The 56161-nt window shown below is 65.4% G+C and carries 59 protein-coding genes and 1 rRNA gene (2 of these 60 only partly in view); 9 read left to right on the top strand and 51 right to left on the bottom strand.

Translation table 11 applies throughout. The features are described from left to right. Positions 1–34, bottom strand: a 16S ribosomal RNA gene (locus ASF79_RS06005); it reaches 1490 nt to the left of the window's first position. Positions 35–698: 664 nt separating this feature from the next. Continuing rightward, the gene (gene tyrS, locus ASF79_RS06000; RefSeq protein WP_235500653.1) at positions 699–2006 is read right to left on the bottom strand and encodes a tyrosine--tRNA ligase; all 1308 of its coding nucleotides are present in this window, start codon (positions 2004–2006) and stop codon (positions 699–701) included. A 135-nt stretch (positions 2007–2141) separates the two neighbouring features. Here tyrS and ASF79_RS05995 point away from each other — a divergent pair, with 135 nt between their 5' ends. Continuing rightward, complete coding sequence (locus tag ASF79_RS05995) at positions 2142–2768, top strand: hypothetical protein (protein WP_055852865.1); 627 nt, start codon at positions 2142–2144, stop codon at positions 2766–2768. Further along, positions 2768–3493, top strand: coding sequence for a hypothetical protein (locus ASF79_RS17670; RefSeq protein ID WP_055852862.1), 726 nt, complete (start codon positions 2768–2770; stop codon positions 3491–3493). Before ASF79_RS05995 ends, ASF79_RS17670 begins: the two co-directional genes overlap by 1 nt. A 33-nt stretch (positions 3494–3526) precedes the next feature. Here ASF79_RS17670 and ASF79_RS05985 read toward each other — a convergent pair whose 3' ends face one another. The 18 genes from ASF79_RS05985 to infC form a co-directional block, all read right to left on the bottom strand. Further along, entirely contained in the window at positions 3527–4150 is a 624-nt protein-coding gene (locus ASF79_RS05985; RefSeq protein WP_055852858.1) for a DNA-3-methyladenine glycosylase, read from the bottom strand. A gap of 4 nt (positions 4151–4154) precedes the next feature. Then, positions 4155–4301 (bottom strand): hypothetical protein, encoded by a 147-nt coding sequence (locus ASF79_RS17295; RefSeq protein ID WP_156351574.1) that lies wholly within the window; start codon positions 4299–4301, stop codon positions 4155–4157. Continuing rightward, entirely contained in the window at positions 4298–5749 is a 1452-nt protein-coding gene (gene argH, locus ASF79_RS05980) for an argininosuccinate lyase (protein WP_055852854.1), read from the bottom strand. Before argH ends, ASF79_RS17295 begins: the two co-directional genes overlap by 4 nt. A 5-nt stretch (positions 5750–5754) precedes the next feature. Then, positions 5755–6696, bottom strand: coding sequence for an ornithine carbamoyltransferase (gene argF / locus ASF79_RS05975; RefSeq protein ID WP_055774245.1), 942 nt, complete (start codon positions 6694–6696; stop codon positions 5755–5757). 57 nt (positions 6697–6753) lie between these two features. After that, complete coding sequence (locus tag ASF79_RS05970; protein ID WP_082495703.1) at positions 6754–7947, bottom strand: acetylornithine transaminase; 1194 nt, start codon at positions 7945–7947, stop codon at positions 6754–6756. Next, positions 7944–8846 (bottom strand): acetylglutamate kinase, encoded by a 903-nt coding sequence (argB, locus tag ASF79_RS05965; protein ID WP_055852850.1) that lies wholly within the window; start codon positions 8844–8846, stop codon positions 7944–7946. Before argB ends, ASF79_RS05970 begins: the two co-directional genes overlap by 4 nt. Next, positions 8846–10006 carry a bifunctional glutamate N-acetyltransferase/amino-acid acetyltransferase ArgJ gene (gene argJ, locus ASF79_RS05960; protein WP_055852847.1) on the bottom strand — a complete coding sequence of 387 codons (1161 nt, stop codon included), beginning with the start codon at positions 10004–10006 and terminating at the stop codon, positions 8846–8848. The genes argB and argJ overlap by 1 nt, the downstream gene beginning before the upstream one ends. Beyond that, the gene (argC, locus tag ASF79_RS05955) at positions 10003–11049 is read right to left on the bottom strand and encodes an N-acetyl-gamma-glutamyl-phosphate reductase (RefSeq protein WP_055852842.1); all 1047 of its coding nucleotides are present in this window, start codon (positions 11047–11049) and stop codon (positions 10003–10005) included. The genes argJ and argC overlap by 4 nt, the downstream gene beginning before the upstream one ends. 22 nt (positions 11050–11071) lie before the next feature. Further along, positions 11072–13603, bottom strand: coding sequence for a phenylalanine--tRNA ligase subunit beta (gene pheT / locus ASF79_RS05950; protein ID WP_055852839.1), 2532 nt, complete (start codon positions 13601–13603; stop codon positions 11072–11074). Between the two features lie 3 nt (positions 13604–13606). Further along, positions 13607–14647 carry a phenylalanine--tRNA ligase subunit alpha gene (gene pheS / locus ASF79_RS05945; RefSeq protein WP_055853206.1) on the bottom strand — a complete coding sequence of 347 codons (1041 nt, stop codon included), beginning with the start codon at positions 14645–14647 and terminating at the stop codon, positions 13607–13609. 29 nt (positions 14648–14676) lie between these two features. Further along, positions 14677–15585 carry an amino acid ABC transporter permease gene (locus ASF79_RS05940; RefSeq protein WP_082495702.1) on the bottom strand — a complete coding sequence of 303 codons (909 nt, stop codon included), beginning with the start codon at positions 15583–15585 and terminating at the stop codon, positions 14677–14679. Next, positions 15582–16229, bottom strand: a complete 648-nt coding sequence (locus ASF79_RS05935) for an amino acid ABC transporter permease (protein WP_055774260.1) — start codon at positions 16227–16229, stop codon at positions 15582–15584. The genes ASF79_RS05940 and ASF79_RS05935 overlap by 4 nt, the downstream gene beginning before the upstream one ends. Positions 16230–16324: 95 nt before the next feature. Continuing rightward, on the bottom strand, positions 16325–17194 hold the full coding sequence (locus ASF79_RS05930) for a glutamate ABC transporter substrate-binding protein (protein WP_055853204.1): 870 nt from the start codon (positions 17192–17194) through the stop codon (positions 16325–16327). A gap of 44 nt (positions 17195–17238) precedes the next feature. Further along, positions 17239–18054 carry an amino acid ABC transporter ATP-binding protein gene (locus ASF79_RS05925; RefSeq protein ID WP_082495701.1) on the bottom strand — a complete coding sequence of 272 codons (816 nt, stop codon included), beginning with the start codon at positions 18052–18054 and terminating at the stop codon, positions 17239–17241. A 100-nt stretch (positions 18055–18154) separates the two neighbouring features. Further along, the gene (locus ASF79_RS05920; RefSeq protein ID WP_055852835.1) at positions 18155–18964 is read right to left on the bottom strand and encodes a TrmH family RNA methyltransferase; all 810 of its coding nucleotides are present in this window, start codon (positions 18962–18964) and stop codon (positions 18155–18157) included. Between the two features lie 46 nt (positions 18965–19010). Beyond that, positions 19011–19397 (bottom strand): 50S ribosomal protein L20, encoded by a 387-nt coding sequence (gene rplT / locus ASF79_RS05915; protein WP_044443029.1) that lies wholly within the window; start codon positions 19395–19397, stop codon positions 19011–19013. A 33-nt stretch (positions 19398–19430) separates the two neighbouring features. After that, positions 19431–19625 carry a 50S ribosomal protein L35 gene (gene rpmI, locus ASF79_RS05910; protein ID WP_044443028.1) on the bottom strand — a complete coding sequence of 65 codons (195 nt, stop codon included), beginning with the start codon at positions 19623–19625 and terminating at the stop codon, positions 19431–19433. Positions 19626–19661: 36 nt separating this feature from the next. Next, complete coding sequence (gene infC / locus ASF79_RS05905; RefSeq protein WP_082495700.1) at positions 19662–20315, bottom strand: translation initiation factor IF-3; 654 nt, start codon at positions 20313–20315, stop codon at positions 19662–19664. A 342-nt stretch (positions 20316–20657) separates the two neighbouring features. Between infC and ASF79_RS05895 the strand changes: the two genes are divergently transcribed. After that, positions 20658–21005, top strand: coding sequence for a DUF1844 domain-containing protein (locus ASF79_RS05895; protein WP_055774271.1), 348 nt, complete (start codon positions 20658–20660; stop codon positions 21003–21005). Between the two features lie 10 nt (positions 21006–21015). Here ASF79_RS05895 and ASF79_RS05890 read toward each other — a convergent pair whose 3' ends face one another. The 6 genes from ASF79_RS05890 to ASF79_RS05865 all read right to left on the bottom strand — a co-directional run bounded on the left by ASF79_RS05890 (position 21016) and on the right by ASF79_RS05865 (position 25418). Beyond that, on the bottom strand, positions 21016–21816 hold the full coding sequence (locus ASF79_RS05890; RefSeq protein WP_156366171.1) for an SseB family protein: 801 nt from the start codon (positions 21814–21816) through the stop codon (positions 21016–21018). Beyond that, entirely contained in the window at positions 21800–22549 is a 750-nt protein-coding gene (gene priA, locus ASF79_RS05885; protein ID WP_055852827.1) for a bifunctional 1-(5-phosphoribosyl)-5-((5-phosphoribosylamino)methylideneamino)imidazole-4-carboxamide isomerase/phosphoribosylanthranilate isomerase PriA, read from the bottom strand. Before priA ends, ASF79_RS05890 begins: the two co-directional genes overlap by 17 nt. A gap of 89 nt (positions 22550–22638) precedes the next feature. Next, positions 22639–23271 carry an imidazole glycerol phosphate synthase subunit HisH gene (hisH, locus tag ASF79_RS05880; RefSeq protein ID WP_055852823.1) on the bottom strand — a complete coding sequence of 211 codons (633 nt, stop codon included), beginning with the start codon at positions 23269–23271 and terminating at the stop codon, positions 22639–22641. Continuing rightward, positions 23268–23876: an imidazoleglycerol-phosphate dehydratase HisB gene (hisB, locus tag ASF79_RS05875; protein ID WP_055852820.1), complete on the bottom strand. Its 609-nt coding sequence runs from the start codon at positions 23874–23876 to the stop codon at positions 23268–23270. Before hisB ends, hisH begins: the two co-directional genes overlap by 4 nt. 62 nt (positions 23877–23938) lie before the next feature. Next, positions 23939–25012, bottom strand: a complete 1074-nt coding sequence (locus ASF79_RS05870) for a histidinol-phosphate transaminase (protein WP_082495699.1) — start codon at positions 25010–25012, stop codon at positions 23939–23941. 58 nt (positions 25013–25070) lie between these two features. Further along, positions 25071–25418, bottom strand: coding sequence for a LysM peptidoglycan-binding domain-containing protein (locus ASF79_RS05865; RefSeq protein WP_055774283.1), 348 nt, complete (start codon positions 25416–25418; stop codon positions 25071–25073). Positions 25419–25702: 284 nt separating this feature from the next. Here ASF79_RS05865 and lexA point away from each other — a divergent pair, with 284 nt between their 5' ends. Further along, positions 25703–26383, top strand: coding sequence for a transcriptional repressor LexA (gene lexA, locus ASF79_RS05860; protein ID WP_055774285.1), 681 nt, complete (start codon positions 25703–25705; stop codon positions 26381–26383). A 92-nt stretch (positions 26384–26475) separates the two neighbouring features. Here the strand turns inward: lexA and hflX are convergent, their stop codons facing one another. Continuing rightward, positions 26476–28008: a GTPase HflX gene (gene hflX / locus ASF79_RS05855; RefSeq protein WP_055852815.1), complete on the bottom strand. Its 1533-nt coding sequence runs from the start codon at positions 28006–28008 to the stop codon at positions 26476–26478. A 42-nt stretch (positions 28009–28050) separates the two neighbouring features. Between hflX and ASF79_RS05850 the strand changes: the two genes are divergently transcribed. Further along, positions 28051–28662 (top strand): class I SAM-dependent methyltransferase, encoded by a 612-nt coding sequence (locus ASF79_RS05850; RefSeq protein ID WP_055774289.1) that lies wholly within the window; start codon positions 28051–28053, stop codon positions 28660–28662. 7 nt (positions 28663–28669) lie between these two features. On the opposite strand, the gene dapF is transcribed toward ASF79_RS05850, so the two are convergent. The 10 genes from dapF to ASF79_RS05800 all read right to left on the bottom strand — a co-directional run bounded on the left by dapF (position 28670) and on the right by ASF79_RS05800 (position 38976). Further along, positions 28670–29551, bottom strand: a complete 882-nt coding sequence (gene dapF / locus ASF79_RS05845) for a diaminopimelate epimerase (protein WP_055852811.1) — start codon at positions 29549–29551, stop codon at positions 28670–28672. After that, on the bottom strand, positions 29541–30506 hold the full coding sequence (gene miaA, locus ASF79_RS05840; RefSeq protein WP_082495698.1) for a tRNA (adenosine(37)-N6)-dimethylallyltransferase MiaA: 966 nt from the start codon (positions 30504–30506) through the stop codon (positions 29541–29543). The genes dapF and miaA overlap by 11 nt, the downstream gene beginning before the upstream one ends. Then, positions 30496–32037 (bottom strand): tRNA (N6-isopentenyl adenosine(37)-C2)-methylthiotransferase MiaB, encoded by a 1542-nt coding sequence (miaB, locus tag ASF79_RS05835; protein WP_055852808.1) that lies wholly within the window; start codon positions 32035–32037, stop codon positions 30496–30498. Before miaB ends, miaA begins: the two co-directional genes overlap by 11 nt. Before the next feature lie 47 nt (positions 32038–32084). Continuing rightward, positions 32085–32765 carry a regulatory protein RecX gene (locus ASF79_RS05830; RefSeq protein WP_055774299.1) on the bottom strand — a complete coding sequence of 227 codons (681 nt, stop codon included), beginning with the start codon at positions 32763–32765 and terminating at the stop codon, positions 32085–32087. 39 nt (positions 32766–32804) lie between these two features. Next, positions 32805–33872, bottom strand: a complete 1068-nt coding sequence (gene recA / locus ASF79_RS05825; RefSeq protein WP_055774302.1) for a recombinase RecA — start codon at positions 33870–33872, stop codon at positions 32805–32807. Positions 33873–34132: 260 nt separating this feature from the next. Continuing rightward, complete coding sequence (locus tag ASF79_RS05820) at positions 34133–34357, bottom strand: DUF3046 domain-containing protein (protein ID WP_055852804.1); 225 nt, start codon at positions 34355–34357, stop codon at positions 34133–34135. A 101-nt stretch (positions 34358–34458) separates the two neighbouring features. Beyond that, positions 34459–34767 (bottom strand): helix-turn-helix domain-containing protein, encoded by a 309-nt coding sequence (locus ASF79_RS05815; protein ID WP_044443014.1) that lies wholly within the window; start codon positions 34765–34767, stop codon positions 34459–34461. Positions 34768–35011: 244 nt separating this feature from the next. After that, positions 35012–35515: a CinA family protein gene (locus tag ASF79_RS05810; protein ID WP_055852800.1), complete on the bottom strand. Its 504-nt coding sequence runs from the start codon at positions 35513–35515 to the stop codon at positions 35012–35014. Next, positions 35512–36102 carry a CDP-diacylglycerol--glycerol-3-phosphate 3-phosphatidyltransferase gene (gene pgsA, locus ASF79_RS05805; protein WP_055852795.1) on the bottom strand — a complete coding sequence of 197 codons (591 nt, stop codon included), beginning with the start codon at positions 36100–36102 and terminating at the stop codon, positions 35512–35514. Before pgsA ends, ASF79_RS05810 begins: the two co-directional genes overlap by 4 nt. Before the next feature lie 6 nt (positions 36103–36108). Continuing rightward, on the bottom strand, positions 36109–38976 hold the full coding sequence (locus ASF79_RS05800) for an FtsK/SpoIIIE family DNA translocase (RefSeq protein WP_055852791.1): 2868 nt from the start codon (positions 38974–38976) through the stop codon (positions 36109–36111). Between the two features lie 78 nt (positions 38977–39054). Here ASF79_RS05800 and ASF79_RS05795 point away from each other — a divergent pair, with 78 nt between their 5' ends. Continuing rightward, positions 39055–39675 carry a hypothetical protein gene (locus tag ASF79_RS05795; RefSeq protein WP_055774317.1) on the top strand — a complete coding sequence of 207 codons (621 nt, stop codon included), beginning with the start codon at positions 39055–39057 and terminating at the stop codon, positions 39673–39675. Positions 39676–39692: 17 nt separating this feature from the next. Here ASF79_RS05795 and ASF79_RS05790 read toward each other — a convergent pair whose 3' ends face one another. The 10 genes from ASF79_RS05790 to hrcA all read right to left on the bottom strand — a co-directional run bounded on the left by ASF79_RS05790 (position 39693) and on the right by hrcA (position 49538). Beyond that, positions 39693–41369, bottom strand: a complete 1677-nt coding sequence (locus ASF79_RS05790; RefSeq protein WP_055852787.1) for a ribonuclease J — start codon at positions 41367–41369, stop codon at positions 39693–39695. Between the two features lie 36 nt (positions 41370–41405). Further along, positions 41406–42383, bottom strand: coding sequence for a 4-hydroxy-tetrahydrodipicolinate synthase (gene dapA / locus ASF79_RS05785; RefSeq protein ID WP_055852783.1), 978 nt, complete (start codon positions 42381–42383; stop codon positions 41406–41408). A 48-nt stretch (positions 42384–42431) separates the two neighbouring features. After that, entirely contained in the window at positions 42432–43346 is a 915-nt protein-coding gene (gene era, locus ASF79_RS05780) for a GTPase Era (RefSeq protein WP_055852780.1), read from the bottom strand. Beyond that, entirely contained in the window at positions 43343–44632 is a 1290-nt protein-coding gene (locus ASF79_RS05775) for a hemolysin family protein (protein ID WP_055774331.1), read from the bottom strand. The genes era and ASF79_RS05775 overlap by 4 nt, the downstream gene beginning before the upstream one ends. After that, positions 44629–45096, bottom strand: a complete 468-nt coding sequence (gene ybeY / locus ASF79_RS05770) for an rRNA maturation RNase YbeY (RefSeq protein WP_055774334.1) — start codon at positions 45094–45096, stop codon at positions 44629–44631. The genes ASF79_RS05775 and ybeY overlap by 4 nt, the downstream gene beginning before the upstream one ends. Then, positions 45093–46181, bottom strand: coding sequence for a PhoH family protein (locus ASF79_RS05765; RefSeq protein ID WP_082495697.1), 1089 nt, complete (start codon positions 46179–46181; stop codon positions 45093–45095). The genes ybeY and ASF79_RS05765 overlap by 4 nt, the downstream gene beginning before the upstream one ends. Continuing rightward, positions 46123–46485 (bottom strand): histidine triad nucleotide-binding protein, encoded by a 363-nt coding sequence (locus tag ASF79_RS05760; RefSeq protein ID WP_055852773.1) that lies wholly within the window; start codon positions 46483–46485, stop codon positions 46123–46125. The genes ASF79_RS05765 and ASF79_RS05760 overlap by 59 nt, the downstream gene beginning before the upstream one ends. 84 nt (positions 46486–46569) lie before the next feature. Beyond that, the gene (locus tag ASF79_RS05755; RefSeq protein WP_055852770.1) at positions 46570–47310 is read right to left on the bottom strand and encodes a 16S rRNA (uracil(1498)-N(3))-methyltransferase; all 741 of its coding nucleotides are present in this window, start codon (positions 47308–47310) and stop codon (positions 46570–46572) included. Between the two features lie 2 nt (positions 47311–47312). Further along, the gene (gene dnaJ, locus ASF79_RS05750; RefSeq protein WP_055852766.1) at positions 47313–48419 is read right to left on the bottom strand and encodes a molecular chaperone DnaJ; all 1107 of its coding nucleotides are present in this window, start codon (positions 48417–48419) and stop codon (positions 47313–47315) included. A 96-nt stretch (positions 48420–48515) separates the two neighbouring features. Further along, the gene (gene hrcA / locus ASF79_RS05745; RefSeq protein ID WP_055852762.1) at positions 48516–49538 is read right to left on the bottom strand and encodes a heat-inducible transcriptional repressor HrcA; all 1023 of its coding nucleotides are present in this window, start codon (positions 49536–49538) and stop codon (positions 48516–48518) included. 182 nt (positions 49539–49720) lie between these two features. Here hrcA and ASF79_RS05740 point away from each other — a divergent pair, with 182 nt between their 5' ends. Beyond that, a complete protein-coding gene (locus ASF79_RS05740) occupies positions 49721–50275 on the top strand; it encodes a DUF4870 domain-containing protein (protein WP_055852759.1) in 555 nt (184 codons plus the stop codon). Positions 50276–50341: 66 nt separating this feature from the next. Beyond that, entirely contained in the window at positions 50342–50722 is a 381-nt protein-coding gene (locus tag ASF79_RS05735; RefSeq protein ID WP_055774353.1) for a DUF4870 domain-containing protein, read from the top strand. 13 nt (positions 50723–50735) lie between these two features. Here the strand turns inward: ASF79_RS05735 and hemW are convergent, their stop codons facing one another. The 3 genes from hemW to lepA are packed head-to-tail and all read right to left on the bottom strand — an operon-like array spanning position 50736 to position 54498. Beyond that, positions 50736–51959, bottom strand: coding sequence for a radical SAM family heme chaperone HemW (gene hemW / locus ASF79_RS05730; protein ID WP_055852755.1), 1224 nt, complete (start codon positions 51957–51959; stop codon positions 50736–50738). A gap of 28 nt (positions 51960–51987) precedes the next feature. Next, on the bottom strand, positions 51988–52641 hold the full coding sequence (locus ASF79_RS05725; RefSeq protein WP_235480427.1) for a DUF1990 family protein: 654 nt from the start codon (positions 52639–52641) through the stop codon (positions 51988–51990). A gap of 3 nt (positions 52642–52644) precedes the next feature. Next, a complete protein-coding gene (lepA, locus tag ASF79_RS05720; RefSeq protein WP_055774359.1) occupies positions 52645–54498 on the bottom strand; it encodes a translation elongation factor 4 in 1854 nt (617 codons plus the stop codon). 115 nt (positions 54499–54613) lie between these two features. Between lepA and ASF79_RS05715 the strand changes: the two genes are divergently transcribed. Then, the gene (locus ASF79_RS05715) at positions 54614–55501 is read left to right on the top strand and encodes an NAD-dependent epimerase/dehydratase family protein (RefSeq protein ID WP_055853194.1); all 888 of its coding nucleotides are present in this window, start codon (positions 54614–54616) and stop codon (positions 55499–55501) included. 18 nt (positions 55502–55519) lie between these two features. Here the strand turns inward: ASF79_RS05715 and ASF79_RS05710 are convergent, their stop codons facing one another. Beyond that, positions 55520–56161 carry the final stretch of an aminotransferase class I/II-fold pyridoxal phosphate-dependent enzyme gene (locus tag ASF79_RS05710; RefSeq protein ID WP_082495696.1) on the bottom strand. 1017 nt of this gene lie beyond the right edge of the window, so only the last 642 of its 1659 coding nucleotides appear in the window; its start codon lies off the right edge, out of view; the stop codon is at positions 55520–55522.

Raw genomic sequence — 56161 nt, 5'->3', positions numbered from 1 at the left:
GTTCGTCCTGAGCCAGGATCAAACTCTCCGTAAATGTTTACGCACAACCACGACACCGGAATAGGTAGACGCGATTGCAAGTTTGAAACTGACAGAACAAATCATTACTGACTTGCTTTGTATGTTTAATCTATTTCCAAAGGAATCCCAAACAATCACCAAACGATGACTGCCCGGGGTTTTTGGCATTTGACTTAGTGCACGCTGTTGAGTTCTCAAAGATCGGACGCACCCGAACATCCACCACACCAACCGGCGNCCCAAACAATCACCAAACGATGACTGCCCGGGGTTTTTGGCATTTGACTTAGTGCACGCTGTTGAGTTCTCAAAGATCGGACGCACCCGAACATCCACCACACCAACCGGCGTAGCCTCAACTCGGGGCAACTTCTCAAACCTAGACCCAAGTTTCGTTTCTGTCAAATCGTGTTTTGCGCTAGTTCGGATGAATCCGGGCGCTCAACACGACTTCCAACAGAACGTTCCTGGGAAGAGGCGTTATACATCCTAAAGCAGTCCTACAGAACACTTCTAGAGCGAATCTGATTCAGCTTAGGATTTGGTCCCGCTTGAGGCCGGAAGCTCTTCGGCTTTCCGAACCTGTGGGGTGACAAGAGAAGACATTACGGGCAGTTTCTGCGGCCGTCAAAACCGGCGTGCAGCCCGGGCGTGTCGCCGCGGAATCCCGCGGATCGTCACTCGACGAAGACTCCAGCGAGCGTCTTCTTGCCCCGTCGCAGAACGGCGACACCCGCAGGCAGAACCGATCCGTCGATCGTGGCCGACTCGTCGACCACCACCGCGTTGTTCACATAGACCCCGCCCTGGGCGATCGCACGCCGCGCTTCGCTCGCGCTCTTGGTCAGACCGGTGTCGACCAAGAGTTGCGTGATCAGGGCGTCGGGCGCACACGTGGTGTTCGGCAACTCGCGGAGTGCGGACACCAGCGTGACGTCATCGAGATCGGCCAGATCTCCTTGGCCGAACAAGGCCTGAGCCGCCGCTATCGCCGAATCGGTCGCTTCGACTCCGTGCACGAGCGAAGTCACCTCGTAGGCGAGTGTCTTCTGTGCGTCACGACGGAACGGTTCCGATTCGACGAGCCCGGCGAGCCGCTCGATCTCTGTGCGGGGAAGGAAAGTGAAGATCTTCAGCCGGGCGATGACGTCGGCATCGAGGGTGTTGAGCCAGAACTGGTAGAAGGCGTATGGACTCGTGAGCTCGGGATCCAGCCACACGGCGTTGCCCTCGCTCTTGCCGAACTTGGTGCCGTCCGAGTTCGTGATGAGGGGGGTGCCGATGGCGTGGGCACTGCCCTGCGCTGCCCGGTGGATGAGGTCGGTTCCGCTCGTGAGATTGCCCCATTGATCGCTTCCCCCGGTCTGGAGGACGCAGTCGAAGGACCGGTACAACTCCAGGAAGTCCATCCCCTGCAGAATCTGGTAGCTGAACTCCGTGTAGCTGATGCCCGCGTCGGAGTTGAGTCGCGCGCTCACCGCGTCTTTCTTGAGCATCGTGCCGACTCTGTAGTACTTGCCCACATCGCGGAGGAAGTCGATGGCCGAAAGAGGTTGCGTCCATTCGAGGTTGTTGACCATGCGGGCCGCGTTGTCACCTTCGAAGCTGAGGAACTTCTCGATTTGACCCCGAAGGTAGTCGACCCATTCGGCGACGGTGTCCTTGGTGTTCAGGGTGCGCTCGGCAGTCGGACGAGGGTCTCCGATGAGACCGGTCGATCCTCCGACCAGACCGAGGGGTCGGTGGCCTGCGAGCTGGAGCCGACGCAGAAGGAGGATCTGCACCAGATTTCCCAGGTGCAGACTCGGAGCGGTCGGATCGAATCCGCAGTAGTAGGTGATCGGAGGACCGGCGAGGATCTTCTTCAGAGCGTCGCGATCAGTGGAGACGTGAACGAGACCACGCCACTCGATCTCATCCCAGACATCGTCGAACGAGGAATCATTGTGCTGGCTCGAGAGAACTTCATTCGGGTTGGTCGACACCTGACCCACAGTATCAGCGGAGCCATCCGGCCCGATGAGGAGAAAACAGGGCTGAGGTCTTGATACCCGGGTAATCAGGTCAGTAGGCTTGATCTGCAGCACATCAAGGCTGAGGGCTTGACCCAGGAGGACCCTATGATCGTCATCACCGCAGACCAGGTCGACAGCCGACATTCGGCCGATCTCGTATCGCAGACGGCTGTCCAGCTCGGGAACACCTTCGGCGAGGGACTCGCTCTTCCCGTCGACAGGAACGCCGGCGACGAGATACAAGCTCTCGTCGTCGACGCCGATGCGGCGGTCGGTATCGTCCTCGACCTGACCCGGACCGGAAGCTGGAGCGTCGGCTTGGGAGTAGGTAGCGTCGAACAGCCGTTGGGAACGAGCACCCGTGAGGCTCGGGGTCCTGCCTTCATCGCCGCACGAGCCGCCGTCGAGTCTGCCAAGAAATCCCCCCATCGATTCGCTTGTCGATCGGAGCGCCCCGTGAACATCGGCGATGCGGCCGATCTCGAGGCTCTGATGCTGCTGCTCCTCTCGATCCGCGAACGCCGAACGAAGCAAGGCTGGCAGGTCTACGACCTCCTGGCACAGGGACGGACCCAACGTGAGGCCGCCGGTCACCTGGGAATCACACCGCAGGCCGTGAGTGATCGGATGTCGGTGGGCCAGGTCAGAATCGACCTCGAGGCACATGCGCCCCTCGGCCGACTGCTGTCTCGACTCGACTCGACAGATGAATCGCCGAAAGGACGGGCCTGATGGTCATCACCCCTCTGATCGTGTTGCTGAGCGTCGGCGTCGCGGCGAGTTCCATCGCGTTGATCCTCGACATCCGTGGCCAGAGTCCTGACACGAAAGCATCGAGAAGAACACGGTCCGGCCGCGCCGTCCTGTACTCCACGACCATCGTCGCGTCCTGCACGCTCCTCGGCGCACTGGCTTTCTCCGGTCTCACACCGAGCGACGAGATCGATCAGACACCTCTCGGCCGCGTGACCGTGACGATCCTCACCCTCATTCTGGCCACAGTCGGCGGAGGTCCGTTCGCCGTGCTCGCACTGCGCCTTGCGACACGGGGCGCCAGTCGCGCCGGAGTTCATGGCGGCATTCTCATCACGACGAACGGCCAGCCGAGCACTCCGGAACCCCTACCCCAGTCCCCCGCGACCGCCGGTCTCCTTCGACGCCTTCTCGGCAACCGACGCGCCGATCCAGAGCCGACCGAGCGTGCTCCGACCGAACCGGCGGTGGGCGCCTCGACGGTCGAGGTGCTCCGGGGAGGAACGACCATCGGGGTTCTCGAACGTCTCGCTATCGCGGGAGCCATCATCGCCGGCTTCCCCGAGGCCATCGCTGTCGTCATCGCCATCAAGGGCGTCGGCCGGTTCAGCGAGCTGGCGGCATCCGAAGCCAAGGAGCGGTTCATCATCGGAACACTCGCGAGTTTCGTCTGGGCCTGCGCCTGTGCACTCGTTCTGCGGTGAGCAGACACTCGTGACCGCGAGAAGCGCGATCCTCTAGCTGCGCTTGCGCGGCACACTCGCACGATACGGCGACACCGTCGGATCGCCGTCGATGAAGTACCGCCACGGGTACGCTGCCAGCCCGCCTGGTCCGCTGACCCCCGTGCGCATACTGCTCGCTATCTCGAACACCGCGTCGGTGAGTTCGAGGGAGTAACCATCGCCGAGCACATCCGCTCCCCCGTCCGACAGGGGAATACCCATCGCCTTCGTCAGTCTCGCCGGCCCACGAGCGAGGTCACGCAGAGCGACGTTCTCGCCCCGATGGGCACGCGCGAGATCGAGCCCCTCCACGATCTCGCCGGCGCGGAGAAGAACGGCTGATGCCTGGCCTTCGGGGGAACACACGATGTTGGCGCAGACGTGCATGCCATAGGTGAAGTACGTGTACAGATGCAGGGGCGGCCCGAACATCACAGCATTCCGTGCCGTCATCCCCCGGTAGCTGTGCGATCCAGGATCTTCACCCACACCGAGATACGCCTCGACCTCGGTGATGCGCAGCGTGATATCGCCCGACTCGGAGTGCCGAGTGAGCCGAGCTCCCAACAACTCGGGAGCGACGTCGACACTCGTCCTGTCGAAGAAACCCGAACTGTTCGAGGCCGGGGTGAGCATCGATCTAGAACAGGCCTTTGCCGGATACGACCGACACGACCACGACGAAGACGAGAACGGCCACGGCGATGCCGACGACGATCCACGTCGTGCGCTTCGACATGGGCGGCCGGGAGCGCTTCTTCTTGTTGTCCTCGTTGCGCAGAGTCACAGGGTTCCGATCTCCGGTGCCGCGGCGGCTTGCAGAGAGCGGACGCTCTCCGTGAGTGCAGCCAACTGCTCTCGTACGCGATCGGGTGCGGTGCCACCGCGACCATCGCGACTCGAGACCGAGCCTTCGATCGTGAGAACCGAACGCACAGCCGGCACCAGGTGCGGCGACAGCGAGGCGTACTGCTCGTCGCTGAGCTCGTCGAGTTCGAGATCGTTCTCTTCGGCGAATCGCACCAGCGCACCGGTGATCTCGTGGGCATCGCGGAAGGACACGTGCTGCTTGACCAGCCACTCCGCGACGTCGGTGGCCAGCGAGAAACCTTGCGGCGCCAATTCCGCCATCCGGTCGGTGTGGAAGGTCATCGTCGCGACCATGCCCGTGAACGCCGGCAGGAGAACCTCGAGAGTGGTGATGGAGTCGAAGACCGGTTCCTTGTCTTCCTGGAGGTCTCGGTTGTATGCGAGGGGAAGACCCTTGAGCGTGGTGAGAAGCCCGGTGAGGTTGCCGATCAATCGGCCCGATTTTCCGCGAGCAAGTTCCGCTATGTCGGGATTCTTCTTCTGCGGCATGATCGACGAGCCCGTCGAGTATGAATCCGACAGCGTGACGAACCCGAATTCCTTCGTGTTCCAGAGAATGATCTCCTCGGCGAAACGCGAGAGATCGATTCCGAGCTGCGCAGCGATGAAGGCGAACTCGGCCACCACGTCACGACTCGCCGTTCCGTCGATCGAGTTCCAGGAACTCCTGTCGAAGCCCAGTTCGACGGCCACGGCCTGAGCGTCGAGACCGAGCGTGTTGCCGGCCAAGGCTCCAGAGCCGTACGGCGACCAGTTGGCTCGGCGATCCCAGTCGACGAAGCGCTCCAGGTCGCGCACCAATGGCCAGCAATGGGCCAGCAGGTGGTGCGACAGCAGCACCGGCTGCGCGTGCTGCAGGTGAGTTCGGCCAGGCAGAATCGCACCGAAGTGCCTGTCGGCCTGGGCGGCGATGGCATCGATCAGATCGGTCACGAGGTGCCGGATGCGCGAAGCATGGTCTCGAAGCAACATGCGCACGAGCGTGGCGATCTGGTCGTTGCGGCTGCGGCCCGCGCGGAGCTTGCCTCCGAGCTCGACGCCGGCCCGGTCGATAAGTCCGCGTTCCAGCGCGGAATGCACGTCTTCGTCCGATGCGAGTGGGCGGAACGTGCCGTCTGTCACATCGGCATCGAGCACGTCGAGGGCGTCGATCATGCCCGCCAGCTCATCGGCCGTCAGGTATCCGCCCTCGGCCAAGGCTCGTGCGTGGGCGCGGGAACCCGCGATGTCGTACGCCGCGAGCTGCCAGTCGAAATGGGTCGACCTGCTCAGCTCGACGAGCTCCGGTGCGGGGCCACCCGCAAAGCGGCCACCCCAGAGGGCTCCCGCCTCGCCGGCACGGTTCGATACGGTGTCGTCGCTCATCTGTCTCAGATTCCCTTCGCGGGCGATTGCTGGCGGAGAAGCCAGACGAGGAGTGCCTTCTGCGCGTGAAGCCGGTTCTCGGCCTCGTCCCAGATGACGCTCTGCGGGCCGTCGATGACATCGGCACTGACCTCATACCCGCGATCCGCCGGAAGGCAGTGCAGGAACAAGGCGTTCTCGTTCGCCTGATCGAGAAGGGCCTGGTCGACCTGGTATCCGCCGAAGATGGCCACTCGCTCGGCCTTCTCATCTTCTTTGCCCATCGAGACCCACGTGTCGGTCACCACGATGTCCGCCCCGCGGACCGCCTGAGCCGGATCGACATGCACCGCCACCGACCCACCCGTCTCTGCGGCGCGCGCCTCCGCATCAGAGAAGACCGCCGGGCTCGGAGCGAATTCCGCCGGCGCACCGATGCGCACGTGCATTCCCGCCGTCGCGCACGCGAGGAGGTACGACTGCGCCATATTGCTGGCTCCGTCTCCGAGGAACGCGACGGTCTGACCGGCGAGCACGCCGCGGTGCTCACGGATGGTCAGCAGATCCGCCAGCAACTGGCAGGGATGGAATTCATCGGACAACGCGTTCACGACGGGAACCGTCGTTCCCTTCGCCATCTCCTCGAGTCCGGTCTGAGCGTAGGTGCGCCACACGATGGCTGCGACCTGGCGTTCCAGCACTCGGGCGGTGTCGGACGCGGTCTCCTTGCCCCCCAGTTGGCTCGAGGCCATGCTGATGATGAGGGGGCTACCGCCCAGATCTGCGATTCCGACGGCGAACGAGACCCGCGTGCGCGTCGACGACTTGTCGAAGATCACGGCGACCGTCTGCGGACCGGCCAACGGCTGCACCTGGAATCGGTCTCGCTTGAGCTCCAATGCCAGGTCGAGAATCTCGGCCTGCTCGGCAGGTGAGAGGTCGTCGTCGCGCAGGAAATGTCTGGTCACGGGAGAGCTTTCGATAAGTGTCGGAAAGGGAAAGACTAGCGGTCGCGGCGGGGCTCTTCAGTCGAAGGGCACGGCGTCGAGCGCCGCTCGGAATCGCTCGGCGAAGAGACGTACCTCGTCGTCACCCACGATGAGCGGCGGAGCGATGCGGATACTCGAGTCGTTCGCCGCGTTCACGATGAGGCCCGCGTCGAGCGCTGCGGCCGACACAGCCGGCGCGACCGGGCTGGTCAGACCTACTCCGATCAGGAGACCGCGACCGCGGACCTCGGCCACGTGCGGAGAACCGATGTCCCGGATCGTGCGCGCGATCTCTTCTCCGCGAACGGCGGCGTTCTGGATGAGCCCGGCCGACTCGATCTCGGCGAGCACCGCGTTGGCCGTCGCCGTCGCGAGCGGGTTTCCGCCGAACGTCGAGCCGTGCATTCCGCGTTGAAAGAGCTCGGATGCCCATCCGAAGGTCACGAGGGCTCCGATCGGGAAGCCCCCACCCATGCCCTTGGCCATCGTCACGGCGTCGGGACGGATTCCGAACTGCTCGTAAGCGAACCAGGACCCCGTGCGACCGGCGCCCGTCTGGATCTCATCGAGGATCAGCAGCACGTCGTGCTCGGCGGTCAACTCTCTAGCGCGAACGAGCAACCCTTCCGGCAGCTCGATGACGCCGGCCTCGCCCTTGATCGGCTCGAGGATGAGTGCGGAGACCGAGCCGTCGATGGACCGCTCGAGGGCCTCGATCGTCGAGTCGATGTGCTCCACACCGGAGGGCATGGGTTCGAACGCGTCGCGCAGGGCAGGCTTTCCGGTCAGGGCGAGTGCGCCCATCGTGCGCCCGTGGAACGAGTCGTGCACAGCGAGAATGCGGTGACGGCTACCCGTCTTGTTGAGCCGAGCAAGCTTGAAGGCGGCCTCGTTCGCCTCGGCGCCGGAGTTTCCGAAGTACACTCGGCCCTCGTCGCCGGCGCCCGTGATTCTCTTCAGCCGCTCGGCGAGCTCGAGCTGCGGAGCGGTGGTGAAGTAGTTCGACACGTGCGCGAGGGCCGCCGCTTGACGCGAGACCGCGTCGACGAATGCCGGATGCGCGTGGCCGAGCGAGTTCACGGCGATGCCGGCGAGGAAATCCAGATACTGCTTGCCGGATTCGTCCCAGACGTAGCAGCCCTCTCCTCGAGTAAGCAGGGCGAAAGGCGAACCCATCGATTTCATCAGCGAGTCGCCGAAGCGATCCGACCATGCTGTCTCGGTGTTCACAGTGCCTCCCGGCTGACCTCGGTGCCGATGCCGCTCTGGGTGAAGACCTCGAGCAGGATCGAGTGGGGCGTACGTCCGTCGATGATCGCGGCCTTCGCCACTCCCCCATCGACGGCTTCGAGACAGGCGGCCATCTTAGGAATCATTCCGGACTCCAGCCTGGGCAGGAGTTCGCGCAGCGATTCTGCGTCGATGCTGCTCACGAGAGAATCCCGGTTGGGCCAATCGCTGTAGAGTCCTGCCACGTCGGTGAGGATGACCAGCTTGACCGCCCCGAGAGCCACGGCCAGCGCGGCGGCGGCGGCATCGGCGTTGACGTTCAATGACTGGCCGGGATTGTCGATGTCTGGAGCGATCGATGAGACGACCGGAATGTACCCGGCCTCGAGCCGCTGTCGGATACCGTCAGGATCGACCGCGACGATGTCACCCACCTGGCCGATGTCGACCTGCTCGCCGTCGACCTCGATGGTGCGTTTGCGACCGGAGAAGAGGCCGGCGTCGTCTCCGGAAAAAGCAACGGCGAGGGGGCCGTGTTCGTTGATGTGCCCGACGATCTCTCGACTGATCTGGCCCGCGAGAACCATGCGCACGACGTTCATCGCCTCGGGGCTCGTCACGCGGTAGCCGCCACGGAATTCGCTCTGGATGCCGAGGCGATCGAGCATCGCCGAGATCTGCGGTCCGCCTCCGTGCACCACGACGGGGCGGATACCCGCGTAACGCAGGAACACCATGTCTTCGGCGAACGACTTCTGCAGGGCTTCGTCGACCATGGCGTTGCCGCCGAACTTGATGACCATGATCTGGCCGTGGAATCTCTTGAGCCAGGACAAGGACTCGATCAGAGTCGAGACTTTGTCGCCGGCGGAGGCGATCGGGTTGGGCATGTCTGTCATCAGGTGGCGTATGCGCTGTTCTCGTGGACGTAATCGTGGGTGAGGTCGTTCGTGAGGATCGTCGCACTCGATGCACCGACCTTCAGATCGATGAGCACGTGCACGGCACGCGGAGTGAGATCGACCGAGTCGCTCGGCTGATCCGGCTGGCCGGACGAGCACACCCGCACGCCGTTGATCGTCACATCGATGTCGAATGGATCGAATTGCGCCTGGGTCGTGCCGACGGCCGCGAGCACCCGCCCCCAGTTGGGGTCGTTGCCGAAGACCGCGGCTTTGAACAGATTGCTCCGCGACACAGCGCGTCCTACGTCGACCGCCTCGTCCTCGGTGGCCGCGCGGATCGTCTCGATCGTGATGTCGTGGCTCGCACCCTCGGCGTCGCCCTGCAACTGCTGGGCGAGATCGGCGCAGATCGCCGTGACGGCCGCCTCGAATTCAGCAGGATCGGGCACGGTTCCGGAAGCGCCCGACGCCATGATCGTCACCTGATCGTTCGTCGACATGCACCCGTCGGAGTCGAGTCGGTCGAAGGTGACTCTCGTCGCAGCGCGGAGAGCGGCGTCGAGCTGGGGGCTCGACACGTCGGCATCGGTCGTGATGACGACGAGCATCGTCGCGAGCCCCGGTGCCAGCATGCCGGCGCCCTTCGCCATGGCGCCGATGACCCAACCCGAAGGCGAGTTCACGACGGCCTGCTTCGGATGCGAGTCGGTCGTCATGATCGCGCGGGCAGCATCGATTCCACCGTCTGCGGTCAGAGCCGGAGCGGCGATATCCACGCCGGCGAGCAGACGGTCGCGGAAGCTCTGGTCCCCCGTGCCGATGAGGCCCGTCGAGCAGACGAGCACGTCCCCCGACGAGACTCCCAGACGAGCACCGACCTGTTCCGCCGTCTGATGCGTGGTCTGGAATCCGAACGCGCCGGTGTAGCAGTTCGCGCCGCCCGAATTGAGCACGATCGCCTCGATCGATCCGTCGAGGATCGCCTGACGCGACCAGATGATGGGGTTGGCGGTGCAGCGGTTGCTCGTGAACACGGCGGCGGCCGATCGGCGCGGGCCGAGGTTCTGAACCAGGGCGAGATCGAGCGCACCCGATTCCTTGAGGCCCGCAGCGATCCCTGACGCGACGAATCCTTGTGCTGCGGTGACACTCACGGTGCGACTCCATTCACCGGCAGGCCGGTCGTTTCGCCCAGACCGAGGGCGATGTTGGCCGATTGGATGGCGGCACCGGCTGTTCCCTTGACGAGATTGTCGAGGGCGGTCACGGTGACCACCCTGCCCGCGGCCTCATCGACAGCGAGCCCGACGAGAGCGACATTCGCGCCGGTAACGTCGCCGGTGCGCGGAAAACGCCCCTCGGGAAGAAGATGGACGAAGGGCTCGTCCGCGTACGCGAGCTCCCATGCACTCCGCACGTCGGACGCCGTCACTCCGGGAGCCAGTCGAGCTGTCGAGGTGGCGAGAATGCCTCGCGACATGGGAACGAGCACGGGAGTGAACGACACCGAGATGCGAGCGCCGGATGCTCCGCGGAGGTTCTGGACGATCTCCGGCACGTGACGGTGGCGCCCGCCGACGCCGTAAGCGCTGGCCGAGCCCATGATCTCGGATGCCAGCAGATCTGTGCGCAGAGCTTTGCCCGCGCCCGAGGGACCCACCGCGAGAACGGCCACGATGTCGTCTCCCTCGATCACGTGCGCGGCAAGCCCGGGTGCCAGCCCCAACGAGATCGCTGTGACATTGCAGCCGGGAACGGCGATGCGCTTCACGCCGACGAGCGCATCGCGCTGCCTCGACCCGTCGTGCCTGATCAGCTCGGGGAGGCCGTAGGGCCAGGAGCCGTAGAACTCGCCACCGTAGAAGTCGGCCCAGTCGGCCTCGTCGACGAGTCGGTGATCGGCCCCGCAGTCGACGACGAGAGTCGACGGGTCGAGACGCTCTGTCAGCTCGCCGGACTTGCCGTGCGGCAGTCCGAGAAAGACCACGTCGTGGCCATCCAGATTCTCGGCGGTCGTGTCCACCAGCTCAAGGTGCGCGAGCGAACGCAGATGCGGATGCACGTCGATCAGTCGCTGGCCTGCATTGGCGTGAGCCGTGACCGTGGTCACCTCGAAGTCGGGATGGTCGGCAAGAAGACGGAGCACCTCGCCCCCGGCGTACCCGCTCGCACCGGCAACAGCAACCGAATAAGTCATGCCTTAAATCTAGTCGCTCCGCTCACTCGCGCAGTGACGCCCCGAACTGCGCGGCGGCGACCGCGAGGCCCGCGAGTTTGGCATCGGACGCCTCGCTGGCGGTGAGCGTGCGGTCGGTGGCGCGGAATCGGAGCGCGAACGTCAGCGACTTCTGACCCTCGTCGACACCGGAGCCCCGGTAGTCGTCGACGAGCCTGATGTCTTCCAGGAGGGCGCCGGCACCGCGGACGACCGCATCCGAGACCTCGGCCGCGGGTGTATCCCGAGGCACGACCAGCGACAGATCCTGCGTCGCTGCGGGGTATCCGAAGATCGGCTGAACCGCGATCTCACGAGGCGACAGCTCGATCAGTGCATCGAGGTCGAGCTCGGCCACGGCGACGATGCGCGGCAGGTGGGCATCCTCGGCGATGCGGGGCAACACCTCCCCCGCCACACCGACGACCGTGTCGCCTGCAGCCGTGGTCGCCACGAGCGAGGCCGTACGACCGGGATGCAGGGCTGGATGGGCGCCTTGCACGGGGCGGATCTGGACTCCGAGCGCGAGACCGAGCTGGCGTACGGAATCGAGAGCATCGGCGAGGCCCACAGCGCGCGCGTCGAGTCCGGGCTGCTTCTCCCAGGCCTGGCCGGCGAAGACGACGGCGACGTGTCGTGGTTGTGCGGGCAGACCGGCATCGAGACCGGCGAGTACATCGTCGCCGGGGCGGGCGCCGCCGAGGGGCAGCTCCGCCTGGCCGTAGTCGACGCCCGGCTCAGGCAGGAACACCAGACCAGCCTCGAAGAGGGCGAGGTCGTTGAGCCCGCGCGACAGGTTGCGGCGCACGATGTCGAGCAGTCCAGGAAGAAGCGAAGTGCGCAGGTACGGCGATTCGGCATCGAGCGGGTTGGCGACTCGAACCGCGGTGACCGCATCGCCCTTCAGCGATCCGAACAGCTTGACCGAGGCATCCGACACGAAGGGATAGGCCATCACTTCGACGAGGCCGCTCGACGCGAGCGTCTGCGAGGCCTGCCTACGCAGAGTCTGCTCGCGGGTGAGGCCCCTGCCCGGAGGCGCCACGGGGAGCACACTCGGGATGCGCTCGTAGCCCACGATGCGGGCCACTTCCTCGGCGAGCGCTGACTTGTGCGTGATGTCTGAACGCCACGTCGGCGGGGTCACGCGGAGACCGCCGTCGATCTCGACGATGTCGCCACCGATCTCGGCCAGCGCCGATCTGATCTCATCGGCCGTGAAGTCGGCGCCGATGAGCCCCGAGATGTACCCGTCGGGCAGTTCTACGGGTGTCGGCTGCGCGTGTTGCGTGTATGACGACCCCAGTTGATCCGCCGTTCCGCCGGCCAGATCGACGAGCAGCTGCACGACGCGCGCCGCGGCCACACCGGCGACCGCAGGATCGACACCCCGCTCGAATCGGCGCGACGCCTCGCTCGGCAGCTTGTGCCGACGAGCTGTGCGGGCGATCGATACGGGGTCGAAGTTCGCGGCCTCGACCAGGACGGCGCGCGAGGAATCGCCGATCTCGGTCGAAGCGCCGCCCATGACACCGGCGAGGCCGATGACACCGGACTCGTCAGCGATCACGAGATCTTCTGTGTCGAGGAGTCGCGTCTGGTCGTCGAGGGTCACGAGCTTCTCGCCCGCGCGGGCGCGACGAACACGGATGCCGCCGGTCACCTTGTCGAAGTCGTACGCGTGAATCGGCTGGCCGAGCTCGAGCATCACGTAGTTGGTGATGTCGACGACCAGCGAGATCGAGCGGATGCCGGCAAGACTCAGCCTGGTCGCCATCCACGGCGGGGTCGGCTTCGTCGGGTCGACGCCGTTCACCAGTCGGGTCACGAAGACGGTCGCGCCGACCCGCCCACGAATGGGGGCGTCGTCGTCGATGACGACCTCGAAACCCGATGCCTCGGCGGCCGAGGATGCCAGGGCCGGATCGCGGAAGGCGGCACCGGTGGCATGCGCGTACTCGCGCGCGATTCCGCGAATCGAGAACGCGTATCCGCGGTCGGGCGTGACGTTGACCTCGACGGCCTGATCGTCGAGGCCCAGCAGCGAGAGCGCGTCTGTGCCGACGACCGGATCGAGCCCGAGGGTGGCCAGTCTGAGGATGCCGTCGTGCTCGTCGCCGAGACCCAACTCACGAGACGACGCGATCATGCCGTCGGAGACGTGCCCGTATGTCTTGCGTGCCGCGATCGCGAAGCCTCCCGGAAGCACGGCTCCGGGCAGCGTCACGACGACCTTGTCGCCCGGCGCGAAGTTGTGGGCGCCGCAGACGATGCCGCGCACGTCCCCACCGCCATCCAGAGCCGTCTCGCCATCGGGAGCGACGCGCACGCTGCACCAGCGGATCGTCTTGCCGTTCGACTGCGGCTCCTCGACGAAGTCGAGCACCTCGCCGACCACGATGGGGCCGGAGAGGTCGAAATCGTGAGAGCCCTCTTCTTCGAGCCCGACCTTGACGAGCGCCGCGTGAACATCGGCGACCGTGGAACCTGGTGCGACGTCGACGTATTCCGCCAACCATCCGAGTGGGATACGCATGGACTAGACCACCATTCCGAACTGCTGACTGAAGCGGATATCGCCCTCGACCATGTCGCGCATGTCATTGAGGTCGTTGCGGAACTGAAGGGTGCGCTCGATGCCCATACCGAAGGCGAAGCCCTGATACTCCTCGGGATCGATGCCCGCCGAGAGCAGCACGTTGGGGTTGACCATTCCGCACCCGCCCCATTCGACCCAGCGCGCGCCGCCCTTGGCATTCGGCTGCCAGACGTCCATCTCTGCGCTCGGCTCGGTGAACGGGAAGTAGTTGGGCCGCAGTCGGATCTCGGCACCCTCACCGAACATCGCGCGGGCGAAGTGCTCGAGCGTGCCGCGCAGGTGCGCCATCGTCAGTCCCTTGTCGATCGCGATGCCCTCGACCTGCATGAACACCGGGGTGTGCGTGGCATCGAGTTCATCGGTGCGGTAGACCCGGCCCGGTGCGATCACGTAGACGGGAAGTTCGCGCGACAGGAGCGAACGGATCTGCACGGGCGACGTGTGTGTGCGCAGCAGGAGGTGCGACTCGACGGGTTCGACGAAGAACGTGTCCTGCATGGCCCGCGCGGGGTGATCCGGAGCGAAATTGAGCGCGTCGAAGTTGAACCACTCGCTCTCGAGCTCGGGGCCCTCGGCGACCTCCCACCCCATACCCACGAAGATGTCGGCGATGCGCTCCTGCAGAAGCGACAGTGGATGCCGGGCGCCCACGCGCGTGTAGCTCGGCAGAGCGGTCACGTCGACGAACTCGCTCTCGAGACGGGCTTCCTCCTCGCGTGCGACGATCTGCGCCTCGCGTTCGGCGAGGGCCTGAGCGACACGGGCACGGGCCTGCCCCATGAGCTTGCCGGCCGCGGCCTTCTGCTCCTTGGGTACGTCTCGGAGCGTGGCGTTGAGGCGCGACAGCACAGACGCCTCCCCCACGTGAGCGCTGCGGGCGGCCTTGAGGGCGGTCGAGTCGTCGGAGGCTGCGATGGCAGCCAGGGCGGCGTCAACGGCCGCGGCGACGGATTCGTCGGAAATCACAATGGGGTCAGACACGGTTCCCAAGTTTAGCGACCGAACGCGCGCTACTCCGTCGTGCGGTCCTCGGGGTTCGTGCTCGCCATGCCCACCGCGGAGATCGACGCGGTCGGTGTGATCTGGTCTTTGGGCGACATCGTGCCCGGGCTCCGTCTGCGAGCGAGACGACGGGCGACGGCGCTCAGCGAGAGGTTGACCGCGAGGTAGATCACGAGGGTCACGAGGAAGAGCGAGAAGAGATAGCGATTGCCGACGCTGCTGCCCAGGTTGTTCATCGTGGTGCGGATGAGCTCGTTGTATCCGACGATGTAGCCGAGACTCGTGTCCTTGAGCAGAACGACGAGCTGCGCGATGATGACCGGCAGCATCTGTCGGAACGCCTGGGGGAACTCGATGAAGACTTTCGACTGGAAGCGTGTGAGGCCGAGGCTGAGGCCCGCCTCTCGCTGCCCGCGGGGCAAGGCGGCGAGGCCGGCCCGCAGGGACTCGCCGATGATCGCGCCGTTGTAGACGCCGAGCGCCAGCACCACGGCCCAGAACGCGCCGGTCGACGCGACGAGCAGGATGAAGAGCATCATCAGCAGCACGGGCATGCCGCGGAAGAACTCGAGCACGATCGTGGTCGGGATTCGGACGATGGCCAGCGACGACGTGCGCAGCATGGCGAAGAGCACCCCGATGACGAGGGCCATCACGGCAGCGACGGCTGCGGCCTGGAGGGTCGCGAGGAGCCCCTGCCCGATGCGGACCCACAGTTCGGCCAGCACGAAGATGTCCCAGCGCGACTCGTCGAAGTAGCCCGGGAGCGTGATGCCGGACGAGTCACGAGGCTGAGCGAGGGTGTAGATGATCCAGGCGAGGCCCGCCGCGATCAGGAGGACCACGATCACCGAGGCGATCCGCGACCGTCGACGGGTGCGGGGTCCAGGGGTGTCGAACAGAACAGAGGCGCTCATCGCTGTACCGCCAGCTTCTTCTCGAGGTGCGCGGAGAGGATTCCGAGCGGGATGGTGACGGCGAGGTAGAACGCCGCGACGGCGAGCAGAATGGCGATCACGGCGTTGCCGTTCGCATTCGTGAGTTCTTTGGCCGCGGAGAAGAGCTCGAAGACGAAGAATCCGCCGGCGACCGACGTGTTCTTCGTGAGTGCGATCATCACGTTGATCAGGGGCGGGATCACCATGCGGAACGCCTGCGGGAAGATGATCAATGTGGTCGACTGCATGAAGCCGAGGCCCAGGCTACGTGCCGCTTCGGCCTGGCCGACGGCGACGCCGTTGATACCCGATCGCAGTGCCTCGGCCACGAAGGGAGAGGTGTAGAGGGTGAGTCCGATGAACGCCGCCCATTCATAAGGGAGGCGTGAGCCCAGCTGGGGCAGCACGAACGCGCAGAAGAACAGCACCAGAGTCAGGGGCGTATTGCGCAGCAGCTCGGTGTAGACGTTCGCGAAGGCACTCAGCGACGGCACCGGCGAGATCCTCATCGCGGCGATCACGGTGCCGATGATCAGTGCGCAGGCTCCGGAGAGCACGAGCAGCCACAGGGTCATCCCGAAGGCTTCGATGAACCGCGGCAGGTTCTCGATGACGGCGTTCACATGGGCTCATCTCGTGCGGAGGGACGGTCGGTCAGTTCACCCGAGCGGAGGGCCGGCTGCGTTGATCGCAGTAGACCCTCCGGTCGGTTGTCGCGCTAGTACCGGTTGACTGCCGGCGGCTCGACGTATTCGAGCACCTCACCGGCCGTGGCATCCCACGCAGCCTTGTAGCTGCCGTCCTCGTACGATTCCTCGAGCACGTCGTTGATGAAGTTCCGGAAGTCGGTGTCGTCCTTCGCCAGTCCGATGCCGTAGGGCTCCTGAGTGAACGGCTTGCCGACGACCTTGAACTGACCCTCGTTCTGCTGCGCCAGTCCGGCCAGGATCACGTTGTCGGTCGAGACCGCGACGACCTGTCCGCCGCGAAGCGGCTCCAGGCAGTTGGTGTAGGTGTCTGTCAGCAGCGGCTCGGCACCGATCTCGCTGAGCTTCGCCGCGGGAGTCGACCCGGTCACGGAGCACACCGGCTTGCCGACGAGGTCCTTCTCGCTCTTGATGTCGTCGTTGTCGGCCTTCACGAGGATGGACTGGCCTGCCTCGTAGTACGGGCCGGCGAAGGAGATGACCTCTTTGCGCTTGTCATTGATCGTGTACGTGGCGACCACGATGTCGACCTCGCCGTTCTGGATGAAGGGCTCGCGGTTGGCTGACACCGCCTCTTTCCAGACGATCTTGTCTTCGGCGATGCCGAGCTTGGCGGCGATCAGCTTGCCGATCTCGACGTCGAAGCCCTTGGGCGTGCCATCGATGTCTGTCAGTCCGAACAGCGGCTGGTCGAACTTCGTGCCGATCGTGATCGTGCCGGCTTCGGCGAGACGCTCCATCGTCGATCCCGCTGCGAATGTGGGGGCCGGCTCCGGCGTCGTGGTCGTCTCGGCCTCATCGAGTGACCCGGCGCATCCGGCCAGCGCGATCATGGTCGCTGCCGCCAGTGCGGCCAAGCTCAGTTTTTTCGATGCTCTCATCGGTTTCGTACCTCTCTCCGTATGCTGCGTGCCCGACCACATGATCAGTGGTCGAGTATTTTCGACAGGAAGTCCTGCGCCCTGTGCGACTGGGGGTTCGTGAAGAACTGTTCTGGGGTCGCCTCTTCTTCGATGCGCCCGTCTGCCATGAAGATCACACGATCCGCGGCCTTTCGAGCGAAGCCCATCTCGTGGGTCACGACGATCATCGTCATGCCGTCTTTGGCGAGACCGACCATGACGTCGAGAACCTCGGTGATCATCTCGGGGTCGAGCGCGCTGGTGGGCTCGTCCATGAGGATGAGCTTGGGCTGCATCGCCAGACTGCGGGCGATGGCGACACGCTGCTGCTGACCACCGGAGAGCTGCGCCGGCATCTTGTTCGCCTGATTGGCGATGCCCACTCGGTCGAGCATCTCCATGCCGCGCTTGTCTGCCTCTTTGCGTGACAGCCCGCGCACCTTGATCGGCGCCAGGGTGACGTTCTCGAGAATGGTCTTGTGGGCGAAGAGGTTGAAGGACTGGAAGACCATGCCGACGTCGGCACGGAGCTGCGCGAGGGCCTTGCCCTCTTCGGGCAGCACCTTGCCATCGATCGTGATGCTTCCGGAGTCGATCGTCTCAAGCCGGTTGATCGCTCTGCAGAACGTCGACTTGCCGGAGCCGCTCGGCCCGATCACGACGACGACCTCGCCTCGATTCACGACGGTGTCGATGTCGTTGAGAACGTGCAGCTCACCGTAGTGCTTGTTCACGTTATTGAGCACTACAAGCGGCTCGCCCCGGCGAACAGAGATGTTCGACGTGGCCGGGCCCGCCACCGCATCGTTGACAGGGGCATCGGCGTTGGTGGACTCCATGCCCCCACCGTAGGGGACATCGTGTTACGGCCGTGTGTCAGAACCTCGACGGTTATCTAACCGTGATCGCTCCCGTTCATGCGCCGGCACGACGCCCGATTCACGAGCTCCGCTGGGCGAACGCGCTTTCGTAGAGACAGACCGATGCGGCCGTCGCGAGATTCATCGACTCGGCCTGGCCGTAGATCGGCACAGAGATGGAATGATCCGCCAGGGCCAGGTCTTCGTCGGCCAGACCTCGCGCCTCGTTGCCGAACAGCCAGGCAGTCGGCGCGTCGAGAACCCCGGAATTTCGAGCCGTGAGCATGTCGTCGCCCTTGATATCGGCGGCGAGGATCTGGATGCCCGCCTCGGTGGCACGCGCCCTCACATCGGCCAAGTTCGCCTCGACCGCGACAGGGAGGTGGAACAGCGACCCGGTCGTCGAACGCACGACCTTCGGGTTGTAGAGGTCGACGCTGCGCCCCGTGAGGATCACGGCATCGGCGCCCGCGGAGTCGGCCGCACGGATGATCGTTCCCGCGTTGCCGGGGTCGCGGACCTCTTCGAGGATGGCGATGAGCCGGGGCGAACCGCTGAAGATGTCCTTCAGCGCGGTGGGGAACTGGCGACAGACGGCGACGAAGCCCTGCGGGGTGACTGTGTCGGCCATGGCCTGGAGCACGGTCTCGGTGACGAACTCGACTTCGACCCCCGCCTTGTCGGCGGCGTCGGCGATGTCGGCATATCGATCGAGGGCGAAGGGCGTCGCGAACAGGTCGACGACGAGGTCGGGCGCGAAGGTCAGCGCCTCGGAAACGGCTTGTGGCCCCTCCAAGAGAAAGAGCCCGGTCTCAGACCGGGCTCCTTTCTTGGAGAGCTTTGCCACTGCCCGGACCCGCGGCGACCGCGGGTTATCCAGGAGGGACATGCGACCTCTTTCGGGTCAAAGGAACATGGATGTTCCCTACAGCTTATTAGGCTGCGGTCCTCGGCGCCGACGTGTCGGCGGGGAGGGCGGCACGAGCACTCTCGACGAGTGCCGCGAACGTGGCGGGCTCGTGAACGGCGAGGTCGGCCAGGATGCGACGGTCGACCTCGATGCCTGCAAGGCCGAGACCCTGGATCAGACGGTTGTACGTGAGGCCGTTCGCACGGGACGCCGCGTTGATGCGCTGGATCCACAGGCGACGGAAGTCACCCTTGCGGGCGCGACGGTCGCGGTACGAGTAGACGAGCGAGTGGGTGACCTGCTCTTTGGCCTTGCGGTACAGGCGCGAACGCTGTCCGCGGTAGCCGCTGGCGCGCTCGAGGATGACCCGACGCTTCTTGTGGGCGTTGACGGCCCTCTTTACTCTTGCCATTTCCTAATTCCTTATTCCGTGTGGAGTCGGCGACTACAGGCCGAGAAGCTTCTTGATGACCTTCGAGTCGGCAGGAGCCAACACCTGGTCCTGGTTCAGGCGAGCCTTGCGCTTCGCCGACTTGACCTCGAGGTTGTGACGCATTCCGGCCTGCTGCTTCATGAGCTTGCCGGTGCCAGTGACCTTGAAACGCTTCTTGGACCCGGAGTGGGTCTTCATCTTGGGCATTGATATCTCCTTGGGACTTGCTCGGTTTGTGGGGTGCTACTTCGTCTCGGCAGAGTCTGCCGCGACGGTGTCTGTTGCAGCGGGCGACGCAGCCTCGGGGGCTTCGTCGGCTGTCTCTTCTGCACCGGGACGGCTCTTCGAAGCGGCACGCTGAGCGTTCGCCTCGGCCTTGGCCTCGGACTTGTTCTTCAGCGGCCCGATCACCATGACCATGTTGCGGCCATCGATCGTCGGAGTCGATTCGACGGCACCGAACTCGGAGACGTCTTCTGCGAAGCGCTGGAGAAGACGGACGCCCTGCTCGGGGCGCGACTGCTCGCGGCCGCGGAACAGGATCATGGCCTTCACCTTGTCGCCCGCCTTGAGGAATCCCTCGGCGCGCTTGCGCTTCGTCTCGTAGTCGTGCACGTCGATCTTCAGACGGAAACGGACCTCTTTGAGGATCGTGTTCGCCTGGTTACGACGGGCTTCCTTGGCCTTCTGCGCAGCTTCGTACTTGAACTTGCCGTAATCCATGATCTTGGCAACGGGCGGCTTGCTATTGGGGGCCACCTCAACCAGATCGAGGTCTGCCTCTTGGGCAAGCTTGAGTGCGACGTCGATACTGACGACGCCGACCTGCTCACCGGCGGGGCCAACGAGGCGGACCTCGGAGACCCGGATACGGTCGTTTGTACGGGGATCGCTGATGCGTTACTCCTTCAATCGCTGGTGCGGCACTCCCAGACACAGACGTCTGGGTACCGGGCTCGGCAGCGCGATCGTAGGTGAGCACGCAGCCACGAACCTTGAATAATCTGCACGCGAACTCGAGCCTGAGCCGTTCTGCGCACCACACCCTGTCTACTTCGGATCGATGTTCTGACCCGAAGCGGAGTGCAATCTACCCGTTAACCTGTTGAAGCGGTGTGCGGGTGGGAGATTCTCCACTTTTCGTACTGGGGGTAAACATGTTCCCCAGAGCCTTGAAGATACTAACAGAGGATTCGGTCTCGGCATAGTCCACGGCGACAGGCGACCTAGACTCGCCTCATGAGCTTTGCATACGACGACTCGGCCACCTCCGCCACGCGAGACATCTCGGAGGTGCCCGCGGTCGAATTGATCACCACCACGGCCGTGCACCTCATGAGTGCTGCGGCCATCAAGACGGGGCTGGCCGACGATCCGGAGAACCAGATCGACCTCGATGAGGCGCGCAAGCTGATCATCGCTCTGGCCGGCCTGGTCACGAGCGCCTCACCCGAGATCGGCGATCAGCACGCTCGAAGCCTCCGCGACGGTCTCCGTTCCCTGCAGCTCGCGTTCCGCGAGGCGTCGGCGATTCCGGATGCGATCGGCCAGGGCCCGGGAGAGAAGCTCACCGGTCCGGTCACCTGAGTCGGTCGGCTCAGCGGGCCTCTGCCAGTTTCACGCCCAGAGAGTCGACCTCGCTCGCGATGAGCTCGCTCGCCTGCCAGGACCTCTGCAGGTACGCCAGCACCTCGTCGAGCTCGCTGCGTGTGAGGTCGGGAACCAGGCCCAACTCGACGATGACCTGCGGGCCAGCCATCCGGGCATCCGGATCGCCGTCGGACAGCCGCACCCACCGGACGGCCGCCGACGAGGCGATCGACTGCTGGAAGGCTTCGACGATGGTCGATGAGGCCGACGGGTGCACCCACGCCGTCCCCTCGGCTATCGCCCTCAGCATCGGCCGTCGGAAGACGAACTCCGTGTCGCTCGTGGGGTCGAGCACCATGAGCGGCGTCTCCTCCCCCGCTGCGGCGAGAGCGGCCCTGCGAGCCGAGGCCGGTATCGGCCGGGCCGCCGGATTCCAGGCGGCCATGGCCTCGGTCGAGGTGAACACGGGAAGAACGCGGCGTCCGTCGGGAGCGCCGACGGTGACGAGCGACAGCTCCTGGGTTTTGTCGAAGCGCCGACCGTGAGCATCCACACCGGTCTCGCCCGCGTGGGCGACGAGCGGAACCAGGAGACGAACGTCGCGCACGGCGTCGAGGACGTCGGTCTGGGCAAGCTCAGCCGCCCGGAAGCGCCGGAGGGCTTCGACGAGCCTCTCTGGGGCCCCGCCGGAGTCGCCGGCGAAGAAGTTTGCGTCGAACGACCGGCCGGCCCACGGCTGACCCGCCGAGTCGGACGCACTGTGGTCGTGGGGCGCACGAGCGCCCCGATGCTCAGTCAGACGCCACATCCAATGCCTCTGCGAGGGTGAACGCCCCCGAGTAGAGTGCCCGACCGACGATCGCTCCCTCGAGTCCGAGAGAGACGAGCGCCCGGAGCTCGGCGATGTCGTCGAGGCTGGAGATGCCACCCGAGGCGACGACCGGGCGCGATGTGTGCTCCATGACCTGCTTCAGCAACCCGACGTTCGGTCCCTTGAGTGTGCCGTCCTTGGTGACATCCGTGACCACGTATCGCGCGCAGCCCGCGTCTTCGAGGCGAGTCAGAACCTCCCACAGGTCTCCCCCGTCCTCCGTCCACCCGCGCGCGGCCAGAGTCGTGCCGCGCACGTCGAGACCGACGGCGATCGCCTCGCCGTAGCTCGCGATCACGCTGGCCGCCCACTCGGGGTTCTCGAGCGCCGCCGTGCCGAGATTGACGCGCTTCGCGCCGCTCTCGAGGGCCGTCTCGAGGCTGCGATCGTCGCGGATACCTCCAGAGAGCTCGACGTTGACGCCCTTCGCTTCGTGGATGACGCGCTTCACGACGTGGAGGTTGTCTCCTCTGCCGAACGCCGCATCGAGGTCGACCAGGTGAATCCACTCGGCGCCCTGACTGACCCAGTCCGCCGCCGCGTCGACCGGGTCGCCGTGGTTGGTCTCCGTGCCCGCCTTGCCCTGAGTGAGTCGCACGGCCTTGCCTCCGGCGATATCGACGGCAGGCAGCAGGGTGAGTGCGGGGGTCTTGATGCTGAACTCGCTCATGGGGTCCTTCTTGTCTCTGTCAGGCGCACGTGCGGACACCCCGTGCGATCTTAACGATTCCTCTGAGGCCGACGAAATCGGAGTCGGGGTTAGAGCGACGCGATCCAGTTGCGCAGCAGCTGCAGGCCCGCCTCGCCCGACTTCTCGGGGTGAAACTGAGTCGCGGAGAGGGGGCCGTTCTCGACGGCCGCGATGAAGGGGCCGTCGTGATCCGCCCAGGTCACGCGAGGTGCGGGCAGAGGCGACTGGGGCGGAAGCAGCCACTGCTGGGCCGCGTTGGAGTGCACGAAGTAGAAGCGTTCGTCTCGGATGCCGTCGAACAGCACGGACTCGCTCGGGGCGTCGACGACGTTCCACCCCATGTGGGGCAGGATCTCCGCGGGCAGTTGCTCGACCGCTCCGGGCCACTCGCCGAGGCCTTCGGTGTCGATGCCGCGTTCGACGCCGCGGTCGAACATCACCTGCATGCCTACACAGATGCCGAGCACCGGTCGGCCTCCGGCCAACCGCCTGTCGATGAGTTCATCGCCTCGCACGGCCCGGAGCTGTTCCATCACCGCGGAGAACGCGCCGACCCCGGGCACGAACAACCCGTCGGCCTCCATGACGCGTGCCCGGTCGCGGGTGAGTTCCACTCGGGCGCCCGCGCGCTCGAGTGCCTTGGCCGCCGAGTGGATGTTTCCACTGCCGTAATCGAGGACGACGACGGACTTGCCGGTCACAGGGCACCCTTGGTCGACGGGACGCCCGAGACGAGCGGGTCGAGCGACTTGGCCTGACGGAAGGCGCGAGCGAACGCCTTGAACTCCGCCTCGGCGATGTGGTGGGGATCGCGGCCACCGAGAACGGTGATGTGAACGGTCATCGCCGCGTGGAAGGTGATCGCTTCGAAGACGTGGCGCACCATGGATCCGGTGAAGTGGCCGCCGATGAGGTGGAACTCGAATCCGCTCGGCTCTCCGCTGTGAACCAGGAAGGGGCGTCCGGAGATGTCGACCACGGCCTGCACAAGCGCTTCGTCGAGAGGCACGAGGGCGTCGCCGAAGCGAGAGATCCCGGCCTTGTCTCCCAGGGCCTGCTTGATCGCCGTGCCCAGCACGATTCCCACGTCTTCGACGGTGTGGTGCACGTCGATATCGACGTCACCCGATGCTGTGACCGTCAGATCCGTCAGCGAGTGCTTGGCGAAGGCGGTGAGCATGTGGTCGAAGAACGGCACACCCGTCGAGATGGAACTCTCGCCTGTTCCATCGAGGTCGAGCGAGAGTTCGATACTGGATTCGCTGGTCGCGCGCTGCAGGCGCGCGGTGCGGGAAGGTGTGGCCATGGCCTCAGTTTACCGGCCCCGATCCGTCGCGGTACGGTTGGGCCGCCATGCGACCCGATGGGTCAGGACAGGGCGGCCATCGCGTCGAGGAAAGCGGTGGTCTCGGCCTGCGTACCGGCACTCACGCGAAGATGCCCCGGAATGCCGAGATTGCGAATGATGATGCCCTGCTCGAGCAACGTCTCGAACACCTCAGCAGGATTCTCGACGCCACCGAAGAGCACGAAGTTCGACCACGTCGGCCACGCGTGGTAGCCCAGCTCGGTGAGCCTCTCGACGATGCGATCACGCTGCACCGAGATGTCGTCGACCATGGCGAGCATCTCGGCCGAGTGATCGAGCGCAGCGACTGCGGCGGCCTGCGTGAGCGACGACAGGTGATACGGAAGACGAACGAGGCGAAGCGCGTCAGCGACTGACGGATCGGCAGCCAGGTACCCGAGCCGAGCACCGGCGAACGCGAAGGCCTTGCTCATGGTGCGCGACACGATGAGCCGCGGACGCCCGGGCAACAACGTGAGGGCCGATGGGGCGCCTGCCGGGGCGAACTCCGCGTATGCCTCGTCGACGATCACGATCTTGTCGGTCGCGTCGTAAGCCGCCTCGATGGTTTCGAGCGACAGCGGGGTTCCCGTGGGGTTGTTCGGCGAACAGAAGATGACGATGTCGGGCTGGTGCTCGCGGATCGCCGCGACCGCCGTGTTCGGCGAGATCTCGAAGTCGGCGTCGCGCTCTGCGGAGATCCATCGTGTACCGGTGCCAGACGCGATGATGGAGTGCATCGAATACGTGGGAGGGAACCCCAGAATGGACCGCCCCGGGCCGCCGAAAGCCTGCATGATCTGCTGGAGGATCTCATTCGAGCCGTTCGCAGCCCAGATATTGTCTCGAGTCATACCGTGCCCGAGATACGCGGCCAGACTGTCGCGCAGCTGAGAGAACTCCCGATCGGGGTAGCGGTTGATCGTCAGGATGGCACGAGCAAGTGACTCGATGATGTCTCGCGCCACCGGCTCGGGGATCGGGTGCGTGTTCTCATTGACGTTCAGCTCGACGCGGACGTGTTTCTGAGGAGCCCCGTAGGGAGACATACCCCGGAGATCGTCGCGAATGGGAAGGTCGTCGAGAGAGGTCACGTGACGATTTTAGCGGGCCCCTGCGACGACTCCGCGATCACCCGAATAGCTGAACGGCTCAGTACTCGTCGGGAACGGCGAGACGCTGCCCCGGCTGGACCTCGGCGGATGGGAGCTGGTTGAGGCTCACGATGTCGGCGATGACATCGCGCGGGTCGGCCGTCGGAGCGATCTCTTCGGCCAGGCCCCAAAGGGTCTCACCGGCCTGAACGGTGACGTAGTCGAAGGCCTGCGTCGCCCCCGACGATGCGACACCATCGGCGACCGCGCTATTCGCACCGAAGAGAGCCACGGCGGTGACGACCGCCACCACGGGGATCGACGCCAGTGCCGCGAGGACGACACGACCGCGGCGGGTGATTCGCAGGCGAGCGGTGTGTGACGCGGTAGCGGGCAGTGCGGTCATGGCAACCTCCAGGAGAAATTCGTATCCGGCGCTCGGCCGGGAGCACCGGATACGAAGCTGTGTTCCGAATATAGCTTCGAATGTTCGATAGATCAAGCTCGAAAGTCGATCGATTATGGCGACACACTCGAACATGTGTTTTGTTTGCACCCTGAGTTGGATACAGTTTCGACTGTCGGTACAAAGTGCATCACCAGCCACCGACAGTGCACCACCAGCCACCGACATCGGCGACTGCGAAGGCACAGCACACTCGAAAACGACGCCGACGGAAAGCGGGACACATGACCACCGAACGTGGAACGAGACGGCGAAAGAGCCTCTCGGAGAAGCAGTTGGCCATCCTCGGAGTCGTTCAACGATCGGTCAGCCAGCGCGGCTACCCGCCGAGCATGCGCGAGATCGGCGATGCGGTCGGTCTTGCCTCGCTCTCGAGCGTCACGCATCAGCTCAACCAGCTCGAGTTGAGCGGCTACCTTCGTCGCGACCCGAACCGTCCTCGCGCCATGGAGGTCCTCATCGACATCCCTACGCCCGAGTCGTCATCGGAGACCGTCGAGTCATCCGACACGGCGGCCCCAATGGGCGACGCCGCCCTCGTGCCGCTGGTAGGTCGCATCGCAGCAGGTATCCCGATCACGGCCGAGCAGCAGGTCGAGGAGGTCTTTCCCCTCCCCCGTCAGCTGGTCGGCGGCGGCGATCTCTTCATGCTGAAAGTGGTTGGAGAATCGATGATCGACGCGGCGATCTGCGACGGCGACTTCGTCGTCGTCCGGGCTCAGCAGACGGCTGAGAACGGCGACATCGTTGCAGCGATGCTCGACGGCGAGGCCACCGTGAAGGTGTTCCGGCAGCGCGACGGACACACGTGGCTGCTCCCCCGCAACTCGAACTTCGAGCCGATCGTGGGCGACCACGCTCAGGTGCTCGGCAAAGTCGTCTCTGTCTTGCGCTCGGTACGCTGACGACAGCACCGCTCGACGCAGCGCAGAAAGGCCCCGGACGAATGATAGTCCGGGGCCTTTCTGCGCCGTGGGCGCAATCGATCAGAAGCGCGCTAGCGAGAGACCGCGAACTCCTCCAGGGCCTGCTCGTATTCCGGGTTGACGAGGGCGCGGACTCGAGTTCCCGCCTCTTCGTAGTCGGTGCTGAGCACGGTGTTGTGGTCGTGCAGGAGGGCCACCAGATCGCCACGCTCATACGGGAGCAGGACATCGACGGTGATCGTCGGCTTGGGCAGCGCCTGTTCGACCATCTCGAGCAGTTCCGTTATGCCTTCTCCGGTGCGCGCCGAGACGAACACCGAGCGAGGCTCGAGCCCCCGCAACACGATGCGATCGCTTTCGGAGATCAGATCGCTCTTGTTGAAGGCCACGATCTCGGGGATGCCTCGAGCCCCCACCTCGCCGATCACGTCTCTGACGGTGGCCAACTGGCTCGCGGGATCGGGATGAGCCCCGTCGACGACGTGGATGATGACGTCCGCGTCAGCCACCTCCTCCAGGGTCGAGCGGAATGCCTCGACGAGCTGATGCGGAAGGTTCCGAACGAAGCCCACCGTGTCGGCGAACGTGTACTGACGGCCGTCGACTGCGGTGGTTTTGCGCACGGTCGAATCGAGTGTCGCGAACAACGCGTTCTCGACCAGCACACCTGCGCGCGTCACTCTGTTCAACAGCGACGACTTGCCGGCATTCGTGTATCCGGCGATGGCGACAGAAGGCACGGCGTTGCGTTTGCGATTGGCGCGCTTCGCATCGCGAGCGGGCTTCATCTCTACGATCTGCTTGCGCAACCGGGCCATGCGTGTGTGGATCCGGCGACGGTCGAGTTCGATCTTCGTCTCACCCGGTCCGCGCGAGCCCATACCGGCTCCGGCACCACCCACCTGGCCACCTGCCTGGCGAGACATCGAGTCACCCCAGCCTCGAAGCCTCGGAAGGAGGTACTCGAGTTGAGCGAGCTCCACCTGGGCCTTGCCCTCTCGACTCTTGGCGTGCTGGCTGAAGATATCGAGGATCACGGCGGTGCGGTCGATCACCTTGACCTTGACGACGTCTTCGAGGGCTCGGCGCTGGCTCGGCGCGAGCTCGCTGTCGGCGATCACGGTGTCGGCGCCCAGCGACTGCACCAAATCGCGCAGTTCGTGGGCCTTGCCCTTGCCGAAGTAGGTGCTGGGATCTGGTGTCGGTCGGCGTTGCAGCAGGCCTTCGAGTACCACCGCACCCGCGGTCTCTGCCAGTGCGGCCAGCTCATGCATCGAGTTCTCTGCGTCGGTGAGACTGCCCTGGGTGTACACCCCGATGAGAATGACGTTCTCGATGCGCAGCTGTCGATACTCGACCTCGGTGACGTCTTCGAGTTCCGTCGACAGCCCGACCACTCGGCGCAGGGCCTGTCGGTCTTCGCGCTCACTCTGGTCGCCGTCGAATCCGGATTCGCGGCCGGTCGTGTCGCGCTGCAGGGCCTGGGCCGCTGAGTTCGTGAACAGGGAGTAACCCGCTGCCCGCGTCTCCGCCCTGGCCAGCACTCTCGCGACCACGTCGTCGCTGTCGTGGTTCTCTGTTGTTGCTTCAGTTTTCTCGGTCATCTGCGTCAAGGATATCCCTCTCAGGTTTGCTACTGTCCCTCTATGACGAATGAGCACTATTTCTCGGCCACCCCGGCGAGTCCGCTCATCCCTCGAGAGATCTCGGTGCGTCTCGCCGATACCGACCACACGCTGGTCACGGCCGGCGGGGTCTTCAGCCCGGATCGCATCGATGTGGGCACTCAAGTGCTCCTCGCGAACACTCCGGCTCCCCCGCCCGGCGGCAATCTCCTCGACCTCGGGTGCGGGTGGGGGCCGATCGCTCTATCGCTCGCTCTCCTGTCTCCGCGAGCCCAGGTCTGGGCCGTCGACGTCAACGAACGGGCTCTCGATCTCGTTCGCGCCAACGCCGACCGCCTCGGTCTCACGAACGTCAACGCCGTTCTGGCATCCGATGTTCCCGCCGACATCTCGTTCATGACGATCTGGTCGAATCCACCCATCCGAGTCGGCAAGGCAGAACTGCACACGATCATGAAGACCTGGTTGCCTCGACTCGAGAAGGGCTCGGACGCCTGGCTCGTGGTTCAGCGCAATCTCGGCTCCGACTCCCTGCAGCGCTGGATCGAGTCCGAGTTCCCGTCCGACATCCAGATCACGCGTGCCGCGACGAACAAGGGCTACCGGGTGCTGCGCGCCCGCTCGATCGCCTGACTCTCGGCTATCCGAGCGAGAGATCGCCCTCGAACACGAGCTCGGCGGGCCCGGACAACGACACATGCTCGCCGTCCTCGGCTGCAAACATCCGAACGCCGACCGTGCCACCCGGCACGTCGACCCTCCAGATGTTCGGAGCACCACGGCCGGCCCAATGCCGTGTGGCCAACGCGGCCGCAGCAGCCCCCGTGCCACACGAGAGGGTCTCACCGCTGCCGCGCTCGTGGACTCGCATCGTGATGCGTCCGACGCCGTCTGCGACGAGCGGCTCGTGGGGCACGACGAACTCGACGTTCGCGCCGTCGACCGGTTCCGGCTCTATCTGGGGGATGTAGGCGAGATCGGCTGCCGCAAGCTCGTCGGTATCCGCGAGGGCCACGACGACGTGCGGATTGCCCATGTTAATTCCCTGTCCGGGGCGTGCGACAGCGAGGTTGCGCGCCCGAACGACGGGCTCGCCCGCCTCAAGACGCCAGCGTCCGAGGTCGACCTGGAATCCCGTGGTGCTGCGCTGGACATCGCGTACGCCCACTCGCGTACCGATCGCGAGTGTGTCTCCCGGGCCCAGTTCGACCAAACCGTTGTCGATGAGATACCGCGTGTAGACCCGGATGCCGTTGCCGCACATCTCGGCGATCGACCCGTCGGCGTTGCGGTAATCCATGAACCATTCTGCGGCCGCATCTTCGGCCAGAGCGGCGGCCCCATCGGGAAGGCTGTCGGACCTGACGGCGCGGATGACTCCATCGGCGCCGACCCCGAAGTGCCGATCACAGATGGCGGCGACTTGGGCGGGGGTGAGATCGTTCGTGCCCTGAGCATCGGTGTAGAGCACGAAGTCGTTGCCCGTGCCGTGCCCCTTGGTGAAGTGCAGTTCAGTCGCCATCCTGCAAGCCTAGGGTCTCTGACAGTGCGCGTGCCGTCGAGTCCGGATCACGGGCATCCGTCGTCACCGATGCGACGTAGCGCCGGAACCACCCCACCTGGCGACGGGCGTAGCGCCGAGTGAGAGCCTGGGTCGAGGCGATCGCCTCGTCTTCACTGATCTCGCCGGCCAGTTGGGCCAGCGCCTGTGCATAACCGATCGCCTTGCCGGCGGTCGTGTCAGCCGCGAGACCCTCCGAGCGCAGCGCATCTGCTTCGTCGACGATTCCGTCTCGCCACATGCCGCGCACGCGCTCGTCGAGGCGCGAGACGAGGTCTGCACGGGGCATCTCGAGGGAGATGATGCTCGACGTTCGCCATCCGACGGGAGCGCCGGGAAGCGTTCCCGTGAGCGTTCGGCCCGTCATCTCGAACACCTCGAGAGCACGCACGAGCCTGCGACCATTCTGCGACCCGATCGCCGCGGCGGCGCTCTCGTCGCGCTCCTTGAGTCGCCTGTAGAGGGATCCAGGACCGTCGGCGATGAGCTCGGCTTCGAGACGTGCGCGGATCGCCGGGTCGGTGCCCGGGAAGTCGAACTCGTAGATGACGCTCGAAACGTACAGACCCGACCCACCGACGAGGATCGGTACATTGCCGCGTTCGATAACCGCGTCGATCTCGGCGCGCGCCGAGGTCTGGAAGTCGGCGACGGAATTCTCTTGTGTGACATCGAGCACGTCGAGAAGGTGATGAGGAACGCCTCTGCGGTCGACGAGCGGAAGCTTCGCCGTGCCGATGTCCATGCCGCGGTACAGCTGCATTGCATCGGCGTTCACCACCTCCGCACGGCGACCATGCCGAAAGAGGCCCTCGGCCAGATCGAGAGCAAGACCCGACTTGCCTGTTCCCGTGGCCCCGACGATCACGACCACGTCTGCGACGGTGGGGTGGCCGTCGGAACCGCTAACGCTCACCGTCGGCGAGATCGTAGATCGGCACAGTACCGACACGCAGCGTGGGGAGTCCCAGGGAGACAGGCCGGGGGCCAGCGGATGCGCCGGTGGCGGGTGTCGGAACGCCGCAGGACTCGGCCGCGGCGCGATCCCATGCATCGCCAGCGAGGGTGCGGCGAACACGTAGGGGCGTGCCGTCGGAGTCGGCGATCAGGTGGAACGGCGCGGCCTCGGTCACGACGACGGTGACGATGTCGCCGGGTCGCGGCACTGCCGAGGTCGGGGACACCTCGAAGTGCACGAGCCGCGAGTCTTCAGCGCGACCGCTCAGGCGGTGCGTATCCGAGTCTTTGCGCCCTTCCCCGTTGGCGACCAGAACGTTGACCTCGCGACCGATGACGCGCTGATTCTCTTCCCACGAGATGCGATCTTGGAGGGCGGCAAGCCTCTCGTAACGCTCTTGCACGACCGCCTTCGGAACCTGATCCGGCATGGTGGCCGCCGGGGTTCCTGGCCGGATCGAGTATTGGAACGTGAAAGCCGTGGCGAACCGCGCTTGCTCCACCACGCGTAGGGTCTCGGCGAAGTCTTCTTCGGTCTCGCCGGGGAACCCGACGATGATGTCGGTGCTGATCGCCGCGTGCGGGATCTGCTGCCTCACGCGATCGAGGATGCCGAGGAACTTGGCGGAACGGTACGAGCGTCTCATGGCCTTGAGGACACGATCTGATCCGGACTGCAACGGCATGTGGAGCTGAGGCATGACCGCCGGCGTCTCTGCCATGGCATCGATGACGTCGTCGGTGAAGGCAGCCGGGTGCGGGCTCGTGAAACGGATGCGCTCGAGGCCAGGGATCGCTCCTGCGGCCCTCAAGAGCTTCGAGAAGGCGAACCGGTCGCCGAACTCCACCCCATAGGAATTGACGTTCTGCCCCAGAAGAGTGACCTCGATCGCACCGTCGTCGACGAGCGCCTGGATCTCGGCGAGGATGTCGCCCGGCCGACGGTCTTTTTCTTTGCCACGCAGGGCGGGCACGATGCAGAAGGTGCAGGTGTTGTTGCAGCCGACCGATATCGACACCCACCCGCTGTAGGTGGAGTCGCGCTTGGTGGGCAGTGTCGACGGGAAGGTCTCGAGCGAGTCGAGGATCTCGATCTGGGCTTCGCCGTTGTGCCGGGCTCGCTCGAGAAGGCTGGGCAGAGAGCCCATGTTGTGTGTACCGAAGACCACGTCGACCCAGGGGGCCTTCGTGAGGATGGTGTTCTTGTCTTTCTGCGCCAGGCAGCCGCCCACGGCGATCTGCATGCCGTCGTGCCTGCGCTTGACACTGGCCAGGTAGCCGAGGTTGCCGTAGAGCTTGTTGTCTGCGTTCTCACGTACCGCGCAGGTATTGATGACGACGGTATCGGCCTCGGTTCCGGGCTCCGCCTTCACGTAGCCAGCAGCTTCGAGAGAGCCGGAGAGCCGCTCCGAGTCGTGCACGTTCATCTGACAACCGAAGGTGCGGACCTCGTAGGTGCGAATGCGGGGTGGTGCGGTCACGCTGTTCATAGGGCAAGTTTACGTTCGACGAACCGAGAGCCCGCGCCACCGTCCGCTCAGCGGAAACGAACGGTGCTCGTGCCCGTCACCAGGGTCTTCGAGACCGCGTCGCGCACGACTTGGGACGGGTATCCCTTGCGCTGAAGGAAGCTGCTCAGCCGGCGTTCTGCCGTGGCTCGGTCAAGACGCAGCAGGCTGGGAGCCTTCTTCTCGGCCAGCTCGAGGGCGCGGGCAAGCTCGTCGTCGTCATCGAGTGCGGTGAGCAGATCGGACACGATCTCCTGGCTGATGCGCTTGGCCCCCAGCTCGCGCTGGATCTGGCTGCGGCCGAACCCCTTGCGCCGGTGCAGACGCTCGATCTCGCGCTCGGCAAACGCGTAGTCGTCGACATAGCCCTTGGAGCGGTAGATCGTGAGAAAGCCCTCGAACGCCGACGACTCGACCCCATTCGCCGCCAGAATCTCGGTGACCTGCCACTCGGAGAGGTCTTTACGAGCCAGCGCCCGCACCACCAGGTTCTCGAGATCGGCGAGTTGCAACTCTTGCTGTTCGACCTCGTCGGGGGTGAGCCCGGCGGTATCGAGGGTCGGAACCGCTACGGGGCCGGCGAAGTGACGGGCTGGCTCGGGTTGCTCGGCGGGCGCGCCGAACAGAAAGGCCACGGGAGCCACCGGGCTGTCGGCGGTCTCATTCGAATCGTCGTCGTCGGTGTCGGATGAGCCGGTGAATCTGACCATGACCGTGGCCTTTCTGTTCAGGTGGGGTGCGTGGGCAGGCTAGGCGCCCTTGCGGGCCGCCGCCTTCGTCGCGAGGGCGACCGGTGCGGCGGGTGCCGCAGCGGTCTTGTCGGCTCCGATGCCCAGCTTGGTCAGGATCTTGGTCTCGATCTCCAACGCGATCTCGGGGTTCTCATTGAGGAAGCGGCGAGAGTTCTCTTTACCCTGGCCCAGCTGTTCGCCCTCGTAGGTGTACCAGGCCCCCGACTTGCGAACGATCTCGTGTTCGACTCCGAAGTCGATGAGGCTGCCTTCGCGAGAGATTCCGATGCCGTAGAGGATGTCGAACTCGGCCTGCTTGAAGGGGGGCGCCATCTTGTTCTTGACCACCTTCACTCGCGTGCGGTTGCCGACCGCATCGGTGCCCTCTTTCAGAGTTTCGATGCGTCGGATGTCGAGCCGGACGGACGCGTAGAACTTGAGCGCCTTTCCGCCGGCTGTGGTCTCTGGACTACCGAAGAAGACACCGATCTTCTCTCGCAGCTGGTTGATGAAGATCATGGTGGTGTTCGTGGTGCTGAGCCCACCCGTGAGCTTGCGGAGCGCCTGTGACATCAGACGGGCCTGGAGCCCCACGTGCGAATCGCCCATCTCGCCCTCGATCTCGGCTCGAGGCACGAGTGCCGCCACGGAGTCGATGACGATCAGATCGATCGAGCCGCTTCGCACGAGCATGTCGGCGATCTCGAGTGCCTGCTCACCGGTGTCGGGCTGAGAGACGAGAAGCGCGTCGATGTCGACGCCGAGCTTCTGGGCGTAGGCCGGGTCGAGCGCGTGCTCGGCGTCGATGAACGCGGCGATTCCGCCGGCCTTCTGGGCATTGGCGATGGCGTGGAGGGTGAGAGTCGTCTTTCCGCTCGACTCGGGGCCGTAGATCTCGACGATGCGGCCGCGGGGAAGACCTCCGACTCCGAGCGCGACGTCGAGTGCGATCGACCCCGTGGGGATGACTTCGACCGGAGCGCGGTCATCGCTGCCCAAGCGCATGACGGAGCCCTTGCCGAACTGTCGGTCGATCTGTGCAAGCGCTGTTTCGAGAGCCTTTTCTCGTGTGGCATCTGATGGCATTGCTGTCTCCTTCTGTCGTGCGCGGAATCCGTCGCGTGAGTTTTTCGCCTATAGGCTGTCGCGCCGGCGAACCGGGTATCGACAAGGCGTTCGCATCGTGTTGTGCGTGTAATCCGACTGTAGACACGACCACCGACACGGAGCCCGTGCGGCGTCGATCGGTGGACAACACGACCAATAGTTCTGCTGTGAAGGAGACTACACAGTTCTAGAACATATATTCGATCCGGCGATGGCGTGTCGGTTCGAATATCCGCAGACTACGAGCGCGGCGTGGGCAGACCGACGCCGTGCCACCGTTCCTCGGTCACCCCGCTCGCGCGGCAGAGAGCGAGCCACACGTCTCGTGGGGGAATGCCCTGACGGAGAGCGTCGTCTGCGGTGCGATCGGAGAGCTCGGCGATGACGAGGTCGCCGGTCAAGACACGGCCGTACGCCGCACCGAATTCGTCGGAGACCGCTCTCCTGAACTCGCTCAGTCTCATGCCGTCCTTCGCGCCGCACAACTGTGCATTAACGGTGAAGGGCCCCGTCACATCACTCGTGACAGGGCCCCCACGTGATCGATCTCGTGCTCGGAGGTGGACTACCGAGTGAGAAGTTTGGAATCGTAGCCCGCGACGAACTCGTCGGGCACGGTATCGGGAATGGTGTCGATGCCCTCGATGACGGCGAGCCGGTCGCCGACCTCGCGCATGATCACCGAGATGGGCGTGTCGAGCGCCTCGGCTACCGATGCGAGAATCTCGCTCGATGCCTCTTTCTGGCCACGCTCGACCTCGCTGAGATAGCCGAGGGCGACGCTTGCCTTGCTTGCAACCTGCCGAAGGGTGCGACCCTTCTGGAGACGAAAGTCTCGCAGCACGTCGCCGATCTCCTGGCGAACTAGAATCACTGGACCCCTCCTTGCTGTATGCCTTGCGTCAATCGGACCTTGCCGAACCGGCGAAACCCGTTCGGTACTGCGTGAAACTCTAAACGACACTGAACCGTCTTTTCTGTGAATGACATTAGTTGTAACGAGATGGAAATGCCGTTCATTCCCGAGTACGACGAATGTCGATCGCGAGTTCTCAATGATGATTCGTGGCCGGCGCGTGCACGGATTGGATCGACACGGCCCGTTCTTCGTCGATCGGTCAGTTCTGTTCGAGTGTCTCGAGCATCAACCGGATGGCCGCCGCCACGGTCTGCTGCCTGACGCTGTCGCGATCCCCGTCGAGGTGAAGCCGTCGAGAGACCGCACCGTCTTTGCTCGCGAAGCCGAGGAACACCGTGCCTGCGGGATGCCCGTCTTGCGAGCCGGGGCCGGCCACACCCGTGGTCGAAACCCCCCAAGCGGCCGCATCCGGCCCTTCGCCGAGACGGTGTCGCACCCCGTGCGCCATCTGGATCGCGACCTCGGGATCGACGGGCCCGCGCGCGGAGAGGATCTCGTTGTCGACTCCCAGCAGAGAGGCCTTGAGATCCGTGGCGTAGGCCACCACTCCCCCGCGAACAACCCGAGACGCACCCGGAATACGGATGAGCTCAGCCACGAGGAGGCCGCCCGTCAGCGACTCAGCGACGGCCACGGTGAGCGAGCGGCGCACCATCTTTTCGATCAGCGCGTGAGTCTCGTCTATTCGGACCGGCGGGGTCATGCTGCCGACTTAGCCGCTCGTCCGAGGCGCCATGCCTGCACGAGGTAGTCGATACCCGTGACGACCGTGAGAACGAAGGCGATCGACATCGTCACGATGTTGACCCAGTCGAACCAATCGCCTAGCAGTGCGGGGAACGGCACCAGGGCCAGCGAGATGGCGATCGACTGAGCCAGTGTCTTGAGCTTTCCCCCGCGCGACGCCGGAATCACTCGATCGCTGAGCACGGCGAACCGGAACACGGTGATTCCGACCTCGCGCACGAGGATGATCACCGTGACCCACCACGGCAGCTCCAGCAGGACGGAGAGACCGACGAGCGCCGCCCCCGTGAGCACCTTGTCGGCGATGGGATCGAGCAGCTTGCCCAGATCTGTGACCTGGTTGCGCGAACGAGCGATGTGGCCGTCGATGCCGTCGGTGGCGATCGCCACGATGAACAGCGCTGCGGCGGCGTAGCGGAGCGGCGTGTCCGCGCCGCCGTCGGCCAGAAGCATCCAGAAGAACAGCGGTGCCAGCAGGATACGGACGACAGTGATGACGTTCGGAAGGTTCCAATTGCTCACGCGCGCGGTGGCCTCGGTCACGGTGCTCTACTCTCTGCCGGTCAGGCCCCAGGCATCTTCGTCTGAATCGCCCTCTTCTTCAGGGTACCGCTCGAGTCCCCGGGCCACCGGGTCGTCGGCGTAGGGATCGTCGTCTGCCGCGGGTACGGGAACAGCGGACTGCTGCGGTGCGGCCGGCGCTGAGGCTGCGGGAGTACCCCGAAGCATGGCGAGCACCTCGGGGAGCTGCTCCGCGGTGACCAGCACGTCTCGCGCTTTCGATCCCTCGGAGGGTCCGACGATGTCGCGCGATTCCATCAGATCCATGAGACGACCGGCCTTCGCGAATCCGACCTTGAGTTTGCGTTGCAGCATCGACGTCGAGCCGAACTGCGTGTTGACCACGAGCTCGGCCGCGGCGAGGAGGATCTCGAGGTCGTCGCCGATATCGGCGTCGATGTTCTTCTTGACCGCCTCGACCGCAACGTCGTCCCGATACTCCGGCCGGGCCTGATGCGTGACGTGCTGCACCACGGTTGCGATCTCTGCCTCGCTGACCCACGCGCCCTGTACCCGGATGGCCTTCGAGGAGCCCATGGGAAGGAAGAGGCCGTCGCCCTGGCCGATGAGCTTGTCGGCGCCCGGCTGGTCGAGGATGACCCTCGAGTCGGTCACGCTCGTCACCGCGAACGCCAGCCTGCTCGGCACATTCGCCTTGATCAGACCGGTGACCACGTCGACGCTCGGTCGCTGCGTGGCCAGGACCAGGTGGATGCCGGACGCACGCGCCAGCTGGGTGATGCGCACGATGGAGTCTTCGACATCTCGCGGGGCCACCATCATGAGGTCGGCGAGCTCGTCGACGACGATCAGCAGATAGGGGTACGGCTTCAGCTGCCGGTGGCTGCCCACTGGCAGGATGATCTCGTTATTGACGACGGCTTTGTTGAAGTCGTCGATGTGCCGGAAGCCGAAGCTCTCGAGGTCGTCGTACCTCATGTCCATCTCTTTGACGACCCAGGCCAGCGCCTCGGCTGCCTTCTTGGGATTCGTGATGATGGGAGTGATGAGGTGCGGGACGCCCTGGTATGCCGTGAGCTCGACGCGCTTGGGGTCGATGAGCACCATGCGCACCTCGCTGGGCTTCGCGCGCATCAGGATCGACGTGACCATGGAGTTGACGAAGCTCGACTTGCCGGAGCCGGTGGAGCCGGCCACCAGGAGGTGGGGCATCTTGGCCAGGTTCGCCATCACGAACTTGCCCTCGACGTCTTTGCCGACGCCGATGGTCATGGGGTGGTTGTCGGAGGCCGCCTTCGTGGATCGAAGCACATCGCCCAGGGAGACGATCTCTCGGTCGGTGTTCGGGATCTCGACGCCGATGGCGCTCTTGCCCGGGATCGGCGAGAGGATGCGCACTTCATTGCTGGCGACCGCGTACGACAGGTTCTTCGACAGAGCAGTGACGCGCTCGACTTTGACGCCCGGGCCCAGTTCGATCTCGTAGCGGGTGACTGTAGGCCCGCGAGAGAAGCCCGTGACGGTCGCGTCGACCTGGAACTGCTTGAGGACCTCGGTGATGGCCGCGACGATCTCGTCGTTGGCGGCGGAGCGGGCGAGCGAAGGCCCGCCGGTCTTGAGACTGGCCGCGGCTGGCAGCCGGTAATCCGCGGCCGGGGTGTCGATCTGGATGCCGGGCTCGGTCGACTCCTCGTCGAGGTCGAGCTCTGGCTGAACCGCACGCACGGGCGCCTGGGGGTAGGCGGATGACGACTCGACGGCCGCGTCATCGAGGAGGCTCGTCTGCGGTGCCGCGCCCGGCCGGATCTCTCCGGTGAAGCGTCGAACCGCGCGCTCTGCTGCCTTCATGTCGTCGAGCAGACCCGCCCGGGCCGCTTCGTCGGCGTCGTCGGGATCGACGACGCTCGCGGCGTTGGCGAACGGCTCGTCGGCCACCGGGGTGCGATCTTCGACTCGCGGAGCCATGGCCGGAGCGTCGAACTCGGGGTCTTCTTCACGCTGCGACGCGTTCCGCCTCCACCACGGCAGACCGTCGGAGTCGACGTCGCGTGCGACGAGATCGAGTTGCTCGGTCGACAGCGCCGCCGTGCCCGCCTGAGCCTTGAGCGCTTTCGCCGCTTTCGTGGCCTTCTTGGCCTCGCGGTGCTCTGCCTCGTCGGGGAAGGCCGCGCCGAACAGGTAGGCGTAGAGCTCGCGAAGACGCGATCCGATGCGGTTCGGTGGCGTCTTGGTGAGGATGAAGACGCTCAGCAACAGCAGGGCCGACACGACGACGGTGGCGCCGATCGGTGTGATGAGGGCGACCAACGGGGCCGCGAGCACCCAGCCGAAGATTCCGCCGCCCGAGGCGAGCTGGCCCCCCGCGGGATTCGGCTGGCCGCCGTAGATGTGGCACAACGATGACACGGTGATGAGCATGAGGCCGAGGCCGATACCGATGCGGCCGTTGTTGTGCACCGAACTCGGGTGTCGGAACAGCCATGCTGCGAGCAGCAGCAGAACGACAGGGAGAGCGTAGGCCACCCGCCCGAACAGCAGGCCGAAGGTCCATGCTTCGATCGTGACGGCGACGGCGTTGGAGACGAGGAACCACTCGACGACCGCACCGGCGATGGCCATGAGAACGAGCAGAAACGGCACGCCGTCGCGCCGCTCGGCCTTGTCGAAGTCGGCCGGCGAGAACGCACGGAAGGCGCCGCCGACGACGTGAGCCATCGCGAGCCAGGCACGACTGACGATGCCGGGGCCCTGTTCTTCTTTGGCGGCGGGGTTCAACCGGACCGTCTTCTGGGTCGCAGCCGCACGCGTGGGGGTCTTTCGGGCGCCCGTAGACGCACTCGAACGACCTGAGGACGCTCCGCGTGCGCGAGAGGTCGACTTGGTACTCGTAGCCATGCGCTCACGCTACCCGCGGGCACCGACGATCGCCGGTTGCGTGCGCCGGGTGTCTGATTTCCGGCGTACCCTCGTGCCATGTCATCTCGCCTGCGTCTCGTGCTGCTCGTGTCACTGCCCGCCGTGGTCTGCGCCGCGATCGGTTTGCTGCACCCGCATCACCTGACCGATGCCACCGCCTCGATCTGGCAGGTGATGCATCTGATTCTCATCCCGCTCTTTCCCCTCGTCGGACTCGGGCCCTGGCTGATCGCGCGGCGCTCTAGTCGGCCTCTGGGCTGGGTCGCAGCCGTCGGCGGATATGGATTCGCGACGTTCTACACCTCGCTCGACCTTCTCGCGGGCGTCGCAGCCGGCACGCTGCAGCTGGCCGGCGTCACGGAAGGCAAGGCGCCCGTGTACGAGGTGGCACGAGCACTAGGACTGATCGGCGTCGTCTCGCTCGTCGTCGCCTGCCTCGCGGCGACGGCGGCAGTGGCCATCCGAGTCCGCCTGCGCGCACTTCCCGGCGGCGTCGTCGCCGTCATCGGCGCGTGTCTCGTTCAGCCCGGACACATCTACCCCGGCCTCGGCACGGCGGCCATGCTGCTTCTCGCGGCGGGGCTGACCCTGCTGGCTCTGGCCATCACGTCGTCGATGTCCTCCGATCGAGCGCCGGGAACGACGAAGGGCCCGGCGTCGAACGCCGGGCCCTCGTAGGGTCTGTCAGATCGGGACTACGCCTCGATGACGAGCGGAACGATCATCGGACGACGACGGTAGGACGTGTTGACCCAGCGACCCACGGTGCGGCGGACGACCTGCTGCATGGCGTGCTGGTCGTGCATTCCGTTCTTGGATGCCTCGGCCAGGGCCGCGACGATCTTGGGCTTCACGTCGTCGAACACCGATTCGTCTTCGGCGAACCCCTTGGCGTGAATCTCCGGTCCCACGACGACTCGACCGGTCTGGGCCTCGATCACCACGATGATCGAGATGAAACCCTCCTCGCCGAGAATGCGGCGATCCTTGAGATCGGCATCCGTGATCTCGCCGACGCTGGAACCGTCGACGTACACGAACCCGAGGTCGTACTGGCCGACGACAGCCGCGACGCCGTCTTTCAGATCGATGACCGTGCCGTCTTCGGCGATGATCGTGTTCTCTTCGGGGATGCCGGTCTGCTGGGCCAGCTTCGCGTTCGCCACGAGGTGACGCTGCTCCCCGTGCACGGGCAGAACGTTCTTCGGCTTGAGGATGTTGTAGCAGTAGAGGAGCTCGCCCGCCGCAGCGTGCCCGGAGACGTGCACCTTGGCGTTGCCCTTGTGCACGACGTTGGCTCCGAGCTTCATGAGGCCGTTGATGATGCGGTAGACGGCGTTCTCGTTGCCGGGGATGAGGCTCGACGCGAGAATGACCGTGTCGTTCTCGCCGATCTCCACCTGGTGCTCACCATTGGCCATGCGGCTCAGCACGGCCATGGGCTCGCCCTGCGACCCGGTGGACATGTACACGATCTTGTCGTCGGGGATGTCCCCCGCCTTCTTGAAATCGATGAGCACGTTCTCGGGAACCTTGAGGTATCCGAGCTCTGCCGCGATCTGCATGTTGCGCACCATCGAGCGGCCCAGCAGGGCGACCCGGCGTCCGTTGTTGTGCGCGGCATCCAGGACCTGCTGCACACGGTGCACGTGACTCGAGAAGCTGGCGACCACGACGCGGCGGGGCGCACGGCGGATGACGTCGTCGAGCACCGGCCCGATGGAACGCTCGAGGGCGGTGAAGCCCGGTACGTCGGCGTTGGTCGAGTCGACCAGGAAGAGGTCGATGCCCTCTTCGCCGAGACGCGCGAAGGCGCGAAGATCGGTGAGCCTGTTGTCGAGCGGCAGCTGATCCATCTTGAAGTCGCCGGTGTGCAGCACATTGCCCGCGACCGTCTTGATCGCCACGGCGAGCGCGTCGGGGATGGAGTGGTTCACGGCGACGAACTCGAGTTCGAACGGGCCGAACTGCTCGATCTGCCCCTCGACGACGGTGAGCGTGTACGGCTTGATGCGGTGCTCTTTGAGCTTCGCCTCGATGAGCGCGAGCGTGAGCCCCGAGCCGATGAGGGGGATGTCGCGCTTCAGCCGCAGCAGGTAGGGAACGGCGCCGATGTGGTCTTCGTGGCCGTGGGTGAGCACGATGCCGAGAACGTCGTCGAGGCGATCGCGCACGATCGAGAAATCGGGCAGGATCAGATCGACCCCGGGCTGGTGCTCTTCGGGGAAGAGCACGCCGCAGTCGACGATCAGCAGCTTGCCGTTGATCTCGAAGACGGTCATGTTGCGGCCGATCTCGCCGAGGCCACCCACCGGAATGACCCGGAGAGTGTCAGGGGCGAGGGCGCGCGGTTCGTATGCGATGTTGGGCATGTGCCCTCCTAGCTCGTGGTGCCGGCCCGGATGGGGCTAGCGTGTGGCGCCCGCGACCTTCGGCAGAGCGCCGCCGGCGGCGGCGTTGCGGTCGGGGCGGAAGTTGGTGAAGTCGATCGAAGGAATCCCCTTGACCAGGTCGATCTCGTTCTCGATGTGCGCGGCTTCCCACTCTTCGGGGCCCACGAGGGGCAACCGAACGCGGGGACTGCCGATACGGCCGAGGCCGTGAAGAATGTATTTGGCCGCTACGGTGCCGGGTACGTGGGTCATGACCGCGCGAACGAGCGGTTCGAGCGACTGGTGCGCGGCCGTTGCCGTGGCCAGATCCCCGGCGTTCACGGCGTCGACCATCACTCGATACGGGCCCGAGGCGATGTTGTTCGTGACGCCGATCAGACCGGTCGCGCCGATCGACAGGTGCGGCAGCACGTTGGCGTCGTCGCCGGAGAAGTACATGAGGTCGGTCTGGTTGATGACGCGACTGACCTCGCTGAAGTCGCCCTTGGCGTCTTTGATGGCGAGGATGTTCGGATGCTTCGCGAGTCGGAGGATCGTCTCGTAGGTGATGGGCACACCCGTACGACCCGGGATGTCGTAGAGAATGACCGGCAGATCAGTCGAATCGGCGATCATGCGGAAGTGCGTCAGCAGCCCGGCCTGCGTGGGCTTGTTGTAGTAGGGAGTCACGACGAGATTGCCGTCGGCGCCGGCCTTCTCGCTCTGGCGAGCGAGCTGCATGGCGTGCGCGGTCTCGTTCGACCCTCCGCCCGTGAGCACCTTCGCGCGACCTGCGGAGACCGACTTGGCGACCTGCACGAGCTGGAGTTTCTCCGCGTCGGTGAGCGTCGAGGTCTCCCCCGTCGTCCCCGAGACGACGATGCCGTCTGCACCATGACTGATGACGTTGTCGATGTGCTTCTCGACGCTCGGCCAGTCGACCTCTCCGTCGGCTGTGAACGGGGTGACGAGGGCCACGAGTACCTGGCCGAACGGATTCTCTTTCGTGATCACGGGTTACAGGCTACCGGTCGTACAAGCCCGCACACTGACACGTCGGCGTCAGAATCCGAGTCGCCCGAGTTGCTTGGGGTCACGCTGCCAGTCTTTCGCCACTTTGACTCGCAGACTGAGAAACACCTGCTTGCCGATGAGGGGTTCGATCTGCTCGCGGGCGGTGGCGCCGACGGCGCCCAGCCGCGATCCGCCCTTGCCGATAATGATGGCCTTCTGGCTGTCGCGCTCGACGAACACATTCGCGTAGATCTCGACGAGCTCGCGGTCGTCGCGCTCGATGATGTCGTCGATGGTCACGGCCAGCGAGTGCGGCAGCTCGTCGTGCACGCCCTCGAGCGCGGCTTCGCGGATGAATTCGGAGATACGCGCCTCGAGCCCTTCGTCGGTCGTCTGCTCGGTCGGGTAGAGCTGAGGCGAGACGGGGAGGAGACGAATCAGCTCGGCTGAGAGGATATCGAGCTGGATGCTGCTCTGGGCCGACACCGGAACGACCGCGGCCCAGTCGCGCAGCTCGGACACGGCGAGGAGCTGCTCGGCGACGGCCGGACGCGATGCCGCATCGATCTTGGTGACGATGGCGACCTTCTTCGCCTTGGGGAAGCTCTCGAGCTGCTCGTTGATGAACCGATCGCCGGGGCCGAGTTTCTCGTTGGCAGGGATGCAGAACCCGATCACGTCGACGTCGCCGAGGGTGGTCTGCACGATCGCGTTCAGCCGCTCGCCCAGGAGGGTGCGCGGCCGGTGCATGCCCGGAGTGTCGACGAGGATCAGCTGACCGTCCTCGCGGTGCACGATCCCTCGAATCGCTCTCCTGGTCGTCTGCGGCTTCGAGGAGGTGATCGCGACCTTCTCCCCCACCAGGGCGTTGGTCAGTGTCGACTTGCCGACGTTGGGACGGCCCACGAACGAGACGAATCCCGCTCGGAAGTCGGATGTTTCTGCAGTGCCGGAGTCGGTCACTCGGATCCTCTCTCTGAGACGGCCGGCGTCGCCGACATGTCTCGTTGCACCAGAACGGTGCTGATTCTTTTGCGTCGACCCTCTGTACGTTCCGCCGTGAGCACGAGGCCCGACGTCGTGACGCGAGATCCGCTCGACGGCAGGCGACCGAGTTCCTTCGAGAGGAGCCCGCCCACGGAGTCGACGTCGTCGTCGTCGAGTTCGAGGTCGAAGAGCTCGCCGAGTTCGTCGACAGGAAGCCGTGCGCTGACTCTGTAGACGCCGTCCGACACGTTCTCCACCTCCACGATCTCTCGGTCGTATTCGTCGGAGATGTCTCCGACCAGCTCCTCGATCAGATCTTCGAGGGTGACGAGCCCGGCGATTCCACCGTACTCATCCACAACCATGGCGAGGTGATTGGAGTCGAGTTGCATCTGTCGTAGCGTGTCGTCAACTTTCTTCGACTCCGGGACGAACAGGGCGGGGCGTGCGAGTTCGCGAACGGTCTGCTTGTCGACGGCTGCGGGCTTCTCGTGGGTGAGGCGCGCGACATCGCGCAGGTACAGGATGCCGACGATCTCGTCGACGTCGTCTGCCACCACCGGCATGCGCGACACTCCGGTGCTGAGGAACAGCCCCATGCCCTGGCCGACCGTGGCGGTGTCGTCGACGGTCACCATGTCTGTGCGCGGGATCATGACCTCGCGCACGACGGTGTCGGAGAAGTCGATGATCGAGTGGATGAGCTCGCGGTCCTCTTCTTCGAGAACGTCGAGCTCCGTCGCCTCGTCGACCATGCTGAGGAGCTGCTGTTCCGAGGTGAAGGCCGCGGATCGAGGACGGCCCGGCGTGACCCGGTTGCCGAAGGTGACGAGCGCGCCCGCGATGGGACCGAGCACCACGCGGAGAGCGTGGACCAGGAAGGCCGTCAGACCGATCACGGCCTCCGGGTGCGCCCTGCCCACACTGCGCGGACTCGACCCCACCAGAACGAATGACACCGTCGTCATGATCAGAGCCGCGAACAGCAGAACGAGCCACGGGCCATCGATCCAGACCGTGAGAACGATAGTGACGAGAACCGCTGCGGTCGTCTCTGAGACGACGCGGGCGAAGTTCACCGCGTTCATGTGAGGACTCGGATCTGCGGCGATCGCGCGCAGGGATCTCTTCGCCCGGTACTTCTCCGCGAGCTCGGCGATGTCGGCCCTGGAGAGGACAACGAGAGCCGAGTCAGTGGCCGCGAACAGCCCGCCCAGTGCCACGAGCAGGAACGCGGCGACCAGGAAGAGTGCAGTGATCATGTACGGCGGCGACGCTCGGTGGCGGCGAAGCCGGTGAGGATGTCGCGCTGCAGACCGAACATCTCCTTCTCCTCGTCGGGTTCGGCGTGGTCGAATCCGAGGAGGTGGAGGACACCGTGAGCCGTCAGCAGCTGGAGCTCGTCGAGGATCGTGTGACCCGCGCCGGCGGCCTGCACCTCCGCGACCTGGGGGCACAGAACGATGTCGCCGAGCAGGCCCGGTGGGGTCGGCGCGTCCTCGGTGCCGGGGCGCAACTCGTCCATGGGAAAGCTCAGGACGTCGGTCGGCCCGGGCTCGTCCATCCACTGCACATGAAGCTGTTCCATGGCGGCCTCGTCTACCAGGACGATGGCGAGCTCCGCGTCGGGATGCACATGGAGCTGGTCGAGCGCGTAGGTCGCGAGCCGCAGAATGGCCGTTTCGTCGACCGGAATCGCGGACTCGTTGTTGATCTCGATGCTCATCGCGTCTTCTTGTACCTTTGGTCTCGCTCGGAGGCGCCGATCGTGTCGCCGGCCTTTTTGGCCATCTGAATCTGGTCGTACTTCGTGTAGGCGTCGACGATCTGACCCACGAGAGTGTGCCGGACGACGTCGGCGCTGGTCATGGTGGCGAAGTGGATGTCGTCGATGTCGCCAAGCACTCGGGTCACCAGCTGGAGTCCGCTCGTGCCCATGGGCAGGTCGACCTGTGTGATGTCGCCGGTGATCACCATGCGCGAGCCGAAGCCCAGACGGGTGAGGAACATCTTCATCTGCTCGGGCGTGGTGTTCTGCGCCTCGTCGAGCACGATGAACGAATCGTTGAGCGTGCGCCCGCGCATGTAGGCGAGCGGAGCGACCTCGATCGTTCCCGCGGCCAGGAGCTTCGGCACGACTTCGGGATCGAGCATCTCATTGAGTGCGTCGTAGAGGGGACGGAGGTACGGATCGATCTTGTCGGTGAGGCTTCCCGGAAGGTAACCGAGTCGCTCTCCCGCCTCGACGGCGGGGCGGGTGAGAATGATGCGATTGACCTCTTTGCGCTGCAGCGCCTGCACCGCCTTGGCCATCGCGAGGTACGTCTTGCCCGTGCCGGCCGGCCCGATTCCGAAGACGATGGTGTTCTCGTCGATCGCGTCGACGTAGGCCTTCTGCCCGGCTGTCTTCGGCCGGATGCTCTTGCCCCGGGTCGAGAGAATCGCTTGCCCGAGCAGATCGACCGGGCTCGCGCTCTTGTCGGCGTCGAGGATCGCAGCGCTCGAGGTGACTTCGGTGGAGGTCAAATCCTGTCCGTTCTTGATCATGAGAAGAAGTTCTTCGACGAGACGTCTCGCAGCGTCGACCTTGTCGGCATCGTCTCCGGTGAGAGTGACCTCGTTGCCCCTGACGTGCACGTCGACGCCCGGATACTGCTTCTCGATCGTCGAGAGGAGCCGGTCTTGCGGCCCGAGCAGGCGCACCATGGCGATGCCGTCGATGTGGATGCGCGCTTCACCCGACGCGGAATTCTCAGCCGGCGGCAAGGGAACCCTCTCCGAGGCCTCCGGCGAGGACGTGCGCGTGCACATGGAACACCGTCTGCCCGGCGGCCTCTCCGGTGTTGAACACCAGGCGGAACTCGCCGCCCGCGCGCTCGTCGGCGATGTGGGATGCGAGAGCGACGACCTCGGCGAGCAGTGCAGGGTCGCCGGCAGCAAGCTCGACGACGTTGCGGTACTTCTCGGTCTTGGGCACGACGAGAACGTGCACCGGTGCCTTCGGAGCGATGTCTTCGAACGCGATGACCGTATCGGTCTCGGCAATGATGGTCGCGGGGATCTCTCGCGCGACGATGCGGGAGAAGATGGAGGGTGCGTCGCCTGAGGTTGACATGTCTCCATCTTAAGAGCGTCATCGCCGACGCGGCAGGCGCCGCCGGGCGAGTTCGCTCTGGGCACAGCCCGGAGAAGGCGCCCGTCACCAGCGGGCGAGTCGCACGTTGAGCACGGAGAGCGCCGATGGACCAGCGGTCGACGTGCGCAGGATCTCATCGCCGAGCCGCACCCGGATCGCACCGCGGCTCTCGAACAGATCGAGTTCGTGCGGGGCGATGCCGCCCTCGGGGCCGACCACCAGAATCAGGATGCGCGCATCCGCGGGAAGCTCGACCTGAGAGAGGCGGGTCTCGGCCGTCGGGTCGAGCACGAGCACCGTCGCGTCTTCAGCGAGTCGAGCGAGCTGCTTGGTGTTCATGTGCTGCTCGACGGAGGGCACCCACGAGCGGATCGACTGCTTGGCGGCCTCGCGCACGATCGCGCCCCAGCGCTCCATACCCTTCGTGACCTTCGCACCCGTCCATTTCGACACCGACCGCTCGGCAGCCCACGGAATGACCCCGGATGCGCCGAGCTCGGTCGCCGCCTGCACGGCCAGTTCGTCGCGGTCTCCCTTGGCGAGCGCCTGAGCCAACCAGACTTCGGGAATCGGCGCCGAATCGAGGATCGACGACTCGACCCGGATCTCGAGCGCCGCCGGCTCCACCCTGCCGATCGGTCCGCGAACCACGAGCCCGGCGCCGTCACCGATCGAGATGACCTCGCCGACGCGAAGGCGGTTCACGGTCACCGCGTGACGAGCCTCGGGTCCGTCGAGCGCCACGACATCGCCGATGGCGTGCGGCACCGTTGCGAGGTCGGAGCGCAGAAACAGGGAGCTCATGGTCAGACGTTGAGGAAGCGGTCGCGTAGCTTGGCGAACAGTCCCTGCTGGAAGTGGCCGAGCGTCGGGGCAGGGTACTTGTGAGCTTTCGCCAGCTGCTTCACGAGCTCCTTCTGCTTGTGGTCGAGCTTCGTGGGCGTCGTGACCTGCACACCGATCTTGAGATCGCCTCGGCCCTGGCCGCGCAGGTGGGTGATGCCGCGACCCTTCACCGTGATGATCTCCGCGCTTTGCGTCCCGGGCTTGATCTCCACCTCGATGTCGCCGTCGAGAGCCGTGACCGACGAGATCGTGCCGAGTACGGCATCCCACATGAAGACCTCGAGCGTGCACAGGATGTCGTCGCCGCTGCGGCTGAAGACGTCGTGGTGCCGCACCTTCATCTCGAGGTACAGGTCTCCATTCGGGCCGCCGGCGGGGCCGACCTCGCCCTGGCCGATGAGCTGCAGCCGAAGACCCGTGTCAACTCCGGCGGGGATGTCGACCGGAATGGAGCGACGGGCACGCACGCGGCCCTGGCCCTGGCAGGTGACGCAGGGAGCGGGGATGACGGTGCCGTAGCCGCGGCAGGTGCCGCAGGGCGCGCTCGTCATGACGTTGCCGAGAAGAGACCGCACGGCCCGCTGGATCTGACCGCTTCCGCCGCAGATGTCACAGGTGACGGGGGATGTTCCGGGCTGGCAGCACGAGCCGTTGCAGGTCTCGCAGACCACGGCCGTGTCGACCTCGAGGTCACGGTGCGTTCCGAAGATGACTTCGCCGAGGTCAATCTCGACGCGCAGCAGGGCGTCCTGCCCGCGCTCTTCACGCGATTTCGGACCCCGTGAGCCGCCCTGCGCTCCGAAGAAGGTCTCGAAGATGTCGCCGAAGCCGCCGAAGCCACCCTGTCCGCCGGGATACCCCTGCTGAGGCCCTCGGTCGTAGTCGCGGCGCTGCCCTGGATCGCTCAGCACGTCGTAGGCGTGGGTCACGGCCTTGAACTTCTCTTCGGCGTCGGGTGCCGAGTTCACGTCGGGGTGCAGCTCGCGGGCCAGACGCCGATAGGCCTTCTTGATCTCTTCGGGGGTGGCGCTCTTGTCTACGCCGAGCACGTCGTAATGGTCAGCCACGCGGGCGTCTCCTTATAAGTCGGGATTCGCTGACCGTGAAGCGGCAGCGTTCTGTCAGATGGGGGCGGCGTCCGGACGACGCGCGGGGAAGAAGGGTCAACTCTCTCCGAGGGCGCGGGAGAGATAGCGGGCCACGGCACGCACGGCGGCGATGTTGCTCGAATAGTCCATGCGCGTCGGACCGAGCACGCCGAGGTGGGCGAGAGAACCGCCCTGTGCGCTGTAGCCGCTGGCCAGGATCGACGTCTCCCCCAGTCCGAACGGAGCGTTCTCGCGGCCGATGCTCACCGAGACTCCACGCTGATCAGCCTCGAGCTCGCTGAACAGTCGCAGAAGAACGACCTGTTCCTCGACCGCCTCGAGCACGGGCAGGATGCTGCCGTGGAAGTCGTTCTCTGTTCGCACGAGGTTGGATGCCCCGGCGATCACCAGCTTGTCGTGGCGCGTGGCCGCGACGTGATCGGCGATGGCGGCGACGATGACCCGCACCACCGGCATCCGGGATGCCGCGAACATGCCCGGCAGCTCACCGAGGCGGGCGGCCGCCTCGACGACGCCGACGCCGGTCAGGGCCGTGTTGAGCTTGGCGCGGAGCTCTCCGAGGAAGTCGACGTCGACCTCGCTGGGCACGTCGACGACGCGCTGGTCGACGTGCCCGGAGTCTGTGATCACGACGAGGAGGAGCTTCTGCGGCGCCAGGGCGACGACCTCGAGGTGGCGGAACCGCGCCTGCTGCAACGGCGGGTACTGCACCATCGCGACCTGTCGGGTCAGCTGGGTGAGAAGGCGCACCGTGCGTGCGAGAACGTCGTCGAGGTCGGCGGATTCGCCGAGGAACGTCTCGATCGCCTGGCGCTGAGCCGAGGTCAGGGGCTTGAGGTCGGCCAGGTGGTCGACGAACAGGCGGTAGCCCTTGTCGGTGGGGATGCGCCCGGACGACGTGTGCGGAGCGGTGATCAGCTCTTCTTCTTCGAGGAGCGCCATGTCGTTTCGGATGGTGGCTGCGGACACGCCGAACGAGTGCCGGTCGACGATCGACTTGGAGCCCACGGGCTCGCGGGAGGCCACATAGTCTTGAACGATGACGCGGAGCACTTCGAGGCTGCGGTCTGACACCATGTCGCGACACCTCCCTCTCGGCTGCACTCTTTCGTCTACGTAGTCTCGCGAACGATTGGCACTCGGAGATCCTGAGTGCCAATTATATCTCGCCGAGGGCGCCTGGGGATCATTGCCCGCCGGAGGAGTTCCGCAGTATCTTGTGCTGGAAGCCCTCATCCAGCGACGAAAGGCCGCGACTCATGTCCGATCCCAACGCAACTCCTGAGAACACCTCGGGTGTGGGCGGGCCGACGCCCCCTCCCTACACGCCTCCCGCAGGCCAGGTCCCACCCGACTTCGGAACCCCGGCCGGCGGCTCGGTCCCGCCGCAGTACGGCACTCCGACCGGTGGCCAGACGCCGCCTCCCGGATACACCCCTCCGCCCGCCGCTGCGCCCGGTGCGCCGCTCAGCCAGTCCGACGACAAGCTCTGGGCGTCGCTCGCGCACTTCGGTGGCGTCCTCAGCTTCATCCCGCCGCTGATCATCTGGTTGGTTTTCAAAGACCGCGGCCCTCTCACCAACCAGGAGGGTAAGGAATCGCTGAACTACCAGATCACGATCGCCATCGCGTGGGTCGCGTACTCGATCGTCGCTGTGATCCTCGGCTTCATTCCCATCCTCGGTTCGATCCTCGCGCTGATCCTCGTGCTGGCGATCTGGGCCGCCCAGATCGTCTTTCCGATCATCGGCGGGGTCAAGGTCAACGGCGGTGGCACCTACCGCTACCCGTTCGCGATCCGACTCATCAAGTAGCCCGCTGAGGGGAAGCGCCGGTCGTCACATCGAGTCGATCGGCGCTTCTTTGGTTTAATGGGTCGCATGACTGCAGCCCCGCCACCGTTCGAAGCCGCATACCAGCCCCAGCCCCCGATGGCACCGCAAGATCAGCGACTCTGGTCGACGCTGATCCACCTCGGCGGAATCCTCTTCGGATTCCTCCCCGCACTCGTCGGCTATCTCGTCCTGAAAGACCGAGGCGACTTCATTCGCCAGCACACCCGCGAAGAACTGAACTTTCAGATCTCGCTGGCGATCTACCTGACCGCCACCGTGCTCCTCGGCTTCATCACCTTCTTCATCGGAACGATCCTCGCGTTTCCGCTCGCGATCGCCGCGATCATCTTCATGATCATCGCGGCAGTCAAAGCGAATGCCGGCGAGTACTACCGCTACCCGCTGACCATCCGCTTCGTGAAGTGACTCCTGCCGGGCGCTAGCTCGTCAGGCGCCGCACGACGGCGTCGGCGAGCAGCCGCCCGCGCAGAGTGAGCACCACGGTGCCCTGGATGGCCGACCGCCCATCGACGAGACCATCGGCGATCAGCCCGGCTACCTCACGCCTCGGCTCCGCACCGAGCGAATCGATGCGCAAGCCCTCACGGATGCGGGTGAGCAGCAGGACCCGCTCCGTCTCGCGGGTCGGCGCATCCAGAGTCTCGCGGCCGGCGGCCGGCGAATGCCCGGCCGCGATGCGCTCGGCGTACGCGGCGGGATGCTTGACGTTCCACCACCGCGTGTCTCCGACGTAGCTGTGCGCGCCCGGTCCGACGCCCCACCAGTCGTGGCCCTGCCAGTAGGCGAGATTGTGCCGCGAGACGAACGCGTCGTTCGCAGCCCAGTTGCTGACCTCGTACCAGGAGTACCCGGCGGCGGCGAGCATCTCGTCTGCCAGCTCGTACATGTCGGCCTCGAGGTCGTCGTCGGGCTCCTCGACCTCGCCCGACTTGATCTGGCGCGCCAGCTTCGTGCCCTGCTCGACGATCAGCGCATAGGCCGAGAGATGATCGGGGCGGGAGGCCAGGGCGCTCTCGAGAGACGTGCGCCAGTTCTCCAGCGACTCCCCCGGTGTGCCGTAGATGAGGTCGAGACTCACCTGCAGCCCGGCCTCGCGCGCCCAGTCGACCACGAGCGGCACGCGCTCGGGGTCGTGGGTGCGGTCGAGCGTGCGCAGTACATGCGGCACGGCGGACTGCATGCCGAAGCTCACCCGGGTGAACCCGGCATCGGCGAGGGTCTTCAGATAGTCGGCGTCGACGCTGTCGGGGTTCGCCTCGGTCGTGACCTCGGCCCCCTGCTGCAGGCCCCACGCGTCACGCACGGCGGCGAGCATGCGCACGAGGTTTTCGGCGGGAAGCAGGGTCGGTGTTCCGCCCCCGAAGAAGACGGTCGACACCTCTCGGCGCGGCACGCCCGACTGCTCGAGCACTCGGCGGGCGAGGTCGACCTCGACCACCGCCTGAGACGCGTAGTCCGACTGCTTCGCACCCCGAAGCTCGGTGGCCGTGTACGTGTTGAAGTCGCAGTATCCGCAGCGAACGCGGCAGAACGGAACGTGAAGATACACGCCGAAGTTACGGGCGGCGGCGTCGCGGTCGGAATCGGGCGGCAGTAGACCGTCGAGGGGTGCGGGATCGCCGAGGGGAAGCGCCGACGCCATCAGCGCCGACCCGTCGCGCGGTGACTACTCACGCGGCGCGACCGGGAAGAAGAGCGCGCAGGTATCGCTTCGTCATGAGTCGCTGCTGTCGACGCAGCAGTGGCGAGACCATGCGATAGAGGGCCGTGCTGCCGCGCGAGAAGGAACGCACGGTGAACCAGACCGAGTCGTCGGGCTCGTGCGTGACGACGAAGCTCTCCTCGCCCTCCTCCGGATGCCCAGGCAGGGTTCCGTAGGCGAAGCCCGCCTCGTTCGGCTCGTCGATGACGATAACGACCCGCACGGGAGCCGTGACGACACGACCATAGGCCCGGATGCGCAGATCGGCCGTGACACCGGCCGAGATCTGCGGCGTTCCGTCTTCGGAGTAGGTGAGTTCGGGATTCACGTCGCGCGCGGCCAACGGCGTGCCGTCGGCGTCGTAGACGAGCCCCGCGTAGTCGGTGTCGCTCGGCGTGGGCAACTCGATGTTCGACACCTCGATGCCGCTATTCTTCTGCACGCCCCACGCCAGCAGCGTCGCTGCAGCGGCATCGAATCGCTCGCGCCCCGAACCGATGCGGATGCTGTCTTCTGCAGGTCGGTAGCCCTTCGGAGGGTAGAACATGAGGTCGGGCGCCTGCGAGGCCCCGACGGCCGCATAGGTCAGAGACTGGCCCGTGTGCGTGGATCGCTGCAGCATGGGCTACTTCTTTTCTTTCTTCGTCTCCGTGTCACCTGACAGAGCCGCGATGAACGCGCCCTGGGGCACCTCGACGCGCCCGACCATCTTCATGCGCTTCTTGCCCTCTTTCTGCTTCTCGAGGAGCTTGCGCTTGCGGCTGATATCGCCGCCGTAGCACTTGGCGAGAACGTCTTTGCGCATCGCGCGGATCGACTCGCGCGCGATGATGCGCGCACCGATGGCGGCCTGGATGGGCACCTCGAACTGCTGGCGCGGGATGAGCTTGCGCAGACGCTCGGTCATGAGTGCGCCGTAGGCCTGCGCCTTGTCGCGGTGCACGATGGCGCTGAACGCGTCGACCTGCTCGCCCTGCAGCAGGATGTCGACCTTCACGAGGTCGGCCTCCTGATCGCCGATGGGCTCGTAGTCGAGCGAGGCGTATCCGGCCGTCTTCGACTTGAGGCTGTCGAAGAAGTCGAAGACGATCTCGGCGAGCGGCATGTTGTAACGGATCTCGACGCGGTCTTCACCGAGGAACTCCATGCCGAGCAGGGTGCCGCGGCGGCTCTGGCAGAGCTCCATGATGACGCCGACGTAGTCCTTCGGCGCCAGGATCGCCGCCTTGACCACCGGCTCGTGGACGCTCGTGATCTTGCCCGAGGGGAACTCGCTCGGGTTGGTGACGGTGACGGTCTTCTTGTCTTCGGTGGTGACCTCGTAGATGACGCTCGGCGCGGTGGCGATGAGGTCGAGACCGAACTCGCGCTCGAGGCGTTCGTTGATGATCTCGAGGTGCAGCAGTCCGAGGAAGCCGCAGCGGAAACCGAAGCCGAGGGCGACCGAGGTCTCGGGCTCGTAGACGAGCGAGGCGTCGCTGAGCTTGAGCTTGTCGAGGGCGTCTCGGAGTGCGGGGTAGTCGGTGCCGTCGATCGGGTACAGCCCTGAGAACACCATGGGCAGCGGTTCCGTGTATCCCGGCAGAGCCTCGGTCGCCGGCTTCGAGTGGGTGGTGACCGTGTCGCCGACCTTGGACTGACGGACGTCTTTCACACCGGTGATTAGGTAGCCCACCTCGCCGACGCCGAGACCCTTGCTGGGGGTCGGCTCAGGCGACGAGACACCGATCTCGAGGATCTCGTGGGTGGCACGGGTCGACATCATCTGGATCTTCTCGCGCGGCGACAGCTGGCCGTCGATCATTCGCACGTACGTGACGACGCCGCGGTAGGAGTCGTAGACCGAGTCGAAGATCATGGCGCGAGCCGCGGCATCCGGATCACCCTGGGGCGCGGGGACGAGAGCCGTGAGGCGGTCGAGGAGCTCGGGAACGCCGACGCCCGTCTTGCCCGACACCCGCAGCACGTCTTCGGGCTTGCCGCCGATGAGGCTGGCCAGCTCCTGCGCGTACTTGTCGGGGTCCGCCGCCGGCAGATCGATCTTGTTCAGAACAGGGATGATCGTGAGGTCGTTGTCGAGGGCCAGGTAGAGGTTCGCCAGCGTCTGGGCCTCAATGCCCTGGGCGGCGTCGACGAGCAGGAGGGCGCCCTCGCAGGCCGCGAGAGAACGGGACACCTCGTAGGTGAAGTCGACGTGGCCGGGGGTGTCGATCATGTTGAGCGCGTAGGTCTGGTCGTCGAGCGACCAGGGCATACGCACGGCCTGGCTCTTGATCGTGATGCCGCGCTCGCGCTCGATGTCCATGCGGTCGAGGTACTGAGCCCTCATATCGCGATCGCTGACGACTCCGGTGATCTGCAGCATGCGGTCGGCCAGCGTGGACTTGCCGTGGTCGATGTGGGCGATGATGCAGAAATTGCGAATGAACGCGGGGTCGGTGGATGCCGGCTCCAGGGCCTTGTTAGCTAGCGGGCTCACGCGTTCCTCTTGTGTCGTACGGCGGGTAAGCGCCCATTCTCTCACGTTGTTCACGGCCGACGCTTTTCGTCACGTCGTACGGGCAGTCAACAGTTCGGCGCGGTTGAATATGGTCATGAGTATTTTTCTTACCGGTGCCACCGGCTTCATCGGGTCCGCAGTCCTCCGTCAGCTCCGACTGCAGGGGCGCGACGTGACCGCCCTCGTGCGCTCGCCCGAGAAGGCGGCCAAGATCGAGGCCCTCGGAGCCACCGCCGTGATCGGTGACGTCACCGACACCGAACTGATGACCGAACAGGCCATCGCGAGCGATGGCGTGATCCACCTCGCCTCCCCCGGTGACGAGTCCAGCCGCGACGTCGACGATGCCTTCGTCACGGCCGTCTTCGCCGGCCTCGAGGGAAGCGACAAGCGCTACGTGCACACGGGCGGAATCTGGGTCTGGGGAAGCAACTCCGACATCACGGAGGATTCGCCCCGCAACGCTCCGGCCATCGTGGCCTGGCGCGAGGAGATCGAGAAGCGCGTGCTCGGCGCGCAGGGCGTCTCGACCACACTGATCGCCCCGGCCGTCGTCTTCGGCCACGGCTCGGGCATTCCCGCTCTCTTCCTCGGAGATGGCAGTGACCCCGAGGCCGCCGTCCGACTCGTCGGCGATGGCTCGCAGCACTGGACCACGGTGCACGTCGACGACCTGGCCGAGCTGTACATCCTCGCCTTCGATCTCGGCGAATCCGGCTCGACCTACATCGGCGCCAGCGGCGAGAACCCGACCGTGCGCGAGATCGGTGACGCCGCCGCCGCCGGCCAGGGCTTGGACTCTCGTGTTGAGACCCAGACCGTCGACGAGACGCACGCTCGCCTGGGCGCCGCGTTCGCCGATGCGCTGCTGCTCGACCAGCAGGCCAGAGGAAGCGCCGCGCGCATCGACCTGGGCTGGGAGCCGAACGGCCCGAGCCTCGTCGACGAGCTGCGCACCGGATCGTACTCGGCGAAGAACTAGCCGTTCGTCGCGCGCCTTCTAGAGTTCGAGGCCGTAGGCGCGCGACGGCTCGATGCCCGGAGGGTTCTCGCGATCGGGCATGCGCGAGAACCCGCGCCGCTCGTAGAGTCCGTGCGCGGTCGTCATCTCGGTTCCGCTGTTCATGACGACTCGCTCGGCGCCGCGCGCTCGGGCGAGGTCGATGACGAAGTCGGTGAGGATGCTGCCCACCCGTCGCCCGCGCGACGCCGGGTCGACGGCGAGGAGCCGGAAGTCGAACTCGCCGGGCCGTGCGAGCGGCGTCAGCAGTTCGCCCGATCGAGGCGTGGTGACCGAGCCCAGGATGCGACCGGTCTCGTCGTCGACGGCGACCCAGACCTCGCCGATGGCCGCGTGCCGCGGCACATCGAGGATCTGCACGGCGTAGTCGTCGCCGATGGTGAAGTCGAGCCGATACGCCTCGAGCCGCTGGTGGGCGATCTCGTCGTACTCGTCGGGGCGGGCGAGCCGCACGGAGATGCCCTCCGACGCGGACGGCTGCGCATCCGTCTCGTGGCTCTGGGGATCGGGCAGACGACGGATGCCCTCGAGCAGGTCGTCGAGGCCGGCCGCGACGCAGATGCGGATCCAGCCCTCTCCCCCGCGCCCGAACGCGCTGCCCGGGGCCACGGCGACCCGTTT

This window comes from Agreia sp. Leaf335, assembly GCF_001423605.1.
Classification (GTDB): Bacteria; Actinomycetota; Actinomycetes; order Actinomycetales; family Microbacteriaceae; genus Agreia.
The sequence above is the reverse complement of the archived record's forward strand: the minus strand, read 5'-3'. Positions and strand labels throughout refer to the sequence as shown.

Bases quoted from the DNA above. Each gene is read 5' to 3' on its own strand.
- ASF79_RS05995 (WP_055852865.1), top strand. From the start codon at position 2,142: ATGATCGTCATCACCGCAGACCAGGTCGACAGCCGACATTCGGCCGAT.
- ASF79_RS17670 (WP_055852862.1), top strand. From the start codon at position 2,768: ATGGTCATCACCCCTCTGATCGTGTTGCTGAGCGTCGGCGTCGCGGCG.
- ASF79_RS05985 (WP_055852858.1), bottom strand. From the start codon at position 4,150: ATGCTCACCCCGGCCTCGAACAGTTCGGGTTTCTTCGACAGGACGAGT.
- argH (WP_055852854.1), bottom strand. From the start codon at position 5,749: ATGAGCGACGACACCGTATCGAACCGTGCCGGCGAGGCGGGAGCCCTC.
- argB (WP_055852850.1), bottom strand. From the start codon at position 8,846: ATGACAGACATGCCCAACCCGATCGCCTCCGCCGGCGACAAAGTCTCG.
- argC (WP_055852842.1), bottom strand. From the start codon at position 11,049: ATGACTTATTCGGTTGCTGTTGCCGGTGCGAGCGGGTACGCCGGGGGC.
- pheT (WP_055852839.1), bottom strand. From the start codon at position 13,603: ATGCGTATCCCACTCGGATGGTTGGCGGAATACGTCGACGTCGCACCA.
- ASF79_RS05940 (WP_082495702.1), bottom strand. From the start codon at position 15,585: ATGAGCGCCTCTGTTCTGTTCGACACCCCTGGACCCCGCACCCGTCGA.
- ASF79_RS05930 (WP_055853204.1), bottom strand. From the start codon at position 17,194: ATGAGAGCATCGAAAAAACTGAGCTTGGCCGCACTGGCGGCAGCGACC.
- ASF79_RS05925 (WP_082495701.1), bottom strand. From the start codon at position 18,054: ATGGAGTCCACCAACGCCGATGCCCCTGTCAACGATGCGGTGGCGGGC.
- ASF79_RS05920 (WP_055852835.1), bottom strand. From the start codon at position 18,964: ATGTCCCTCCTGGATAACCCGCGGTCGCCGCGGGTCCGGGCAGTGGCA.
- rplT (WP_044443029.1), bottom strand. From the start codon at position 19,397: ATGGCAAGAGTAAAGAGGGCCGTCAACGCCCACAAGAAGCGTCGGGTC.
- rpmI (WP_044443028.1), bottom strand. From the start codon at position 19,625: ATGCCCAAGATGAAGACCCACTCCGGGTCCAAGAAGCGTTTCAAGGTC.
- ASF79_RS05895 (WP_055774271.1), top strand. From the start codon at position 20,658: ATGAGCTTTGCATACGACGACTCGGCCACCTCCGCCACGCGAGACATC.
- ASF79_RS05890 (WP_156366171.1), bottom strand. From the start codon at position 21,816: ATGTGGCGTCTGACTGAGCATCGGGGCGCTCGTGCGCCCCACGACCAC.
- priA (WP_055852827.1), bottom strand. From the start codon at position 22,549: ATGAGCGAGTTCAGCATCAAGACCCCCGCACTCACCCTGCTGCCTGCC.
- hisB (WP_055852820.1), bottom strand. From the start codon at position 23,876: ATGGCCACACCTTCCCGCACCGCGCGCCTGCAGCGCGCGACCAGCGAA.
- ASF79_RS05865 (WP_055774283.1), bottom strand. From the start codon at position 25,418: ATGACCGCACTGCCCGCTACCGCGTCACACACCGCTCGCCTGCGAATC.
- lexA (WP_055774285.1), top strand. From the start codon at position 25,703: ATGACCACCGAACGTGGAACGAGACGGCGAAAGAGCCTCTCGGAGAAG.
- hflX (WP_055852815.1), bottom strand. From the start codon at position 28,008: ATGACCGAGAAAACTGAAGCAACAACAGAGAACCACGACAGCGACGAC.
- ASF79_RS05850 (WP_055774289.1), top strand. From the start codon at position 28,051: ATGACGAATGAGCACTATTTCTCGGCCACCCCGGCGAGTCCGCTCATC.
- dapF (WP_055852811.1), bottom strand. From the start codon at position 29,551: ATGGCGACTGAACTGCACTTCACCAAGGGGCACGGCACGGGCAACGAC.
- miaB (WP_055852808.1), bottom strand. From the start codon at position 32,037: ATGAACAGCGTGACCGCACCACCCCGCATTCGCACCTACGAGGTCCGC.
- ASF79_RS05830 (WP_055774299.1), bottom strand. From the start codon at position 32,765: ATGGTCAGATTCACCGGCTCATCCGACACCGACGACGACGATTCGAAT.
- recA (WP_055774302.1), bottom strand. From the start codon at position 33,872: ATGCCATCAGATGCCACACGAGAAAAGGCTCTCGAAACAGCGCTTGCA.
- ASF79_RS05820 (WP_055852804.1), bottom strand. From the start codon at position 34,357: ATGAGACTGAGCGAGTTCAGGAGAGCGGTCTCCGACGAATTCGGTGCG.
- ASF79_RS05810 (WP_055852800.1), bottom strand. From the start codon at position 35,515: ATGACCCCGCCGGTCCGAATAGACGAGACTCACGCGCTGATCGAAAAG.
- ASF79_RS05800 (WP_055852791.1), bottom strand. From the start codon at position 38,976: ATGGCTACGAGTACCAAGTCGACCTCTCGCGCACGCGGAGCGTCCTCA.
- ASF79_RS05795 (WP_055774317.1), top strand. From the start codon at position 39,055: ATGTCATCTCGCCTGCGTCTCGTGCTGCTCGTGTCACTGCCCGCCGTG.
- ASF79_RS05790 (WP_055852787.1), bottom strand. From the start codon at position 41,369: ATGCCCAACATCGCATACGAACCGCGCGCCCTCGCCCCTGACACTCTC.
- ASF79_RS05775 (WP_055774331.1), bottom strand. From the start codon at position 44,632: ATGATCACTGCACTCTTCCTGGTCGCCGCGTTCCTGCTCGTGGCACTG.
- ybeY (WP_055774334.1), bottom strand. From the start codon at position 45,096: ATGAGCATCGAGATCAACAACGAGTCCGCGATTCCGGTCGACGAAACG.
- ASF79_RS05765 (WP_082495697.1), bottom strand. From the start codon at position 46,181: ATGTGCACGCGCACGTCCTCGCCGGAGGCCTCGGAGAGGGTTCCCTTG.
- ASF79_RS05760 (WP_055852773.1), bottom strand. From the start codon at position 46,485: ATGTCAACCTCAGGCGACGCACCCTCCATCTTCTCCCGCATCGTCGCG.
- ASF79_RS05755 (WP_055852770.1), bottom strand. From the start codon at position 47,310: ATGAGCTCCCTGTTTCTGCGCTCCGACCTCGCAACGGTGCCGCACGCC.
- hrcA (WP_055852762.1), bottom strand. From the start codon at position 49,538: ATGGTGTCAGACCGCAGCCTCGAAGTGCTCCGCGTCATCGTTCAAGAC.
- ASF79_RS05740 (WP_055852759.1), top strand. From the start codon at position 49,721: ATGTCCGATCCCAACGCAACTCCTGAGAACACCTCGGGTGTGGGCGGG.
- ASF79_RS05735 (WP_055774353.1), top strand. From the start codon at position 50,342: ATGACTGCAGCCCCGCCACCGTTCGAAGCCGCATACCAGCCCCAGCCC.
- hemW (WP_055852755.1), bottom strand. From the start codon at position 51,959: ATGGCGTCGGCGCTTCCCCTCGGCGATCCCGCACCCCTCGACGGTCTA.
- ASF79_RS05725 (WP_235480427.1), bottom strand. From the start codon at position 52,641: ATGCTGCAGCGATCCACGCACACGGGCCAGTCTCTGACCTATGCGGCC.
- ASF79_RS05715 (WP_055853194.1), top strand. From the start codon at position 54,614: ATGAGTATTTTTCTTACCGGTGCCACCGGCTTCATCGGGTCCGCAGTC.